This is a genomic window from Flavobacterium hydrocarbonoxydans (genome assembly GCF_009789235.1).
GTDB classification, from domain to species: domain Bacteria; phylum Bacteroidota; class Bacteroidia; order Flavobacteriales; family Flavobacteriaceae; genus Flavobacterium; species Flavobacterium hydrocarbonoxydans.
Genome location: NZ_WSTB01000006.1, coordinates 288357 through 331108 on the forward strand (window position 1 = coordinate 288357; position 42752 = coordinate 331108).

38 protein-coding genes (1 of these 38 only partly in view) are annotated in these 42752 nt (G+C 35.6%); 26 read left to right on the top strand and 12 right to left on the bottom strand.

The window, feature by feature from the left end; genetic code table 11:
• Nucleotides 1–1357: the 3' portion of a L,D-transpeptidase family protein gene (locus GON26_RS12990; RefSeq protein ID WP_160375191.1), read on the top strand. It extends 230 nt beyond the left edge of the window; only the last 1357 of its 1587 coding nucleotides appear in the window; the start codon falls outside the window, past its left edge; the stop codon is at nucleotides 1355–1357.
• Here the strand turns inward: GON26_RS12990 and GON26_RS12995 are convergent.
• Entirely contained in the window at nucleotides 1346–2065 is a 720-nt protein-coding gene (locus GON26_RS12995) for a murein L,D-transpeptidase catalytic domain family protein (RefSeq protein WP_160375192.1), read from the bottom strand. The two genes, GON26_RS12990 and GON26_RS12995, sit on opposite strands and share 12 nt — an antisense overlap.
• 310 nt (nucleotides 2066–2375) lie before the next feature.
• On the opposite strand from GON26_RS12995, the gene GON26_RS13000 reads away from it, so the two are divergent.
• Both GON26_RS13000 and gpmI read left to right on the top strand, forming a co-directional pair.
• Nucleotides 2376–4808 (top strand): DUF5916 domain-containing protein, encoded by a 2433-nt coding sequence (locus tag GON26_RS13000; protein ID WP_160375193.1) that lies wholly within the window; start codon nucleotides 2376–2378, stop codon nucleotides 4806–4808.
• Between the two features lie 140 nt (nucleotides 4809–4948).
• Complete coding sequence (gpmI, locus tag GON26_RS13005; protein ID WP_160375194.1) at nucleotides 4949–6466, top strand: 2,3-bisphosphoglycerate-independent phosphoglycerate mutase; 1518 nt, start codon at nucleotides 4949–4951, stop codon at nucleotides 6464–6466.
• A 454-nt stretch (nucleotides 6467–6920) separates the two neighbouring features.
• Here the strand turns inward: gpmI and GON26_RS13010 are convergent, their stop codons facing one another.
• Nucleotides 6921–8177 (bottom strand): DUF445 domain-containing protein, encoded by a 1257-nt coding sequence (locus GON26_RS13010; RefSeq protein WP_160375195.1) that lies wholly within the window; start codon nucleotides 8175–8177, stop codon nucleotides 6921–6923.
• Nucleotides 8178–8388: 211 nt separating this feature from the next.
• On the opposite strand from GON26_RS13010, the gene map reads away from it, so the two are divergent.
• The 7 genes from map (at nucleotide 8389) to pruA (ending at nucleotide 17105) form a co-directional block, all read left to right on the top strand.
• A complete protein-coding gene (gene map / locus GON26_RS13015) occupies nucleotides 8389–9207 on the top strand; it encodes a type I methionyl aminopeptidase (protein WP_160375196.1) in 819 nt (272 codons plus the stop codon).
• Between the two features lie 69 nt (nucleotides 9208–9276).
• A complete protein-coding gene (locus tag GON26_RS13020; RefSeq protein WP_160375197.1) occupies nucleotides 9277–9681 on the top strand; it encodes a GxxExxY protein in 405 nt (134 codons plus the stop codon).
• Nucleotides 9682–9722: 41 nt separating this feature from the next.
• Nucleotides 9723–10496, top strand: coding sequence for a class I SAM-dependent methyltransferase (locus GON26_RS13025; protein ID WP_160375198.1), 774 nt, complete (start codon nucleotides 9723–9725; stop codon nucleotides 10494–10496).
• A gap of 118 nt (nucleotides 10497–10614) precedes the next feature.
• Nucleotides 10615–13515, top strand: coding sequence for a DEAD/DEAH box helicase (locus GON26_RS13030; protein ID WP_160375199.1), 2901 nt, complete (start codon nucleotides 10615–10617; stop codon nucleotides 13513–13515).
• 81 nt (nucleotides 13516–13596) lie between these two features.
• Nucleotides 13597–14856, top strand: coding sequence for a type IX secretion system plug protein (locus GON26_RS13035; protein ID WP_160375200.1), 1260 nt, complete (start codon nucleotides 13597–13599; stop codon nucleotides 14854–14856).
• Nucleotides 14857–14937: 81 nt separating this feature from the next.
• On the top strand, nucleotides 14938–15324 hold the full coding sequence (gene apaG, locus GON26_RS13040; RefSeq protein WP_160375201.1) for a Co2+/Mg2+ efflux protein ApaG: 387 nt from the start codon (nucleotides 14938–14940) through the stop codon (nucleotides 15322–15324).
• Between the two features lie 155 nt (nucleotides 15325–15479).
• Nucleotides 15480–17105 carry an L-glutamate gamma-semialdehyde dehydrogenase gene (gene pruA, locus GON26_RS13045; protein WP_160375202.1) on the top strand — a complete coding sequence of 542 codons (1626 nt, stop codon included), beginning with the start codon at nucleotides 15480–15482 and terminating at the stop codon, nucleotides 17103–17105.
• Between the two features lie 95 nt (nucleotides 17106–17200).
• On the opposite strand, the gene GON26_RS13050 is transcribed toward pruA, so the two are convergent.
• From GON26_RS13050 to rsmG, 3 genes are all read right to left on the bottom strand, one after another.
• Nucleotides 17201–17491, bottom strand: coding sequence for a type II toxin-antitoxin system RelE/ParE family toxin (locus GON26_RS13050; RefSeq protein WP_160375203.1), 291 nt, complete (start codon nucleotides 17489–17491; stop codon nucleotides 17201–17203).
• Nucleotides 17481–17714 carry a hypothetical protein gene (locus GON26_RS13055; RefSeq protein WP_160375204.1) on the bottom strand — a complete coding sequence of 78 codons (234 nt, stop codon included), beginning with the start codon at nucleotides 17712–17714 and terminating at the stop codon, nucleotides 17481–17483. Before GON26_RS13055 ends, GON26_RS13050 begins: the two co-directional genes overlap by 11 nt.
• Before the next feature lie 135 nt (nucleotides 17715–17849).
• Entirely contained in the window at nucleotides 17850–18479 is a 630-nt protein-coding gene (gene rsmG / locus GON26_RS13060; RefSeq protein ID WP_160375205.1) for a 16S rRNA (guanine(527)-N(7))-methyltransferase RsmG, read from the bottom strand.
• Nucleotides 18480–18586: 107 nt separating this feature from the next.
• Here rsmG and GON26_RS13065 point away from each other — a divergent pair, with 107 nt between their 5' ends.
• The 8 genes from GON26_RS13065 (at nucleotide 18587) to GON26_RS13100 (ending at nucleotide 27071) form a co-directional block, all read left to right on the top strand.
• On the top strand, nucleotides 18587–19684 hold the full coding sequence (locus tag GON26_RS13065; RefSeq protein WP_160375206.1) for a fatty acid desaturase family protein: 1098 nt from the start codon (nucleotides 18587–18589) through the stop codon (nucleotides 19682–19684).
• A gap of 112 nt (nucleotides 19685–19796) precedes the next feature.
• The gene (locus tag GON26_RS13070; protein WP_160375207.1) at nucleotides 19797–20987 is read left to right on the top strand and encodes a pyridoxal phosphate-dependent aminotransferase; all 1191 of its coding nucleotides are present in this window, start codon (nucleotides 19797–19799) and stop codon (nucleotides 20985–20987) included.
• Between the two features lie 503 nt (nucleotides 20988–21490).
• On the top strand, nucleotides 21491–21952 hold the full coding sequence (locus tag GON26_RS13075; RefSeq protein ID WP_160375208.1) for a ferritin-like domain-containing protein: 462 nt from the start codon (nucleotides 21491–21493) through the stop codon (nucleotides 21950–21952).
• Nucleotides 21953–22126: 174 nt separating this feature from the next.
• Nucleotides 22127–22384: a hypothetical protein gene (locus GON26_RS13080; RefSeq protein WP_160375209.1), complete on the top strand. Its 258-nt coding sequence runs from the start codon at nucleotides 22127–22129 to the stop codon at nucleotides 22382–22384.
• Between the two features lie 231 nt (nucleotides 22385–22615).
• On the top strand, nucleotides 22616–24490 hold the full coding sequence (locus GON26_RS13085) for a peptidase U32 family protein (RefSeq protein ID WP_160375210.1): 1875 nt from the start codon (nucleotides 22616–22618) through the stop codon (nucleotides 24488–24490).
• 509 nt (nucleotides 24491–24999) lie between these two features.
• Nucleotides 25000–26178: a formate-dependent phosphoribosylglycinamide formyltransferase gene (gene purT / locus GON26_RS13090; RefSeq protein ID WP_317164713.1), complete on the top strand. Its 1179-nt coding sequence runs from the start codon at nucleotides 25000–25002 to the stop codon at nucleotides 26176–26178.
• 2 nt (nucleotides 26179–26180) lie between these two features.
• Entirely contained in the window at nucleotides 26181–26495 is a 315-nt protein-coding gene (locus GON26_RS13095; RefSeq protein WP_202110874.1) for a DUF6370 family protein, read from the top strand.
• Nucleotides 26496–27071, top strand: a complete 576-nt coding sequence (locus tag GON26_RS13100) for a Crp/Fnr family transcriptional regulator (protein WP_160375212.1) — start codon at nucleotides 26496–26498, stop codon at nucleotides 27069–27071.
• A gap of 77 nt (nucleotides 27072–27148) precedes the next feature.
• Here GON26_RS13100 and aceA read toward each other — a convergent pair whose 3' ends face one another.
• Entirely contained in the window at nucleotides 27149–28429 is a 1281-nt protein-coding gene (aceA, locus tag GON26_RS13105) for an isocitrate lyase (protein ID WP_160375213.1), read from the bottom strand.
• Nucleotides 28430–28664: 235 nt separating this feature from the next.
• Nucleotides 28665–30266, bottom strand: a complete 1602-nt coding sequence (gene aceB, locus GON26_RS13110; protein WP_160375214.1) for a malate synthase A — start codon at nucleotides 30264–30266, stop codon at nucleotides 28665–28667.
• Nucleotides 30267–30452: 186 nt separating this feature from the next.
• Between aceB and GON26_RS13115 the strand changes: the two genes are divergently transcribed.
• The 4 genes from GON26_RS13115 to GON26_RS13130 all read left to right on the top strand — a co-directional run bounded on the left by GON26_RS13115 (nucleotide 30453) and on the right by GON26_RS13130 (nucleotide 34855).
• Nucleotides 30453–31934 carry a helix-turn-helix domain-containing protein gene (locus tag GON26_RS13115; RefSeq protein WP_160375215.1) on the top strand — a complete coding sequence of 494 codons (1482 nt, stop codon included), beginning with the start codon at nucleotides 30453–30455 and terminating at the stop codon, nucleotides 31932–31934.
• Nucleotides 31935–31944: 10 nt separating this feature from the next.
• Nucleotides 31945–32304, top strand: a complete 360-nt coding sequence (locus GON26_RS13120) for a hypothetical protein (RefSeq protein ID WP_160375216.1) — start codon at nucleotides 31945–31947, stop codon at nucleotides 32302–32304.
• A gap of 897 nt (nucleotides 32305–33201) precedes the next feature.
• Nucleotides 33202–33918 (top strand): pirin family protein, encoded by a 717-nt coding sequence (locus GON26_RS13125; RefSeq protein ID WP_160375217.1) that lies wholly within the window; start codon nucleotides 33202–33204, stop codon nucleotides 33916–33918.
• Nucleotides 33919–34321: 403 nt separating this feature from the next.
• Complete coding sequence (locus GON26_RS13130; protein WP_160375218.1) at nucleotides 34322–34855, top strand: YceI family protein; 534 nt, start codon at nucleotides 34322–34324, stop codon at nucleotides 34853–34855.
• 237 nt (nucleotides 34856–35092) lie between these two features.
• Here the strand turns inward: GON26_RS13130 and GON26_RS13135 are convergent, their stop codons facing one another.
• A complete protein-coding gene (locus tag GON26_RS13135) occupies nucleotides 35093–35956 on the bottom strand; it encodes an AraC family transcriptional regulator (RefSeq protein ID WP_160375219.1) in 864 nt (287 codons plus the stop codon).
• A gap of 183 nt (nucleotides 35957–36139) precedes the next feature.
• Here GON26_RS13135 and GON26_RS13140 point away from each other — a divergent pair, with 183 nt between their 5' ends.
• Nucleotides 36140–36502 (top strand): DUF983 domain-containing protein, encoded by a 363-nt coding sequence (locus GON26_RS13140; protein ID WP_160375220.1) that lies wholly within the window; start codon nucleotides 36140–36142, stop codon nucleotides 36500–36502.
• Nucleotides 36503–36575: 73 nt separating this feature from the next.
• Entirely contained in the window at nucleotides 36576–37451 is an 876-nt protein-coding gene (gene fabD, locus GON26_RS13145; RefSeq protein ID WP_160375221.1) for an ACP S-malonyltransferase, read from the top strand.
• A gap of 100 nt (nucleotides 37452–37551) precedes the next feature.
• Here fabD and GON26_RS13150 read toward each other — a convergent pair whose 3' ends face one another.
• The 3 genes from GON26_RS13150 to GON26_RS13160 form a co-directional block, all read right to left on the bottom strand.
• A complete protein-coding gene (locus GON26_RS13150; RefSeq protein WP_160375222.1) occupies nucleotides 37552–37809 on the bottom strand; it encodes a hypothetical protein in 258 nt (85 codons plus the stop codon).
• 158 nt (nucleotides 37810–37967) lie between these two features.
• Entirely contained in the window at nucleotides 37968–38981 is a 1014-nt protein-coding gene (gene galE / locus GON26_RS13155; protein ID WP_160375223.1) for a UDP-glucose 4-epimerase GalE, read from the bottom strand.
• Between the two features lie 40 nt (nucleotides 38982–39021).
• On the bottom strand, nucleotides 39022–40152 hold the full coding sequence (locus GON26_RS13160; RefSeq protein ID WP_160375224.1) for a DegT/DnrJ/EryC1/StrS family aminotransferase: 1131 nt from the start codon (nucleotides 40150–40152) through the stop codon (nucleotides 39022–39024).
• A gap of 137 nt (nucleotides 40153–40289) precedes the next feature.
• On the opposite strand from GON26_RS13160, the gene GON26_RS13165 reads away from it, so the two are divergent.
• Complete coding sequence (locus GON26_RS13165) at nucleotides 40290–41519, top strand: 3-deoxy-D-manno-octulosonic acid transferase (RefSeq protein ID WP_160375225.1); 1230 nt, start codon at nucleotides 40290–40292, stop codon at nucleotides 41517–41519.
• A gap of 348 nt (nucleotides 41520–41867) precedes the next feature.
• Nucleotides 41868–42083 carry a PG1828 family lipoprotein gene (locus GON26_RS13170; RefSeq protein WP_160375226.1) on the top strand — a complete coding sequence of 72 codons (216 nt, stop codon included), beginning with the start codon at nucleotides 41868–41870 and terminating at the stop codon, nucleotides 42081–42083.
• Nucleotides 42084–42199: 116 nt separating this feature from the next.
• On the opposite strand, the gene GON26_RS13175 is transcribed toward GON26_RS13170, so the two are convergent.
• Complete coding sequence (locus GON26_RS13175) at nucleotides 42200–42574, bottom strand: DUF1508 domain-containing protein (protein WP_160375227.1); 375 nt, start codon at nucleotides 42572–42574, stop codon at nucleotides 42200–42202.
• Between the last annotated feature and the right edge of the window lie 178 nt (nucleotides 42575–42752).

The window sequence follows — 42752 nt, forward strand, 5'->3', positions numbered from 1 at the left end:
TTTTATTCTAAACCAACTTAAAAAAGCCGAAGAATTAGGTTTAAATCCTGATGACTACAGCTCTTCCAAACTTAGTAAATACGAAACCAAAATCAGCCAATTAAACGATAGCGAGTTAGCCTGCTACGACGTGATGCTGACGTATAATTTTGAAAAGTTCCTAACCCATTTAAACAAAGGAAAATTAAATCCGAAATTATTATACAGAGACTGGGCTTTAGAAGAAAAAGAGTTTGACGTTAATACCGTTCTGATAAAAGGATTCAACAGAGATTGCCTGGACAGTATTGTAGAAAGTACGCAATCAACTGCAGCTACGTATAAGCAGCTGCTTAAATCGTTGCAATTGGTTAATGAATTTCCGGAAGATGCTATTAAAAAAATCGAATCTGCTGAAAAAATCACGTTAAACGATACTAATACTGCTTTGGTTACCATCAAAAAAAGACTTTTATACTGGAAAGACCTGTCAGGCAGAAAAGATAGTCTAAGCTCTATTTATGACCAAAAAACTTTTGAAGCTGTAAAAAGATTTCAAAAAAGACACGGCTTAGCTGCAGATGGCGTTATTGGAGCAGGAACTTTAAAAGCTTTAAACTTTACAAAAGAGCAGAGAAAACAACAAATAATTGCTAATCTGGAACGCTGGAGATGGTATCCTAATGAATTTTCGGAAAATTATTTTATTGTAAATATTCCAAATTACAGTCTGAATGTAGTTGAAAACAAAGACACAACCGTAGTTCGAAATGTCGTAGTAGGAACCAACAAAAGAAAAACGCCTATTTTAACCTCAACACTTAAAACGATTGTTTTTAACCCTACATGGACCGTTCCGCCTACTATTTTGAAAGAAGATGTTGTGCCTGCCATGAAACGCAACAGAAATTATTTGGCCAATAAAAGCATTACCATTTATGATAGTGCCGGAAATGTTGTAAATCCAAATAACTGGAATCCTAACAAACCGCATAGTTATCGTTATGTACAAAGCCCTGGCTATAACAATTCCTTAGGACTGATGAAGATTTTATTCCCAAACAATTACAGTGTGTATTTACATGATACCAATCACCGTGACTATTTTGGAAGAAATAATCGTTCGTTAAGTTCTGGCTGTGTACGTATAGAAAATCCTCTTGAACTGGCGCAGCATATTCTGAATGATTCTATTAGATGGTCAAAATCAAGAATTGATTCTTTAATTGTAACCAAAAAAACAACGAACATCAGAATTACCCAAAAATACAAATTGTATCAATGGTACTGGACTGCCTGGAGTGAAGACAATCAAATGATTTTTAGAGATGATATTTACGATTTAGACGCCGATTTGTATGCCAAACTAAGAAATTAGTTGCTCCATCGCAAATCCTCTTGATGGATGGTAAATATACAAACACGATTTGTCTTTTATTATCTGGATAATCGAAGCCGTAATCTCAACCGGAAGTGCTGGACAGCCTTGGCTTCTGCCTAATCTTTTGTTATTTCGAATAAACGATTCAGAAACATAATTGGCACCGTGAATCACAACAGCTCTTTCGCGGGCATGATCATTAACACCTTTTTCTAAACCATCTAAACGCAATGAAAGACCATGTTTTCCCTGATAAACTTCTCCAGTTGAATAAAAACCAAGACTACTCTTGAACGAAGAATTGGCATTTGAAAAAGCCGATGCAAATTCTTCACCTGTATTTCTACCGTGAGCAACTAACGAATGAAACAAGATGGTATTGGTCGCTAAATCAATCACCCAAAGACGCTTGGCGTTTGATGATAAGCTAAAATCGACTAAGGTTAAGATATCTTTTCGAACCAGCCCTTTTTCTTTTAATAAATAAAACCCTTTTAAGGCTTCAGAAAAAGATTTCATTTCAGGAAGTTTGAAATTATTAGCATTTAGGCTGCTATAAACACTTTCAACTTTCGCATCTATACTAAGTTTTTCAACTTTTGCGATGTTTTTTGTTGCTGTTTTATCAATTTCAAAAGTATTTTTAGAATCTGTCCCAAAAGACAAAAATAAAAATAAAAGCGCGGGATAAATCTTATAAATCATTGAATTTCTTTAGGTTAAACTTAGCTTGGGGTTCGACAAATGTATAAAAAATATGCAATGACCAAAATTTATTACAACAAAACTGCTCGTTTTTGCCTAAACTTTAACAATTCATCATCCAAAAAGGGGCAAAAACTATAATAATACTTAATTTTGAAATCTATTTTAACATAAATAAATCATAACAAACTGATTTACAACATAATTGAAATTCAAATTATAGATTTGCAAAATATAAATCCTCAAAAATGTAACAATCAGAAAAAATTGGGGTCTATTACCTTAATTAAATAATATTTCTACAACTAAAATGAAAAACGTTTTTTTTATCGGCATACTTCTCCTTTCCGCTTTTTGGAGCTACGGACAAAAAAAGGTTCTGCAAACACAATCTATCAATCAACCGATTTCTATCGACGGAAAATTAGATGAAGAAGTTTGGAGAAATGCTGCTATAGCTTCAGATTTTGTAACTCTGGAGCCCGACAACGGAAAACCTATTTCAGAAAATAAAAAAACAGAAGTCAAAGTTGTATATAATAACGACGCCATTTATATTGGCGCCATGATGTATGATGATGAGCCTACTAAAATTTTAAAAGAAATTTCACAACGTGATAATTTTGGAACTGCGGACCTTTTTGGCGTTTTTATTAATGGTTTTAATGATGGTCAGCAGGATTTTATGTTTTATGTTTCGGCAGCAGATGTTCAGGGCGACTGTATTATGACCGATGCTAATGGTGAAGACTATTCCTGGGACGCTGTATGGAATAGCAAAGCAACCCTAACCGAGAATGGCTGGATTGTCGAAATTAAAATTCCGTATGCAGCACTTCGTTTTTCAAGTGAAAACAAACAAACCTGGGGAATTAATTTCTTTAGGGAAGTGAAACGCGACCGTTTTAAATATACCTGGAATTTTGTTGACTCCAAAATTGGAACTTTTACCCAACAAAGCGGAATTCTGGAAGGAATAGAAAACATAAAACCTCCTACCCGATTGTTTTTGATGCCTTATGCCTCTTATTATCTAAATGCAGCTGATGGCCTAAAAACATACGGAACCATGAAGGGCGGAATGGACATTAAATACGGTATAAATGATGCTTTTACGCTGGATGCCATTTTGATTCCTGATTTCGGGCAGGCCAAATACGACGATCAAATCCTGAATTTAGGTCCTTTTGAACAGCAATTCAACGAAAACAGAGCTTTTTTTACCGAAGGAACTGACTTATTCAATAAAGGGAATATGTTTTATTCGAGAAGAATTGGCGGAAAACCTTCGACTGAACCTGATTTAGAAAAAAATGAAAAAGTTATTGAAGAGCCACAAAGTGTAAATTTAATCAATGCCTTAAAAATTTCCGGAAGAACAAAAGGCGGATTAGGCGTTGGGATTTTAAATGCCGTAACCGAAAAAACATACAGCACTATCCAAGACACCATTACACTGCAAAGACGCAGGGAAGTTGTGGAACCTTTAGCTAATTATAATGTATTGGTATTGGATCAACGCTTTCGCAAAAATTCATCGGTGACTTTTATCAATACGAATGTGACCCGAAATGGAGAATTTAGAGACGCTAATGTTTCTGCTCTAGCCTGGGATTTAAACACAAAAGCAAACTCATACAACTTATCCGGAAATTTCAAATACAGTTCCATCAACGATATCGAAGATAAAGATGGGGTTTATGCGACGCTTGGTTTTGCTAAAACAAGTGGGAAATACCGTTATAGCTTCGGTTCGGATTTTGTTACCGAAGACTTTGATCCTAATGATTTGGGAATAAATTTTTATACTAATTATTATAATTTTTATGGAAATGCGAATTATAGAACACTAAAAAAGACCGAAAAACTCAATAATTTCAGGGCTAACTATAATATGTACATCGAGTACAACAAGTTTTCCGGACGAATTCAGGACAATAACATAAACGTTAATGCACATGTAACGACTTTAAAAAATAATTATTTCGGAATGGGACTTACCGTTTTTCCTTTAGAATCATCCGACTACTACGAACCTCGTGCCGACAATCGCTACGTGATTATTCCTAGAAAAATAGAATCTTGGGGCAGTATTTCGACCAATTACAACAACAAATTTGCTGTAGATTTTAATCCTTCAATATCTATTGCAGATGAACCTGGCAGAATGGCTTATGGCTTTGATTTAGGACCCCGATACCGTTTTAATGATAAACTTTTGATGACCTATACTTTTAGTTTTTTTAGAAAAAACAATAACAAAGGTTTTATCGACGATTATGATGAAGATGACAACGAAGCAACTCCAGAAACGATTGTTTTTGCTAATCGAAATGTTATTACCTACTCGAATACCCTTGGCGGTAAATATGCCATAAACAGTACGATGACGCTAAATTTATCCGTTCGTCAATACTGGTCGTATGCTGAAAATAAAGAGATTTTAGAACTTCAGCCCAACGGAACACTAACTGCTTTTCCTGAATATATCGAAAACAAAAATTCAAGTTTCTATTCCTGGAACGCTGATTTATCGTATTCCTGGTGGTTTGCGCCCGGAAGTCAGATTTCTGTTTTATATCGCAATAATGCTTCTAATTTCGAAAATATAATCGACAAGGAATTTAAGCAAAATGTAACAGGTTTACTCAATAATGATGCGTTAAAACATATTTTTTCTATTAGTGTAAAATATTTTATTGATACAAATGCTGTTAAAAATAAGATACGAAACCGAGCGTAGTCTGAATTAATTTTAAAAAATAAAGGCTTCTATAATTAAATTATTATTTTTTAGCAGTCTTCCTTTTATTAAACATAATTGTCACCCTGCTTTCTTGCTCATTTTATAAATGGTTTATCTTTGTAAAAAACTAAAAACTAATGAACAAGAAAGTAATACTAATGATTTTAGACGGTTGGGGAAAATCTCCTGACCCTAAAGTATCTGCAATAGACAATGCAAAAGTTCCTTTTATAAACAGCTTGTACCAAAACTACCCAAGTGCTCAGCTTCGTACAGACGGATTAAACGTAGGTTTACCTGAAGGACAAATGGGTAATAGCGAAGTTGGTCACATGAACCTTGGTGCCGGAAGAATTGTTTATCAGGATTTAGCCAAAATAAATTTAGCGGTAGCGCACCAGACACTTGCCAAAGAACAAGTTTTGGTTGATGCTTTTACGTATGCTAAAGACAACAATAAAAAAGTTCACTTTTTAGGATTAGTTTCAGATGGTGGCGTTCACTCGCATACTTCTCATTTACGTGGATTGATTGATGCTTCGCAAGAATATGGATTAGATCAGGTTTATGTTCACGCTTTTACAGACGGGCGCGATGTTGACCCAAAATCGGGTGCCAAATACATTCATGATTTAGAAGAGCACATCAAAGACACTCCTGTAAAAATTGCCTCGGTTATTGGCCGTTATTACGCAATGGACCGTGACAAACGCTGGGAACGTGTAAAACTGGCTTATGACTTAGTGGTTAATGCCATCGGAATTCCATCAAAAAATGCAGTTGCAAGTATTCTCGAAAGTTACGCTCACGATGTTACTGACGAATTTATCGCTCCAATCGTAATGGTAGATAAAGAACAAAAACCATTAGCCACAATTGTTGAAGGTGATGTTGTTATTTTCTTCAACTTCAGAACCGATAGAGGCCGTGAATTGACAGAAGCGCTTTCGCAGCAAGATTTCCACGAGCAAAACATGCACAAACTAAACCTCTATTATGTAACGCTTACGAACTACGACGAAACGTATCAAAACGTAAAAGTGGTTTACAATAAAGATAATATTACGGAAACCCTTGGTGAAGTTTTAGAAAAAGCAGGCAAAAAACAAATTCGTATTGCAGAAACTGAAAAATACCCACACGTGACCTTTTTCTTTTCCGGAGGAAGAGAACTTCCTTTTGAAGGCGAAACAAGACTTTTAAGAAATTCTCCAAAAGTAGCCACTTACGACTTACAGCCAGAAATGAGCGCTTTTGAACTTACTGCTGCCCTTGTTCCGGAATTGAACAAAGGTGAAGTTGATTTTGTTTGTCTGAATTTTGCCAATGGCGATATGGTAGGACACACCGGAATCATGGAAGCGGCAATTTTGGCTTGCGAAGCTGTTGATGCTTGTGCAAAACAAGTAATTGAAGCTGCTCTTGCTAACGATTACACCACTATTGTAATTGCCGATCACGGAAACTGCGAAACCATGATTAATCCTGACGGAAGCCCAAATACAGCGCATACAACGAATCCAGTGCCGATTATTTTAGTTGACAAGGATTTGAAAAACATTCAGGATGGTGTTCTGGGTGACATCGCTCCTACTATTCTGGAATTAATGGGTGTTCCGCAGCCAAATGCGATGACTTGTCATTCGTTGTTGTAGAAGAAAATCAAACCATATAAGTGATATAAGTTCATTTAAATAAAAAAGAGAGACATGATTGGTCTCTCTTTTGTTTTTAGGTCTTTCTTTTCATTTCGATTTCTGATTTCTACGATAAAACCAAATCTTTTTCAGGAGCTAATCCCGCTATCCGTTGCAATCTTTTGTGGCGAACCCCGCCACAAAAGGATTTCCACTTCTATCGGGGCTAGGGCAATCTTTTCCAATAAGAGCGTTTTAGTTTATTTTGTCATTTCTGACGGAGGAGACTCGAACGATAGTGAACAGACGAAGTAAATCTCCGTAAGTAGCTCCGTCACTAATAGTCAATCTTTGTCGAGTTTCTTGCGGAGATTTCTCATTCTTCGAAATGACAAAATTGCAGATAGAATAACTTTATAAACTCAAACTAGCTTATATTTTCTTATATCACTTATATGGTTTAAAATCAAAATCACATCACAAAATAATGATACGCCCACTCAACAGCATAAATTACAAGTCCTATTAATCCTCCAACAAGCGTTCCGTTGATTCTGATGTATTGAAGGTCTTTGCCTATTTCTAATTCCAGTTTTTCAGAAACCTCTTTCCCGTCCCAGCTTTTTACGGTTGACGAAATCAAATCTCCTATTACTTTTTTATTATTCAGAAGAACCGAAAGTAAATCATTTTTAATAAAATTATTGATTTTATCAACCATAACCGGATCTTCTTTAATTCCGTTTCCAAAATTCTGGATCAGACCGGCGATGCTTTTTTTGATAGAAGAATCATCTCCTTTTTCTAAGTCGTTACTTATCGAAAGTTTTACTTCATCCCAAATTCCGTTGATGTAATCCTGAACTTCTTTTTTACCTGCAAAACTTAGAATGAGGTTATTAATCTTGGTTCGCATCTCTTCTGAATGTTTTACCTGGTCCAGAAAGTCATACACATATTGGTCAATCTTAGCGCGAATCAGGCTTTCCGGGTCTTTGGCTTCATTCAGGAAATCGTACAATCCATTAAAAACACCTTCAGAAATGCTTTTATCGGCTAAGCCAAATGTCAAAAGCGGTGTTGATTCTTTTACTTTTTTTCGAATTAAATCTTTATTTTCGATCAGTTCATTACACAAAACATCCAGAATATTGGTCAGCATTTGTTCTTTCAAATGTCCTTTTTGCAAAGGTTCCAGCGCCAGAGCTACCCAATCTCCAAAGTTGATGGCTTCTAATTTTTCTTTAAATTGAAATTGAATAAAACGCTTGATATCTTCATCATTAATCGTTCTTAAAATTCCCGGAATTACATTTACGGCAATCAAATTGGCAACTTTATTAGCGTTTTGTTCTTCAGACAGCCACTCCGAAGCTTTTGTGGCAATATTGAATTCTTCGAGTTTAACTTCGAGTTTTTCGCGATTCAAAAATTCTTCAGAAACAAAATTGCCAAGGTTTTCTCCAATTTCATTTTTCTTTAATGGAATAATCGCCGTGTGCCAAATCGGAATTCCCAAAGGATGACGAAACAATGCCACAACCGCAAACCAATCGGCAATTCCTCCTACCATTGCTGCTTCGCTAAAAGCCTGCAACATCGGAATCTTAAAATAAATCGCAATTATAAAAAGCAATACCGCAATTCCTAAAAGTCCGAGCGCATTATTTTTCATGCTTTTCAAAGCCTTTTCTTTTGCGATATTCTCCTGATTGATAACTGGTTTCATAATTGCTAAATGTTTGCTTAGCTAATTTATGCCTTTTTTATTAAATAAGACTATTTATAATTATTGGTAAAAGTTAGCCACGAATTCACGAATTTTAATGTTTTAAAATTTAAGTGTACCGATTTTAGCTAAAATTCGTAAACTCGTGGCGAAAAATTATAGATGAAAATAATATTAAAATTGTACTTTTGCCAACTGAAAATCCGAAATTATGATTATTGTAAAATCACGTGAAGAAATCGAATTAATGCGCGAAAGTGCTTTGATCGTTTCTAAAACATTAGGAATGATTGCTTCTGAAATCAAAGAAGGAGTTACCACATTACATCTTGACAAATTAGCCGAAGAATTTATTCGTGACCACGGTGCTGTGCCTAGTTTTCTGGGTTTATACGACTTTCCAAACTCGCTTTGCATGAGTCCAAATGCGCAGGTTGTACACGGGATTCCGAATAATGTACCTTTAAAAAACGGAGATGTCATCTCGGTAGATTGCGGTGCTTTTAAAAATGGCTATCACGGTGATCATGCCTATAGTTTCGAAATTGGAGAGGTTGCTCCTGAAACTAAAAAGCTTTTACAGGTAACCAAAGAATCTCTTTACGTAGGAATCAGGGAATTTAAAGCTGGAAACCGCGTAGAAGATGTTGGAAACGCCATTCAGAAATATACGGAAGCTCATGGTTACGGAGTTGTTCGTGAATTAGTTGGTCACGGTTTAGGACAAAAAATGCACGAAGAACCTGAAATGCCAAACTACGGTAAAAAAGGCCGCGGAAAACTTTTTGTTGAAGGAATGGTAGTGGCCATTGAACCGATGATCAACATGGGAACCAGAAACATCAAGCAGCTAAAAGATGGCTGGACAATCCTAACCGCTGACGGAAAACCAAGTGCGCATTTCGAACACGACGTTGCCTTAGTAGATGGAAAACCAGAAATTTTATCGACGTTCTATTATATCTATAAAGCATTAGGAATCGAAAGCACTGAAGAAGACGAATTTAGAAAAGTGCCATTGGTATTATAAATTTATTCCACAGAGATTCACAAAGATACACGCCAAGATTCACAAAATTATTTATTTACAAGCCTTAAAATGTTTGAAGAAAACAATGAATCTCGTAATAGATTAGATGCAATTACATATAAAATTATTGGCCTAGCAATTGAAGTTCACAAACAACTTGGACCTGGTTTGTTAGAATCAGCTTATCAAGAATGTTTGTATTATGAAATAGTAAATGCCGGCCTAACTGTTGAAAGACAAAAAGTTTTACCAATTGTTTATAAAGACATAAAACTTGATCACGGATATCGAATTGATTTATTAATCGAAAACATGATTGTCATTGAATTAAAAACTGTCGAAGCATTTACAGATGTACATTTTGCACAAGTATTGACTTATTTAAAGTTAGGAAATTATCCGTTAGGATTACTTATTAACTTTGATTCAAAAATTTTAAAAAATAATATCAAAAGATTTATAAACACTTTGTGAAACTCTGTGTCTCCTTTGTGAAACTCTGCGAAATAGCCCCCATGAAAAAACTATTTAAACTAGTACTTAATACAATACCTCGCCCATTATTAATTCGTTTGAGTTATGTGGCTCGTCCTGTTTTGGCTTTGTCCTTAAAAGGAAGCAAATATACTGACCCTATTGATGGGAAAAGTTTCCGTTCGTTTTTGCCTTATGGCTACGGAAAACAACGTAATAATGTGCTTTCGCCAAGTACACTTTCGTTAGAAAGACACCGTTTGCTTTGGTTGTATTTAAACGACCAAACCGACTTTTTTACAGCACCAAAAAAAGTGCTTCATTTTGCGCCAGAACAGGCTTTTTATAAGCTTTTCCGCAAGCAAAAAAACCTTAATTACACAACAACCGATTTGTTTTCGCCTTTGGCAGATGTAAAAGCAGATATCTGTAATTTACCTTTTAAAGACAACGAATACGATGTGATTTTGTGTAACCACGTTTTGGAACATATTCCAGATGATACAAAAGCGATGCAGGAATTATTCAGAGTTTTAAAACCTGGCGGAATGGCGATTTTACAAATTCCACAAGACTTATCAAGAGCAGTTACGTTTGCCGATGATACGATTACAGACCAAAAAGAACGCGCAAAAATATTCGGACAATACGATCATGTTCGTATTTACGGCCGCGATTATTTTGATAAATTAAGAAGTATTGGTTTTATCGTAATCGAAGAAGATTATACTAATAAAATCACTCCTGAATTGGTAGAAAAATACTGTCTGGCAAAAGGGGAAATTATTCCGCTTTGCTTTAAACCGGAAAACTAATTTTTTCAACCATATAAGTTACATAAGTTCCTTTTAAAAGTTTTCAATTTATTATTATTTTGAAAACTTTTTAAGTTTAGAAAACTCCCAAAATTATAACCAAACCAAAATCCTACTCTTGGAAGCTACAAAATTATTTCAGTTTTGTTTTGATATCAGTTTTGAAAAAAACCTGAATACCTATATTCCCACAGCTTACATCGTTGAAGCTGTAGATGAGATTAAATATTTAAACAAAAAAGCAAGCACGGATGTACTGGAAAGTTTTGGAATTGTTTTTGAAAATTTAGATTCCAATACCAAAAAAATACTGACAGCTTGTGAATCTTTGAAACCTGAATTTATTTTCAGGAAATTCAGTGCCAAAATCAAATCAGCTAAAACCATTGCCGACCTGCAAAAAGATTCTAAAATTGATTTTGCAATTCGTCAGCATTTAAAATTCAATTTAAGTTCCTTTTACGATTTAATTGTGAAAGAACAATTTCCTCTCTCTTTGGATTTGGGAACTGAAAAAGACTTTTACAGATCCAGAGTCAATATCGAGTCTCGTGATTTTGAACCTCAAATTCACTTTGCTAAACATTCAGAAGGTATTACTTACACCCTTTCATTAAAAGAAAATAAAACTACATTTTCGCCTATGAATAGTAGTATCGTAATTCTTTTGGATGAACCGGGCTGGCTCATTATCGATAAGAAATTAGGACGGTTAAAAGAACTTAATTCTAAAAAACTGACTCCTTTTCTAAAGAAAAAATCTATTGAAATACCATCAAAATTGGTTGACAATTATTTTAAAAATTTTATTCCCGAAATAGCCAAAAAAATCGATATAGAAGCCACGGGTTTTGAAATGGAACTGCGGGATCAAATCATTTCGAGTACGATTCAGCCTGTTTATGATTTCTTTAAAAACTGTTATTACCTCAACCTTTATTTCGATTATAACGGTTATTCATTCGATGGCAGCAAAACTAAAAAAACACATACTTTTGTTGATTTCAGTATTGTTAATGAACCCAAAATAATTCAGTTTAAAAGAAGTGCCGTCGAAATTTTATATACCAAAAAACTACTTGAAATCGGTCTGGTAAAAATCAAAAATGAACTGTTTGGCCTGGATACCGACTTAGAAGCCAATGATCCGTATAGCAACATTCAATTGATTATTGACAATAAGGAAAAGCTTGAAAATTTAGGTTTTACCATTCAAAATCTTAAACTGGAAAGCAAAGAAATCATTACAGAAAACCACACTGTTTCGGCCTCAAAAGAAACAACCGGCGATTGGTTTGACATCAAAATCATTATTACTATTGGAAATTATAACATTAATTTCAGCGAAATTATTCCCAATATAAAAAGCAAGGAAAGGCTCTTTATGCTGCCTGACGGAAACTATTTTTTGATTCCGTTAGAATGGCTCAGCAAATACAGTTCACTGGCCAAACTGGCCAACACAGAAAAGGGAAATCTTCTTTTGCGTAAAAGTAATTTTGCTGCTCTGGATGCGATTCCGGAAATGAAAAACGATGTCATTCAAAAAGCAGAATATACCGCTTCTGATTTACTAAAAGCAACTTTGAGACCGTATCAGGTCGATGGCGTAAAATGGCTTTTGGGTCATTTTAATTCTAATTTAGGAGCTTGCCTGGCTGATGATATGGGACTTGGAAAGACATTGCAAACGTTAGCCGTTCTGGTTGCTGTTCAGGAACAATTAGGATTTACAACTAAAACCACGAATTTTGATTTGTTTCAAAATGAAACGACTATAGAAAGAGAACCTTTAAAAGCGCTGATTGTTCTTCCTTCTTCGCTAGTTTTTAACTGGTACAACGAAGCTTCAAAATTTGCACCGCATTTTTCTAAAATGCAATATGTGGGTAATGACAGAAAATTATTAGCCGGCAGATTAGATTCGACCGACTTAATTTTTACCAGCTACAGTGTTGTTCATCGTGATATTTCAATTTTAGAAAAATACGATTTCCGTTATTTAATTTTGGACGAAAGTCAATACATTAAAAATAAAAATTCTAAAATTTTTAAAGCCATCAATAAAATAAGTACCGCTCATAAAATTGCGCTAAGCGGTACTCCTATCGAAAACTCCCTAGACGATTTATGGTCACAGATGCAATTTATAAATCCGGATATTTTGGGAACTTATACTTTTTTCGCAGAAAACTTTAAAATTCCGATTGAGAAAAAACAGGACGAAAATAGTTTAGCCGAATTAAAAAATCTTATTCAGCCTTATATTTTGCGACGAACCAAAGAACAGGTTTTGAAAGATTTACCCGAATTGACCGAACAGATTTACTATTGCGATATGGATCCTGAACAGGAAAAATTATATGAAAAAGAAAAATCTAAAGCGCGTAATTTTTTACTAAAAACAGATGGATCCAGCCCGGACAAAATTAGCATTATCAACACGCTGATGAAGTTAAGACAGTTGAGTAATCATCCAAAAATGATAGATCAGGAGTCAGAAATTGATTCCGGAAAATATATGGCTGTCACCAATTATCTGGAAAATCTAGTAAAAGGAAAACAAAAAACGATCATTTTTAGCTCGTTTGTTACTAATTTGAATTTTTACACGACCTGGTGTAGGGAAAATAAAATACAATTTTGTGAGATTACAGGTGAAACTCCTGCCAATAAAAGAGAACAGCAGGTAAATTTATTTCAGGAAAATGAAGAGCCTCTATTATTTTTTATTTCACTTAAAGCGGGTGGCGTTGGCCTGAATATCACCAGGGCTTCGTATGTTTTGTTTCTGGATCCGTGGTGGAATCCTTTTGCTGAAAAACAAGGTGTGGGAAGAGCGCACAGAATAGGACAATTAAACAAAGTAAATGTCATCCGGTTTATTTCGAAAAATACAGTCGAAGAAAAAATAATCAAACTGCAGGAGAACAAAAAGCTGCTATCGGATTCGCTTTTAGAAGAAAGTTTTGTCAACGACGAAATCGAAGTTAATTTAGAATACATTTTGGGTTCCTGATAAATTGTTTTCAAAACCAATAAAATGGCTTCTTAATACGTTTATAAAATTGTTATATTTACAATCTTACATCGTGAAAATATGCCAAAATTTTTATTTAAAAGTCTGTTGTTGCTTTTTATTTTTGCTTCGGCGAATGCCCAGGAAGTACAAACCGAAATTGCTCCTCCTTACAATATAAAAGCCGTTTCCTTTATTCAGAATGGAAGTAATGTTGTGCCTGTTTTTGAATTAGGCAGCGATTTTAAATTTCAGTTTGACGATTTATTTGCCAATGAAGCTAATTATTATTTCGAAGTTATTCATTGCGATTATAACTGGAAACCTTCAGATATAACCAAACAGGATTACATCAGAGGACTGGACAATCAACGAATTATAGATTATTCGAATTCGTTTAATACACTTCAGGGGTATTCCCATTACAGGCTTTCTTTCCCTAATCAATTTACTACACAATTGCGTATATCGGGGAATTATATGTTGCGAATTTTAAATGATGACAGAGAAGTTGTTTTTTCAAGAAAATTCATTTTATACGAAAATCACTGTACCGTTGCCGCTCAGGTGAAAAGAAGCCGAAACCTTAGTGATATTGATTATAAACACAATATAGATTTTGCGATAGCTTCAAATGACATCACTTTTCAGAATCCTTTGAAAAATGTAAAAGTATTTTTGTTTCAAAACGGAGACTTTAATACTTCCATAAAAAACATTGTTCCACAATATACTTTAGGCAATCAATTGGTTTATAAATATAATGACGAAACACAATTTTGGGCAGGAAACGAATATTTGTATTTTGAAAACAAAGACATTCGTGCCGCCAATAACTTTGTTGCTAAAGTGGGCTATAACAGTGCTATTTACAGCAGCTATTTATACACCAGTGCTGCCCGGGCTAACCTAATATACACACTCAATCAGGATGTTAATGGTAATTTTGTAGTCAAAAACATCAATGGCTCTGATAATGACATTGAAGCGGATTATGCCTGGGTCTATTTTAGTGTTTCTGCTCCTACTTTTAGATTAAATAAAGACATTTACGTTACCGGAATGTTCAACAATTACAATTTAATCCCTGAATACAAAATGGATTACAACGAAGAAAAGGGCATTTACGAAAAAGCTGTACTTATTAAACAAGGTTTTTCCAATTTTCAGTTTATGGTAGCAGATAAAAACGGAAAGGTCGATTACGAGAATGCCATCGACGGAAATTTTTATCAAACCGAAAATGAATATACCATTTTGGTTTATTACAAAGAAAGTAACGACCGATACGAGCGCTGTATCGGAAAAGGAAACGCTAACTCCATCAATATCATCAATTAAAACATTGTTAAAAGGTTTTCGAACCAATCGTTTTTTTTTGTAAGTTTGCATCTATAATCCACACATATATACTACGTTAGTATGGTTTCTCAGATAACAAGAGGCATAAAAATATCTGTTTTGACTAGTTTTGAAGGTACTTACTTCAAGAACTACAAGATTCATTTTGCCTTTAGTTATGTAATCACTATTGAAAATCACAGCAAAGATTCTGTACAATTGACTTGTCGTCACTGGGAAATTTTTGACTCTTTAAATGATTTGGAAATTGTTGATGGCGAAGGTGTAATTGGAAAAAAACCGGTTTTAAAACCAGGAGAAAATCACACCTATAGTTCTGGCTGCTTATTATCCTCTCCTTATGGTGCCATGAAAGGTCACTTTAATATGATTAATTTTACTACTACCAAAACATTCAAAGTGATCGTACCTACTTTCAGATTGTGCGCTCCTTTTGCTTTAAATTAAGACTTCATTAAAAAACTATATTTTTTATAGTTATCTAAATCATAAAATTGTCAAATTATTAATTTATCCTTTGTACTTTTGTGCCACGTTAGATTATTCGTAACAAAACAAATATTCTAGCTCATAAATTGTCTAATTATCTAATTTTAAATAACATGCTAAAAGGATTCTTTCATGTACCCAAAGCGGTAAACGAGCCAGTAAAAGGTTACGCACCAAACTCTCCTGAAAAAGCAGCTGTTCAGGCAGCTTATACAGCAATGTGGAACGCAACAATCGATGTTCCATTATACATTGGAAGCGAAGAAATCAGAACAGGAAATACCAGAACAATGTCTGCTCCTCACGATCACAAACATATCGTAGGAACGTATCATTTAGCTGAAAAACAACATATCGAAAAAGCAATTGCTAACGCACTTGAAGCAAGAACAGCTTGGGCAAATATGGCATGGGAACAACGTGCTGCTATTTTCCTAAAAGCGGCTGAACTTATTGCTGGTCCATACAGAGCGCGTATCAACGCTGCTACAATGATTGCACAATCAAAAAATATTCACCAGGCTGAAATTGACGCTTCTTGTGAACTGATCGACTTTTTACGTTACAACGTAGAATTTATGACTCAGATTTACAACGATCAGCCAAAATCTGATTCTACAACTTGGAATCGCTTAGAATACAGACCTCTTGAAGGTTTTGTATATGCGATTACTCCTTTTAACTTTACTGCTATTGCTGCAAATCTTCCTGCAAGTGCTGCTATGATGGGTAATGTGGTTATCTGGAAACCAAGTGATAGCCAGGTTTTCTCTGCAAAAATCATTATCGATGTTTTCAAAGAAGCTGGAGTTCCTGATGGCGTTATCAACGTTGTTTTTGGAGATGCTTTGATGATTACCGATACTGTTTTGGCAAGTCGTGATTTTGCTGGAGTTCACTTTACAGGTTCAACTCACGTGTTTAAAGATATTTGGGCTAAAATTGGAGCCAACATTCACCACTATAAAACATACCCAAGAATCGTTGGAGAAACTGGTGGAAAAGATTTTATCATTGCGCATCCAAGTGCTAATGTAAAACAAGTTGCTACCGGAATTGTTCGTGGTGCTTTCGAATTTCAGGGACAAAAATGTTCTGCAGCCTCAAGAGCTTATATTCCGCAAAGTTTATGGCCTGCTGTAAAAGAGCAAATTATTACGGATGTAAAATCTATGAAAATGGGTTCTCCGGAAGATTTCGGAAACTTCATTACTGCGGTTATTCACGAAGGTTCTTTTGACAAATTGGCTAGTTTTATTGACCAGGCGAAAAAAGATGCTGATGCTGAAATTATTGTTGGTGGAAATTATGACAAATCTGTTGGGTACTTTATTGAGCCAACGGTTATCGTAACGACAAACCCAAAATATAAAACTATGGAAACCGAATTATTCGGACCAGTAATTACCATCTACGTTTACGAAGATGCTAAATGGGAAGAGACTTTAGAATTGGTTGATACTACTTCTGAGTATGCTTTAACAGGAGCTGTTTTCAGCCAGGATCGTTATGCTATTGAAGTAGCGACGACGAAATTGCAAAATTCAGCTGGTAACTTCTACATCAATGACAAACCAACAGGAGCTGTTGTTGGAATGCAGCCTTTTGGTGGAGCAAGAGCTTCAGGAACTAACGATAAAGCAGGTTCTGCATTGAACTTATTGCGTTGGGCTTCTCCTAGAACGATCAAAGAAACGTTTGTAACTCCAGAAGATTACAGATATCCTTTCTTAGGGTAATTTCAGATTTTAGAAATCAGATTTTAGATTTATATAAAAACCCGAAAATTTCAATTGAAATTTTCGGGTTTTTGCTTTTGGTTTTATGACTTAAATTAAGGTCTTCTTGCTGGATTTCTTTTGTTGTGAAAACAAGAAAGAACACGAATGCTATTTTCGTTTTCATCAACTACATAAAAAAGAGAGTACGGAAATCTTCTAAGTGTTATAACTCTTACTTCTTTATAACAGATTCTAAAAAAAGGATTTATTGCTAAAACATCATATGCTTTTTGTAATTGTATTATGAAATTATTTGGCGCTTGCAAACTTTGTTTTGTGTAAAACTCCATTGCGTTAATAATTTCATTCTGAGCACGAGGCGAAACAATAATTTTATAGCCCATATTTTGATTTTAGTTGAGCAATTGATTCTTCCGAGGAAATATAGTCACTTCCATCTTCTTTTAACCTTTCGTCTAAAATCTTTTTCATTTCTTCAGTTAATTCAAAATCTTCGTCTTCTTCAATTGTAATTGTAATGGGTCTCGATTTAAAAGCAATTTTAATCGCTTCTAAAATATCCTCATTAATATCTTGAGCAGAATCTAAATGATATGTTGTGTACATAATTTTTGTTTTAAATATGACAAAATTGAACTTATCGAAGTATTTTCAAATTTACTAAAAAAAGCCGAAAATTTCAATTGAAATTTTCGGCTTTTGATTTTTATAAGTTCCAAAACCTGAAACCTGAAACTTTATCTAAGCCTGAAACTTCAGTGGCAAATGCACCACTTTCTTTGTTTCGAAGAACTCATCTTCAAAAATATCTGCTAAATCATATAGAGTTGCTTTTGGAAAAGCAGACAGTTCTTCGGTTAAATCTCCTCCTTTTAGATACAAAATTCCATTTTTCAGCGTGTGTTTGTGCTGTTTTTTGATTTTATCATGAATCCACGACACGAAATCGGGCATATTGGTTACAGCACGACTAACGATAAAATCGAAATCACCTTTTACCAATTCGGCGCGTTTTTGTTCTGCTTTTACATTTTTAAGTTCTAAGGCATCCACAACGCCCTGAACCACTTTTATTTTTTTGGCGATAACATCAATTAGGTAAAAACGGGTTTCCGGAAAAAGAATCGCCAACGGAATTCCGGGAAATCCTCCGCCAGTACCCACATCCAGAACTGTTGCTCCGGGTTCGAACTTCATGATTTTTGCAATTCCAAGCGAATGCAAAATGTGTTTGGTATATAAGGCATCAATATCTTTGCGCGAAATAACATTGATTTTTTCATTCCAATCGTGGTATAAAAAATCTAATTTTTGAAATTGTTCGATTTGAATAGGTGTCAAATCAGGAAAATATTTCAGAATCTCATCCATTGCTCTAATTTTTTAACAAAAGTACTACTTTCGGATTGAAATATTTAACTCAATTTTGTAAATTGAAAATTTATAATAATTACCTTTGACACCTATTTAAATTTATTATGAATAACACTGCGCCTACATTTGCTAAGCAAGACAATCTGAAGTTTTTCAGAACATTGAATTCTCGGGTAAACAATTACTTTAAAGAGAATAACATTCAGAAAACGGGAAACTGGAAGCTGCACCTAAAAGCTGTTATTCTTTTTGCTGTTTTCCTAACGCCGTATTTTTTAATTCTAACACTAGAAAACCTTCCTTTTTGGGGACAATTATTGCTGAATATCCTAATGGGAATCGGAATGGCCGGTATTGGAATGAACGTAATGCACGACGGTAACCACGGTTCGTATTCAAACAAAAGCTGGATCAACAAAATCATGGGCGGAAGTATTTATATCTTAGCCGGAAATGTACACAACTGGCAGGTACAGCACAATGTACTCCACCATACTTATACCAACATTCACGGTCATGATGAAGATTTAGATGCCGGAAGAATCATTCGTTTTACACAAAATGCTGAATGGCACCGTTTTCATAAATTTCAACATTACTATTCTTTCTTTTTATACGGATTATTGACTTTCAATTGGGCTTTAACAACCGATTTTAAGCAAATGAAGAATTATCTAAGAAGAAAATTATCATACGGAACACCACAAAGTCCTACGAAACTTTGGACAGTGTTGGTTATCACAAAAATCATTTACGTTTTAATCTGGATGGTTTTACCAATGGTTTTAGGAGTAGCATGGTGGAAAGTTGTCATCGGGTTTTTCGTAATGCATTACACAGCTGGACTTATCTTGAGTATCGTTTTTCAGTTGGCACACGTTGTCGAGGAAACTTCAAACCCGGTTCCGAATGAAGAAGGCGAAATCGAAAATACCTGGGCAATTCACCAATTGTACACTACAGCTAACTTTGCTCCAAAAAACAAAATCATCAACTGGTTTACGGGTGGTTTAAATCACCAAATCGAACACCATATTTTTCCAAACATCAGTCACGTGCACTACGGTAAAATTGCTGAAATAGTAAAAGAAACAGCTAAAGAATGCAATTTGCCTTATTACGAATTCAAAACCATGCGTGGCGCTGTTCTGGCACATTACAAACATTTACGCGATCTTGGAATGAAACCTGAAATTGCATAACACAATAGGACATAGTAGAGACGCACTGCAGTGCGTCTCTACAGTGCGTCTTTACAACAGATAAAAAAATAATCAAAAAAATAAAATAATAAACCGCAATTAACTACACACAATGAATCACATTCTTTCGGACAGAATCAACAACTTAGCGACTTCGCAAACATTAGCAATGGCTGCATTAGCTCGTGAATTAAAAGCACAAGGAAAAGACATCATCAGTTTAAGTTTAGGAGAACCTGACTTTAACACTCCGGATTTTATCAAAGAAGCTGTAAAAAAAGCAGTTGACGAAAACTATAGCACCTATTCTCCAGTAGAAGGATATTTAGAATTAAGAGAAGCTATCTCAAGAAAATTCTCAAGAGACAACGGTTTAGATTACAAACCATCTCAAATCGTAGTTTCTACAGGAGCCAAACAATCTTTATACAACATTGCACAAGTAATGCTTAATGATGGTGACGAGGTTATTTTGCCAGCACCATACTGGGTTTCTTACTTCGAAATCGTAAAACTTTCAGGAGGAGTTCCTGTTGAAGTTCCAACATCTGTAGATACCGATTTCAAAATTACGCCTGAGCAATTAGAAGCAGCTATCACACCAAAAACAAAAATGATGTGGTTCTCTTCGCCTTGTAATCCTTCTGGTTCTGTTTACAGCAGAGAAGAATTAACAGCATTAGCAAAAGTTTTAGAAAAACACCCAAATATATATGTAGTTGCCGACGAAATTTATGAGCACATCAATTTCTCAGGAACTTTCTGCAGTATCGGTTCAATCCCTGGAATGTTAGAAAAAACCATTACGGTAAACGGAGTAGCAAAAGCATTTGCTATGACAGGATACAGAATTGGTTATATCGGAGCACCAGAATTCATCGCAAAAGCGTGTACAAAAATCCAAGGGCAGGTAACTTCAGGAGCAAACTCTGTAGCGCAACGTGCTACCATTACGGCTGTAGATGCAGATCCAAGCGTGTTAAACCACATGGTTCAGGCTTTCCACACACGTAGAGATTTAGTCGTTGGATTATTAAAAGAAATTCCAGGAATCAAAATCAACGTTCCGGAAGGAGCATTTTACGTTTTCCCAGACGTTTCTTCTTTCTTCGGAAAAACATTAAAAGGAACCGAAATCAAAGATGCAAACGACGTATCAATGTACCTTTTGGCAGAGGCAAACGTAGCAACTGTAACAGGTGATGCTTTCGGAAATCCAAACTGTATCCGCTTCTCTTACGCAACAAGCGACGATATCCTTAAAGAAGCTTTACGCAGAATCAAAGAAGCTTTGGCTGTATAACACCAAACACTTTTCAATATAGAAAGCCTGATAGACCTCAAAATCTGTCAGGCTTTTTTTTATGGGGTTGCCTCCGGCCGGGCTATCCGTTTCAATCTTTTGTGCCGAACCCCGGCACAAAAGGATTTCCACTTCTATCCCTAACCCAGACCCTTAGACGAGAACATTTTATTTTCAAAAGAATATTTTCAGCCACACATATCAATTTCGAATTTTAGAAAAGTTCGATCTCCATCTTTTTTTAAAACAAGTCAATTACGTCAAATTTGACGTTCCTGATGTCAAGTTTGACATAACAGACGCCAAATTTGGGGTTCTGACCAATTTATAGGCTCCTAATAAGTATAGTTTTTCAATTTAAACACCTTTAAGAAGTTAGCCTTTAGAGCTGTTTTCATAATTCCCATTCTACAATTTTATAAATCATCAGGACAATTCTATAAAACACCAAGCGCCCTAAAGTCCCATCTTTGTATTATACATTAACTTAAAAATTAAACATCATGATACATACAGATGAACACACAAAAGAAGCAGTTGGAACTTTAGAAGGATTAATTTCAATTCTGGAAGATGGTAAATTAGGATATACTAATGCTGCAGAGCACGTAAGCAGTCCGGCAATCAAAACTGATTTCCTGGAGTTCGCAAGAGAAAGAGCCCTTTTTATTGTAGAACTGCAAGACGAAATCAATAAACTAGGAAAATCAACAGATACTTCCGGTGGCGGACCACTAGGAGCTTTACACCGCGCATGGATTGATATTAAATCATCGTTTACAAGTGGCGACACTGAAGCTATTATTAATGCTTGTGTAACCGGAGAAGAAGCCGCTATTGAAAAATACAAAATGGCTCTAGAAAAAAATGAACTTGAATTAAATCAAATTGCTCTTGTATCTAAACAATTAAACAGCATCCAAATTACATTGGAAAAAATCAAAGCGAAAAGATTGAATGCCTAAACCCAATTGGGTTCACTATTCAATGCTAAAAACTACCTGATGAGCTATTTTCAGGTAGTTTTTCTATATAGATAAGTTACAATTATAGAACATTGAGTCATAGTTGTATAAGGCCGTTCAAACAATTTAGATATAACTTTAAAACATAAAAACTAACATCTAATATACACGATCATGGATACGAAATACAACAAAGAGAACGACGACAAAAGTCAAAAAGAGCGCTTAAACAACGAAGTCTTTGAACAAACAGAAGTGCCCAGAACTTCTACAAGAGACAATTTTACAGTGCCCACAGATTTAATAGACGACCTTAAAAAAGGAAAAATAGATCCGTTAACCGAAGGAAATACCCATTTAGGTTACGAAGAAAAAACGCCCAGAAAAAAAGAACTGGAGCAAAAAGAACATTTGGACAGAGATGATAAATAGACTTTTTGAGTTCCGTAGGAACGTTTCATTTTATAGCAACGGATTTTAATCCGTTGAATAATCATAGAACATCTAAAAAGTTCTGTAGGAACGATTCATATAAAAAACTGTAACCATTCCATATTAGTTAACTATTTCAAAAAAATCCCTTTATCATTAGCAAACTCAAAATAATTATAAGAACTTTGCAGACTTTTTTTCGTGAACACACGAAAAGCCTAAAGTTCTAAAATGAAGAAGAAAATAGAAATATTAGCTCCTGCTAAAGATTTAATTCAGGGAATTGCAGCCATTAATAGTGGTGCAGATGCTGTTTATATTGGTGCGCCACAATTTGGAGCACGTTCAAACGCAACCAATTCAATCGAAGATATAGCCGAATTGGTAAAATACGCACACCTTTTTAATGCACAGGTTTTTGTGGTTATGAATACCATCTTATACGATAACGAATTAGAAACGTGTCGTTTAATGATTTGGGATTTATACGAAATTGGTGTTGATGCCTTGATTATTCAGGACATGGCGATTATGGAAATGGAGTTGCCTCCTATCGTGCTTCACGCCAGTACACAAGCCAATAATCGTGATGCTGATAAAATCAAATTCTTAAAAGATGCCGGAATCAAACGTGTGGTTTTAGCGCGTGAATTGAATCTTCACCAAATCAAACAAATCTATGACGAGGCCGATGTTGAGTTAGAATTTTTCGTAACAGGTGCTTTATGTGTATCTTTTAGTGGAAACTGTTATATGAGTGTTGCCAACGGAGAACGCAGCGCCAATCGTGGTTCCTGTGCTCAAAACTGTCGTTTACCATACAACTTAATCGACGGAAACGGTGAAACTTTAATCAAAAACAGTCACTTACTTTCTATAAAAGATTTAGATGTTTCAGACCAAATTCCTAATTTGATTGAGGCCGGAATTGTTTCTTTTAAAATCGAAGGACGTCTAAAAGATATCGTTTACGTAAAAAATAACGTCTCTTATCTTCGCCAGAAATTAGACCACTTTTTAGACGGAGCCGGAAGCGATAAATACACCAAAGCTTCTTCTGGAAAATGTACTTTTACTTTCGACTCAACTCTTAGCCGAACTTTTAATCGTGGTTACACGGATTATTTTGTAAACGAAAGACACGCTTCGATTGGTTCCTGGGAAAGCCCAAAATCAAAAGGGCAATATATTGGTAAATTAATCCGAACTGTTGGTAACGCTTACGAAATCGAAAACGGCGAATTGCTAAACAATGGTGACGGACTTTGCTTCATCAACGAAAATAACGAAGCAGACGGAATCTACGTAAACAAAGCCGAAAACGGTAAAATTTACCCGAACGTTTTAAAAGATGTAAAAGAAGGAACGTTTATTTACCGAAATAACGATGCCGCTTTTATCAAAATTGTAGAAAGAGAAGACAGCGCCATTAGAAAAATTGGTACTACTTTATTGCTAACCGAAAACGAAAATGGTTTCGAATTAATCGCAACCGACGAAGACGGAAACGTAAGTGTTGTAAAATTAGAGCATTCGAAAGAGCAGACTAAAACGGGCGAATCAATCGAAGAAAACATCAAAACACAGTTGGCAAAAACAGGTTTTACACCTTACAGCGCTGACGAAATCAATGTGATGTTCTCTCAAAACTGGTTCCTTCCTATTTCGAAAATCAACGAAATGAGAAGAAATGTTTTCGACCAATTGTCTGAGATTCGTTTGAAAAACTACAAACGCGAAGAACACCAAATGGTTAAAACGTCACATCCGTACCCTGAAACCAAACTGGATTTTATGTACAACGTTTCGAACAAAACGGCTCGTAAATTCTACGAACGTCACGGTGTTACCGAAATAGAAAAAGCATTCGAATTACAATGGGATCCAGGAAAATCTCGTGTAATGACCACTAAATATTGCATTAAATACGAGCTGAAAAAATGTCCGATTCACCAAAAAGACATTGTAGGTGTGAAAGTAAAAGAACCATTAGTATTGAAACAAGGCGAGTTGGAATACAAACTAAAATTCAATTGTAAACCCTGCGAAATGGAAATCTGGGAAAAAGATGCCGAATTTGAAATTGAAGAAGATCATTTTCATTAAAACACAAAACCGATGCTAATTAAGTATCGGTTTTTTTATGGGGTTCCCGCCGCGGCGGGCGGGCTATCCACTATATCTTTTGTTTTTTAAAGAAAAAAACAAAAGGATATCGTTCCTATCCCTAACCCAAAACCATATAACAAGAATGTCTTATTTTCAAAAAATAATTCCTTACCAATTTTGAATTGCCTCCAGCTTTAGCTGGTGGTTAAAAAAATGTCACAATTCGGCTTTAGCCAAAAACCGCGAAATTTGGCTAAAGCCCTGCCACTCAATTTTATTCCTCCAGCTAAAGCTGGAGGCAATTCAAAATTACCAGTTTTATAATTAAATCTGCCGAATCTGCAAAATCTGCGAGAGAATCAATTAATTGGTGTTCTTTACATAAATCTTTGAGGACTTTGCGGTTAAATATAGATTGTGCAGACGCACTGCAGTGCGTCGCTACAGCAACACAAATAAACAGAACTTTGCGGTTAAAAACATTTTTCGCTACTTTTACTACTCCAATTTTACAAAACTCCAAAATGAAAATACTACTCCTGGGTTCAGGCGAATTAGGCAAAGAATTTGTCATTGCAGCCCAACGAATCGGACAAACCATAATAGCTGTTGACAGTTACGAAAATGCTCCAGCCATGCAGGTCGCTCACGGTTTTGAAGTTATCAATATGCTCGACGGCGAAGCACTTGACCGAATCGTAGCCAAACACCAACCCGATTTTATCGTTCCCGAAATAGAAGCCATCCGCACCGAACGTTTTTACGATTACGAAAAACAGGGTATTACCGTAGTTCCATCGGCGAAAGCAGCCAACTTTACCATGAACCGTAAAGCTATTCGTGATTTGGCAGCCAAAGAATTGGGTTTAAAAACTGCCAAATACCAATACGCAACTTCGGCAGAAGAATTGCAGAAAGCGGTTCAGGAAGTTGGAATTCCCTGTGTGGTAAAACCATTAATGTCGTCTTCCGGAAAAGGACAATCGACGATAAAAACGCAAGAAGATATTTTGAAAGCCTGGGATTATGCCGTAGCTGGTTCTCGTGGCGACGTAATCGAGGTAATTGTAGAAGCCTTTGTTAACTTCCATTCGGAGATTACGCTTTTGACGATTACTCAAAATAACAATCCAACGCTTTTTTGCGCTCCAATCGGTCACCGACAAGAACGCGGCGATTACCAAGAAAGCTGGCAGCCGGCGCAAGTTTCAGAAAAAGATCTTTACGAAGCGCAGGATATGGCCGAAAAGATCACAGAAGCATTGGGTGGCGCAGGACTTTTTGGAGTTGAATTTTTCCTAACCAATGATGGCGTTTATTTCTCTGAACTTTCTCCTCGCCCACACGATACCGGAATGGTAACTTTGGCAGGAACACAAAATTTCAATGAATTCGAATTGCATTTGCGCGCTATTTTGAGTTTACCAATTTTCGAAATTACGTTAGAAAAAGCCGGAGCCAGTGCCGTAATTTTAGCTTCGGAAGATTCAACAAATCCAACTTTTACCGGAATAGAAAAAGTAGCCGCTTTACCCAGAACAGATTTCAGAATTTTTGGAAAACCAACTTCAAGACCTTATCGCCGAATGGGAGTTGTCCTGAGTCATGATACTTTATCAACACCAATCGAAGAAATCGTTGATCGTGCAAAAGCAACAGCCAAATTAATAACCGTAAACTCATAAAGATGAAAAAAGCACTTTTTATAGTATTCCTATTTGTTGGAATTGCAACTCAGGCGCAAGACAAAAAATCAAAAGAAAAACCTCAAATCGTTGAAACCGCTTGTGGCGAATGCCAATTTGGGATGGAAGGAAAAGGCTGTGATTTAGCTGTTCGTATCGACGGAAAATCGTATTACGTAGATGGCACAACGATTCATGATCATGGTGATGCCCATGCCGAAGATGGTTTTTGCAACGCTATCCGCAAAGCTTCAGTAACAGGAACAGTTGAAAATAATCGTTTTAAAGCCACTTCTTTCACTTTAGTAAAAAAATAAATGGCAGTAATTCTAGAAAATATTGCCAAACACGTTTCACTTACTCCGGAAGAGCAAGCGCTTTTTTTGTCTAAAACAGAAACACATACCTACAAAGCCAAAACCATCTTATTAAGCGCGGGCGAGGTCTGCAAACATTCGTATTTTGTCAATTCGGGTATTTTAAGAAGCTTCAATATCAATGATAATATTGTCGAGCATGTTTTAGCATTTGCCTGTGAGGGCTGGTGGATGAGCGATATGTACAGTTATTTTTCGCAAAAACCGGGACAGCTTTTTATAGAAGTTTTAGAAGATGCCGAAGTGGTTTCTTTATCCAAAGAAAATCAGGAACAATTGTTTTTGGAAATTCCAAAACTGGAGCGCTTCTTCAGAATCTTAATCGAAAATTCTTTAGTCGCCAATCAACAGCGATTGATGGATAATTTGAGTTTACCCGCCGAAGAACGTTTTGAGAAATTTTGTTCCAAATATGGTTCACTGGTTTATAAAGTCCCGCAAAAACAAATCGCTTCTTTTATTGGCGTTACGCCTGAGTTTTTCAGTAAAATGAAAGCAAGACTTTTAAAAAAATAAATTTTCCGCCACGAATTCACGAATTATTTTTCACAATCTTTGAGAATAAAATTCGTGAATTCGTGGCGGAAAAAAAATTAAAATTGCTCCACCTCTGTAGAATGTTTCATTGCTGTAGTAGTTGATTTTCCTATTGTTACCGTATTCTGAACGGCATCAAAATAAGAAGTTCCTACGAAAGCCTGATGTTTCACTGCTCTGAATCCGTTTTTCTGTAACGCGAATTCTCTTTCCTGCAATTCTGAGTAGCCCGCCATTCCGCGTTCTTTATACGCTTTAGACAATTCGAACATACTCGTATTCAAAGCATGGAATCCCGCCAAAGTAATGAACTGAAACTTGTATCCCATGGCAGCCAAATCCTCTCTGAAGGTTTCCATCTCAGCAACTGATAATTTTGCAGCCCAATTGAAAGATGGCGAACAATTGTAAGCTAACATTTTATCCGGAAACTCTTTTTTCATGGCATCTGCGAATTTTTTAGCATACACCAAATCCGGATTACTGGTTTCCATCCAAATCAAATCGGCGTATGGCGCGTAGCTCAAACCTCTTGCAATTCCCTGCTCAATTCCACTTTTTACATAAAAGAAACCTTCGTTGGTTTTTTCTCCAGTGATGAATTTAGCATCTCTAGGATCGGCATCACTGGTCAATAAATTGGCAGCATCAGCATCTGTTCTTGCCACAATAAGCGTGGGAGTTCCCATAACATCGGCCGCCAATCGAGCAGCAACCAGTTTGTTAATCGCTTCTTGTGTTGGTACCAAAACTTTCCCTCCTAAGTGCCCGCACTTTTTAGCAGAACTCAATTGATCTTCAAAATGAACTCCTGAAGCACCAGCCTCAATCATGGCTTTCATCAGTTCAAAGGCGTTTAAGTTTCCTCCAAAACCCGCTTCGGCATCCGCTACAATCGGAACTAAGTAATCTTTTTTATCTTCCACTTCATTTACCACCTGAATCTGATCAGCACGCAATAAAGCACTATTAATTTTTTTTACCACCATTGGTACGCTATTTACAGGATAAAGCGATTGGTCCGGGTACATTTCACCAGCCAAATTAGCATCGGCTGCCACTTGCCAGCCACTTAAATAAATTGCTTCCAAACCTGCATCGACTTCCTGAATTGCCTGATTTCCTGTCAGCGCTCCCAAACCAGCAACATAATCCTGACTTTTTAACTTTCTCCATAATTTTTGTGCTCCCATTTTGGCAATAGAGTGTTCAATTTGATACGAACCCTGAAGCGTCACCACTTCTGTCGCGGTATAAGGACGTTCAACACCTTTCCATCTTGGGTTTGTAATCCAATCGTTAATCAATTCCTGAATTCTGTCTTCTGTTGTTCTCATAAATAATATAGTTAAAGTGGTTAGTAAGTAAAGTTTGCAGTCGCAGTTTTCAGTTTTCAACTGAGACTTAAAAAAATATTCTTTGTGTTTTATTTTAACACATAGAAACATAGTTTTCCTTTGTGGTTAAAGGCGTTTTACTAGTTTAAAAACACATAGCTATGTGTGAAAATCTAGATTTTTTAAAATTATCTTGTTTTGAAAACTAAGCCTATGTTTCTATGTGTTTAAAAAATTATAAATATTTGTAACACGGAATCGTCAAAAAGTCAACAAAATCAGTATTAACAACTAATCTTTCCAGTACTTTTTCGGCTAGAGGAAATTGACGCTTTTCATAATTTTCTTCCCCTAATTCCTCTTTTATTTTTCTGAATTCATCCAAAGCCAATTCGTGATAATACGCCAGATTCAATTCTTTGTCATTATCCAAAATCACTTTATTCTGAAGCCATTGCCACAATTGCGATCTCGAAATTTCGGCTGTTGCGGCATCTTCCATCAGATTATGTAAGGCTGCGGCACCTTGTCCGTTTAGCCAGGAAGCCAGATACAAAACACCAACGTTGATGTTTTTGCGAACGCCGTTTTCTGTTATGATTCCGATTGGTGGTTCAATCAAATCTGCTTCTGTGATTTTGCGATGTTCTCTTTTTACATGAATCTGATTCGGGCCTGGCATTCCTTTATCAAAGATTTCTTTTGCTATCGAAACCAAATCCGGATGTGCGACCCAGGTTCCGTCGTGACCGTTTCGAACTTCACGTTCTTTGTCGGTTTTCACTTTCGCGAAAGCGACTGCATTAGCCTCTTCATTATTCTTTATCGGAATTTGAGCTGCCATTCCGCCAATCGCATGAATTCCGCGTTTGTGGCATCTCTGAATTACCAAATTCGAATACGCATTCATAAAAGGCGAAGTCATGTTTACCTGATCGCGATCGGGAACGATAAACTTCGGATTCTTGCGGAATTTCTTGATATATGAAAAGATGTAATCCCAACGACCACAGTTCAGGCCAACGATGTGTTCTTTTAATTCGTATATAATTTCGTCCAGCTGAAAACTTGCTGTAATGGTCTCGATTAGCACCGTCACTTTTATAGTTCCTCTCTTCAGTTTTAGGTAATCTTCTGTAAAATCGATTACGTTATTCCACCAGCGTGCTTCCAGATAATGTTCTAATTTTGGAATATAGAAATACGGTCCAGAATTGTTTTTCAACAACTTTTTATGGTTGTGAAACACATACAAACCAAAGTCTATCAACGAACCTGAAACCATTGATCCATCAATTAAAATATGCTTTTCTAAAAGATGTAAGCCTCTCGGACGTACAATTAAAGTCGCTATTTTTTCATTTAACTGATAGGTTTTTCCTTTTGCTAAATCGGTAAGCGTAATGGTTTTGTTTACTGCATCAATTAAGTTTACCTGTCCATCCATCAGGTTTTGCCAGGTTGGTGAAGTGCTGTCTTCAAAATCAGCCATAAATGTTTTGGCTCCAGAATTTAAGGCATTGATTATCATTTTACGATCAACTGGACCAGTTATCTCTACCCTTCTGTCTAGTAAATCTTTCGGAATTTCTCCGGCTACCCAATTGCTTTCTCTTACGGTTTTGGTTTCTGAAGGAAAAGTTGGCAGGATGCCTTTATCAAATTCGACTTGTTTTTGATCGCGCTGCAACAACAACAGTTTTCGCTGCGATTCGAATTTTCGATGCAAATCGGTTATAAAAGCAATCGCTTCGTCTGTCCAGATAGTTGGATAAGAAAGCTTCTTTTCGGCTAAAAATTCCATTGCCGTTTCGGTAATCTCTAATTGGTTTTTCATAGCTGCGGATTTTATTTTTCATTAATTACATCACTATCGTTTCTCTATTTTAATTGCAACGATTTGATATATAATAATTTCTACACCACAATATTAGAAAAAAGTTTTTTACAAAACAAGCGAACGTTCGCTAAATATGTAAAATAATTTTTTGGCGATTATTTTTTAATTAGCTATATTTGAATCATGGATATCGAAAAAGACTATATAAAGCTGATCTTTGGGCTGAAACTCAAGCAAGTCAGAACACAAAAAAATCTTTCACTTTTTGGCTTAGCCAAATTGACAAACCTTTCAAAATCGTACTTAAACGAAATTGAAAAGGGGAAAAAATATCCTAAAACAGATAAAATCTTGCTTCTGTGCGAACATCTGGAGACCAGTTACGATCAAATGGTTTCTCTAAAGCTGGATAACAACCTCGCTCCGATTGGCGAAATTTTGAAATCAGGGATTCTAAAAGAGATTCCGTTGGAGCTTTTCGGGATTCAGGAAGCAGATTTGATTGACATTATTGCCAATGCTCCGGCCAAAGTCAATGCTTTTATTAGTACGATTATCGAAATTGCGCAGCATTATAATTTAAGCCGAGAAAGCTTTTTTCTGGCTGCATTGCGTTCGTACCAGGAAGCGCACAGCAATTACTTTGAAGATTTAGAAAACAAAGTCATTGAGTTCTCGAAGTCGTTTCAGATCAATTTGGATTCGAAAATTACGATTGAAGAATTAGAAGCTATACTTAAAGAAGAATACGATTATTCGGTCAAAGAAATTGCTTTTACCGATCAGGAAGCCTTGGGTGATCTGCGTTCGATTTATGTACCAAAAAGCAAGACGTTATTGCTTTCGACAGAAATTGATGCGCCGCAAAAAGCTTTTATTTTGGCTAAAGAAATCGCTTATAATTACCTTAAAATATCAGATCGTTTACTGACTTTCAGCTGGATTAAATTTGAAAATTTTGATCAGGTTCTGAATAATTTTTATGCTTCTTATTTTGCGGGAGCGCTATTATTACCAAGAAAATTAGTTGTGGATAAAATCAATGATTTTCTACATAATGAAAAGCCAAATCCAGAGGAATTTGTTTCGTTAATTGAAAGTTTTGACGTTTCTCCGGAATCGTTCTATCAGCGATTGACCAATTTATTACCGAAGGATTTTCACCTAAAAAACTTGTTCTTTTTGAGAATGTCGCACCCGATTGGGTCTGATGTTTATCAAATCAAGAAGGAATTGCATATTACCAATCAGCAGGAACCGCACGCCAATGAAACCAACGAGCATTATTGCAGACGATGGGTTTCGGTAAAAACTATTGATGAAGCGATCAGGCAAAACAAACCGCATTTTTTTGACGCGCAGATTTCGAGTTATGTGCATAGCGGGAACGAATATCTGGTTTTTTCATCGGCTACTAAAGATCCGTTTGTGAAAGATAACATTCGCAGTATTTCGGTTGGAATTCTGATTACACCAGCGATGAAAAAGAAGTTTAAATTTATCGAAGGGAAACCATTGGTAAAAAGAATCGTGGGTGTAACCTGCGAAACCTGCGATGTAAAGGATTGCCTCGAAAGAGCTGCTCCGCCCATTGCACTGGAAAACAAAAAACGCCATGAGAATACCGATATGGTGGTGCAACAATTTATAAGTCAATATAGCTAACAAAACCCTTATGAAATATTTTATTTTAATAACCACTTTCTTTTTTATCAATTTCAACCCTCAGGAAAATGATAAACTTAATGGCCGCTACAATTACCTATTAGAAGATTACGACTTATACGTCCAGAAGGATAAAATTACTTTTAAGGATAGTGTTTTTGTTTTTGACAACAAGTATCAGCCAAAAGGAAAAATCTCTTATGGCAATGTAATATTGCTGGAAAATTTCATAAATACTGATTTAATCATTAGTATTTCGAAAGATCAAATCAAAAAAGATACTATTCTATTTTATATGCACGATAAGAGAGATGGAGGGAATTATCTTGATAGTTCAACAGGAAAAGGGAAATTGATTAAAATAAAATAATTCGGTTTTTTTTTAGCTCGCAAAGGCGCGAAGGCGCAAAGTTTTATTTTCCTTTGAACTTAACCACAATCTTGTCATCTCGACGGAGGAGAGATCTCCGCAAGTAGCTCGACAAAGATTGGCGATTTAGCAGGTGGAGCTACTTGCGGGGATTGCTCGTTCCTTGGAATGACAAGATTATGGAAAAACCTTTGCGCATTTGATTGTGGAGCTACTTGCGGGGATTTGTGGACTAAGATTGACGATTTAGCAGGCGGAGCTACTTGCGGGGATTTCTCCTTCGTCGAAATGACAAGTTTGTGGAAAACCTTTGCGAATTTGATTGTGGAGCTACTTGCGGAGATTTCTCCTTCGTCGAAATGACAAGATTATGGAAAACCTTTGCGAATTTGATTGCGGAGCTACTTGCGGGGATTTCTCCTTCGTCGAAATGACAAGTTTGTGGAAAACCTTTGCGAATTTGACCCTTTGCGAATTTGATTGTGGAGCTACTTGCGGGGATTTCTCCTTCGTCGAAATGACAAGTTTGTGGTTACTTTTTCTAAAATGTAAAAACTAATTAGTCTTCGAGTATCCAAACCTTTACCTTCTGAACCTTTGTACCTCTGGACCTTTAAACCTTCCCAACACAAAGATTCTTATAAAAAACAAAACATCAAATTTAGCCCTGATAGAAGTGGAAATCCTTTTGTGCCGGGGTTCGGCACAAAAGATTGAAGCGGATAGCAGGACCGGACGTTCTTTTGAAAACTATGGCTTCTGCTCCTGAAAAACCTTAGAATTTTAGCGACTTAGAAGCTCTGAAACTTCAGGAAAAACTTTTCTTAACCTAGATTAAGTGCTTTTGAAGGATGTTGGTTGTAAATTTGTACTATAAATAATAAAACACATAACATCATGGAAAATATAGTAGTACACAAAGCAGAGACAAGAGGAAATGCAAATCACGGCTGGCTTAATGCTTACCACAGTTTTAGTTTTGCAAGTTGGTACAATCCTGAAAGAATTCAGTTTGGAGCGCTTCGCGTTTTGAACGATGATACGATTGCGGGCGGAATGGGTTTTGGAACGCATCCTCACGATAATATGGAAATTATTACGATTCCGCTTGAAGGTGATTTAGCGCACAAAGACAGCATGGGAAATACCGAAATCATCAAAAATGGTGATGTTCAGGTGATGAGTGCCGGAACTGGAATTCAGCATAGTGAGTTTAACCCAAATGCGGATCAGCAGACTAAATTGCTGCAAATCTGGTTGTTTCCGAACAAGAGAAATGTGGAGCCTCGCTACCAGCAAATTACATTGAATGTTGCGGACAGACACAATAAATTGTCTCAGATATTATCTCCAAATGCAGATGATGAGGGCGTTTGGATTCATCAGGATGCCTGGTTTAATATGGCGAATTTTGATGCCGGAATTGCAACAGAATACAAAATCAAGAAAGAAGGAAACGGCGTTTATGCTTTTATTTTGAAAGGAAATGTAACGATCAACGGTCAGGAATTGAACACTCGTGATGCTGTTGGGATTTCAGGAACTGATACCCTGAATATTAAAGCAACTACGGATGCAGAATTTTTATTGATGGATATTCCGATGAATTATTAATTCGAAAAACAACTCATACTTTTTTTTTCAGGAAACGATAAGCAAGCTGATTTTTCAGTTTGTTTATCGTTTTTTTTGCTAGAACCCCAAATTTGACGTCTGCCTACGTCAAATTTGACATCGGAGACGTCAAATTTGACATCAGGGACGTCAAACTTGACATCGGGGACGTCAAACTTGACATCGGGAACGTCAAACTTGACATCGGGAACGTCAAATTTGACATCAGGGACGTCAAATTTGGCCTAATTCGCTCTTTTCCTATTCTCGGATGACTCCCCTTTAATTATCACTTTAGGTTTACCTTTTTTTTATTTCTTAATCTAGGTTAAGTGCCTTTCGCGTAGTGTGGCTGTAACTTTGTCCTATCAAAATGAAATTAATCTTTTTAAAAAATAAATTTATGGCAACTACAAAATGGGCAATTGACCCAACACACTCAGAAATTGGTTTTAAAGTTAAACACATGATGTTTACTAATGTTTCAGGAAAATTTGGAACTTATGATGCAACAATCACTACTGAAGGTGATGATTTCGAAAATGCAGCTATTGAATTCTCTGGTGACATCGCTTCTATAGACACTGCAAATGCAGACAGAGACGGTCACTTGAGAAGCGGCGATTTTTTTGATGTTGACAATCATCCGAAATTAACTTTTAAAGGTTCTTCTTTCAAAAAAATCAACGATGGAGCTTATGAATTGACTGGAGATTTAACTATCAAAGGCGTTTCGAAAGAAGTAAAATTTCCGGTAGAATTTAGCGGAATCCTGACTGATCCATGGGGAAATACCAAAGTTGGTTTGAGTATCGAAGGAAAAATCAATCGTAAAGATTGGGGATTAAACTGGAACTCTGCTCTTGAAACAGGTGGTGTTTTGGTAGGCGAAGAAGTTCGTTTGAATATTGAATTGCAATTTGCTAAACAAGCATAATTCTATAATAAATTAGGTTTAATTTGGTTGGTTAAAAAACCCTGTACTTTTTAGGAAGTACAGGGTTTTGTGTGCAAAAAAAATCGCCACGAATTCACGAATTTCGACGAATTTTTTCTCAAAGCATAAGTTTTTTTGCCACAGATTAAAAGATTTTCACAGATTTAAAATCCATAGAATCCTTTAATCTGTGGCAGAAAAATAATAATTCGTGGAAATTTGTGGCAAACTTAAAAATCATCGTACAGCATTTCGAAATTCTGTTGGAGAAAAACCGGTTTGCTTTTTGAAGACCCTTGAGAAATAGGAATAGTCGTCGTAGCCTACTTTATAAGCGACTTCATTTACCGCTAATTGCTTGTCGATCAGCATTCGTTTTATTTCGAGAATCACTCTGTCCATAATTACTTCTGTGGCGGTTTTTTGGAGGATTTCGTTGCAGATTCTGTTGAGATGTTTTAAAGTGATATTTAATTTTTCTGCATAAAATGACGGTGCTTTTTCAGCTTTAAAATTATGTTCCAAAAGCTGCTCGAAAGCATCAATTTTAATATTATAAGAATGGGCCTGATGCGAGTAGGTTTCGCTGTATTTTCTGGAAATTTCGATATGAATGCAATCCAGAATATTGAGCAATTTGTCTAATTGTAATTTATTGTTTTGTTTATTTTCTTCGATTAATAAATTAAAAAAAGGCAAGACTTTAAGCATTTCGTTTTCTTCAAAAACCATTTCCGGGCGATTGTGAATGGAATGGTAAAAATTATAATCGTTGATTTTCTTTTGCCCGAAATACAAATTATACAATTCCTGCGAAAAGATAATTACGTAACCCTCTATGTCTTCAGACAAACTCCAATGGTGCATTTGTCCGGGCTGTAAAACAAATAGACTTCCGTTTTTTATGTCGAATCGGTCAAAATCTATTTCGTGAATTCCGGAACCATTCGTAAAGAAAACCATCAAATACGAGTCATGACGATGTGGTTCTTCTATAAAACTGTGGCTTTTTAGATGTTCTTTGAATGTATTGACATAAAATTCCCGATGGATATCGTTGCAACTAAAATTCTGAACACTATAAATGGGGTATTTTTTCATACGGATTAGAGTTTAGAGTTAAGATTGTAGAGTTTAGATTTTAGATTGTAGATTTTTGGAATTTGGAATTTTTTTATTGGAATTTCAAACAAAATGTCTTTATTGTGCTATAAGTGGCGAAGATATAAAAAAGAATTCATACGATTCTAAGATACCTTTGTGTAAATAAAAACAAACAAAGTCATGTCAAACACCTTAACACATATCCTGAAAAATGAATGTCCGAATTGTCACAAAGGAAAAGTTTTTAAAGACAAAAACATTTTTCTGAATTTTGGTTTTCCAAAAATGAATGAAAGCTGCAGTCATTGTCATTATACATTTCAGAAAGAGCCTGGGTATTTCTTTGGTGCAATGTACGTAAATTATGGATTAACAGTTGCTCAGGCGATTGCGACATATTGTATTGCGCAGTTTTTCTTCGAGAAGACTTTCGATTTGAGAATTATCCCGATTATAGCCGGTGTAATTATCTCTTTTTCATTTTTCAACCTTCGATTTTCACGATTATTGTGGATTTATATGTTTAAGAATTATTCAAGCTAAAAAAAGTGTTATTTTTGCATTCAAAAAAAATAACCTCAGTATGAAAATGATACTGAATTAAATTTAGCACAAAATGAAAGCATACGTATTTCCAGGTCAGGGCGCACAGTTTACAGGAATGGGCAAAGACTTATATGAAACATCGGCTTTAGCCAAAGAATTATTCGAAAAAGCCAATGAAATATTAGGTTTTAGAATTACAGATATCATGTTTGAAGGTACAGCCGAAGAACTAAAAGAAACTAAAGTTACACAACCAGCCGTATTTTTGCACTCGGTTATTCTGGCTAAAACTTTAGGCGAAGATTTTAAACCTGAAATGGTTGCAGGACATTCTTTAGGAGAATTTTCGGCATTGGTTGCCAACGGAGCTTTATCTTTTGAAGATGGTTTAAAATTAGTTTCGCAACGTGCTCTGGCAATGCAAAAAGCCTGCGAAATCACGCCATCAACCATGGCTGCGGTTTTAGGTTTAGCAGATAATATTGTGGAAGAAGTTTGTGCATCTATTGACGGAGTTGTAGTTGCTGCCAACTATAACTGCCCTGGACAATTGGTAATTTCTGGAGAAACTACAGCCGTAGAAAAAGCTTGTGAAGCCATGAAAGCTGCAGGAGCAAAACGTGCGTTAATTCTACCTGTTGGTGGAGCATTTCACTCGCCAATGATGGAGCCTGCAAGAGAAGAATTGGCTGCCGCAATCGAAGCAACTACTTTCTCAACTCCTATTTGCCCAGTGTATCAAAACGTAACGGCAAATGCTGTTTCTGATGCCAACGAAATTAAAAAGAACTTAATCATTCAGTTGACTGCTCCTGTAAAATGGACACAATCTGTACAACAAATGATCGCTGATGGCGCTACTTTGTTTACCGAAGTTGGACCAGGAAAAGTATTGGCTGGCCTGATTAATAAAATTGATAAAGAAGCTGTTACAGCGAATGCGTAATTGGTAGAGTTGCACTGCAGTGCAACTTTACAAGATCTATATAATGAAATCCTCATGAACAATTGTTTGTGAGGATTTTGTCTTTTATTTAGGAAAAACATTATTTCCAAGGATAAGCTTTTATTCTTTTAGCCATTTCAGATTTAAATTCTTCTGGAGTTAATCCTCTTTCAAACTCAGTATCAAAATCAAAAGTTTCCAAATCTGTTTTTGGTTTCTGAATTTTAGACTTTTCATCTCCCCACCATTCTCTAATTCTTCTGATTGATTCTACTTTTGCTTCTTCCAGGGTCAATCCCTTGGCAAATTCAGCATCAAAATCAAAAGCACTTTCTTCATTTTCTTTTCGCAAACCCATAATTCCTATGCTTTAATTCTTACAAATTTACAAAATAAATTGTCTTAAAATAAAAATCCCAAACAATCTAAACCGATTATTTGGGATTTTTTATTCTTGTAATGTTAGGCGTACTGCTGTACGTCTCTACAGTATTTATTTTTATAAAATATTCTTCTTTATGAACGAACTTTCTGCTCCCATTTCCAGGCACTTGCCATTGCTTCATCAAGGCTTAATTCTGCCTTCCAGCCCAAAACATTATTTGCTTTATCAGTATTAGCGTATGCTTCGGTGATATCGCCTTCACGGCGCGGCATAATTTTATAAGGCAGTTTTTTATCGCTTACTTTTTCGAAACTATTAATTACTTCCAAAACAGAACTTCCTGTTCCGGTTCCTAAATTAAAAGTTTCTACTTTTTGCAAATTCTTTTTATTGAACAAACGCTGTAATGCGATAACATGCGCTTTCGCTAAATCTACCACATGAATATAATCACGAACCGCAGTTCCGTCAGGAGTTGGATAATCATTACCAAAAACAGATAATTCCTGGCGTAATCCCATTCCTGTTTGTGTAATAAACGGCACTAAATTCTGAGGAACACCCAAAGGTAATTCTCCAATTTCAGTAGAAGAATGCGCTCCAATTGGATTGAAATAACGCAATAAAATAGCGCTGATATTCGTAACTTTTGCCGTATCTATAATGATTTCTTCTCCAATTTGCTTTGTATTTCCGTACGGAGACATTGCTGCCTGCACAGGAGCATCTTCGGTAATTGGCATTTTTTCGGCCTGACCGTAAACCGTACAAGACGAACTGAAAATGAAACTTGCCTCCGGTTTTTGCTGTAATTCCTGTAACAAATACACTAATGAAGCAATATTGTTTTCATAATATAACAAAGGCTGCTCTACACTTTCACCCACTGCTTTCGAAGCCGCAAAATGAATTACTCCCGTAACATCATTGTGTTTTTTAAAGAAATTTTGAACTGCTGATTTTTCTCTTAAATCTAATTTTTCAAAAATTGGCGTTTTACCTGTAATGGCTGTAATTCCTTTTAAAACATCTTCTGAGGAATTAGATAAATTATCGATTATCACTACTTCAAAACCTTCATTTTGCAATTCGACTACGGTGTGAGAACCAATAAATCCTAATCCTCCTGTTACTAATACTTTCATTCTTTGGTTGTTTTGTACTGTTTATTTGGTTTATTATTTCTTATTTCAAAAATTCTAATACAGAATCCGTAATAAATTTAATTTGCTCGTCATCCAGCTCAGTGTGCATTGGCAAAGCAATTACTTCTTTCACCAATTGATTGGTTACAGGAAACTGCTCTTCTTTGTAACGTGTATCAACATACGCTTTTTGAGAGTGCAACGGGATTGGATAATAAATCGCACACGGAATTGCTTTGTCCAGCAAATGCTGCATCAACGCATTTCTATCGGCATCTATAATTCTCAACACATATTGATGAAAAACATGATCATTTTCGCTTGCATCAAATTCCGGCGTAATGATGTTTTTATGTCCTGCAAAAGCAGCATTGTATTTTGAGGCAGCACGACGACGCGCTTTATTGTATTCGTCTAATAATGGCAATTTAGCATTTAGAACCCCTGCCTGAATACTATCCAAACGTGAATTCACCCCGACAACATCATGGTGATAACGCTCATACATTCCATGATTAACGATTCCGCGAATGATGTGTGCTAATTTATCATCATTGGTAAAAATAGCACCACCATCTCCGTAGCAGCCTAAATTTTTAGAAGGAAAAAATGACGTTGCAGCTACGTGACCAATCACGCCTACTTTGCTTTTCACTCCCGTTTTCGAAACATAATCAGCTCCGATTGCCTGTGCATTATCTTCGATTACATACAAATTATGTTCTGCAGCAATTTCCATAATGGCATCCATATTGGCAGCTCGGCCAAACAAATGGACCGGAACAATTGCTTTTGTTTTAGGCGTAATTGCTTTTTTAATCGCTTCGATATCAATGTTCATATTTACCACATCAACATCAACCAAAACCGGAGTTAATTGCAATAGCGCAATCACCTCAACTGTTGCAGCAAAAGTAAAATCGGCAGTAATTACCTCATCACCTGGTTTTAAATCCAAACCCATCATCGCGATTTGCAAAGCATCGGTACCATTTGCACACGGGATCACGTGTTTTACCTCTAAATATTCTTCCAGATTTTTTTGAAACTGATGCACCAAAGGTCCATTTATGTAGGTATTCGTATCTAAAACTTCCTGAATAGAAGCATCAACAGTTTCTTTTATTTTTTCGTATTGACTCTTTAAGTCAACCATTTGAATTTTTTTCATTTATCTTTCTTTATATAAAACGCAAGAATTGATTTTGAAGTCAATTCTTCAATTTGAAAGAACAAAAATAGTTATTTAATGCCGTCAAACAATGAAAATAATCGAAAGAAACGTATTTTAGCCACAAAAATAAACACATGCTTTTTCTGTACAATTTAGTCATTTCTGTTGCTGCGTTTTTTCTGAAAATTGTTGCGCTTTTTAGTCCGAAAATTAAACTTTTTGTTGATGGGCGAAAAAATGTTTTCTCTATTTTAGAAGAAAAAATAAAACCGTCAGACAAGACAATCTGGTTTCATTCGGCATCCTTGGGCGAATACGAACAAGGCTTGCCTGTGATTGAAAAAATTAAAGAAAAATACCCTTCTCATAAAATTATTGTCACTTTCTTTTCACCATCCGGATATGAAGTCCGAAAAAACAATACCGTTGCTGACGTTACCGTTTATTTACCTTTGGACTCCAAAAGCAATGCAAAAAAGTTTCTGAAATTAGTTCACCCGGAAATGGTTTTCTTTATTAAATATGAATTTTGGTTAAATTATTTAAGTGAATTAAAAAATCTAAAAACACCTACTTACCTGATTTCAGGAATTTTCAGAGACAAGCAAATGTTCTTTAAATGGTATGGTGGTTTTTATCGAAAAGCACTCGAAACCTTTACTTATTTTTTTGTTCAAAATGAAAGTTCGAAACAAAAAATTGAAGCCATTGGTTTTCATAACGTGATTGTTTCCGGAGATACCCGTTTTGATCGTGTTGCCGCTATTTTAAAAAGAGACAATACAGTTGATTTTATCGAAAGTTTCAAAAATAACCAGACCACTATCATTATTGGAAGCTCCTGGCCCAAAGACGAAGTTTTATTAATTGAATACATCAATCAGGCGCCAGAAAACGTAAAATTTATTATTGCCCCGCATAATATTAAACCTGAGCAAATATTAAATCTAAAATCACAAATCACTAAACCGACCGTTTTATTCTCTGAAAAAGAAAATAAAAATCTCACCGATTACAACGTATTCATCATTGACACTGTTGGTTTACTAACCAAAATTTATAGTTACGGAACGTTTGCCTATGTAGGCGGTGGTTTTGGAAATCCGGGAATTCACAACATTTTAGAACCCGCAACCTTTGGCATCCCCATTGTTATAGGACCTAATTATTCTAATTTTGCAGAAGCTGTTGAATTAGTTTCACTAGGTGGTTGTTTCGTTATTTCAGATACTAAAGAATTGAAACACATTTTTGACCAAATGATTTCAGAGGAAAATTTTCTGCAGCAAAAAGGAAAAATTTGTAAGAAATACATTCAGGACAATAAAGGAGCTACAAATCGCATTATGGAAACGATTTCATAAACATTTAAAACCTCTATTTTTGCTTTTAAAGACTTTTTTACCGGAAAAACTTCTTAAATACCTCTTTTAAGCTATTTCTTGTTTACCAATAAATCAAGAAAAAGCAAAACAAAGTGCAACTAAGCCAAGCAAATTAGCTAATTTGGTTATAGAATCTTTAAAGAAAAATAAATTACTCGAAAAATACAATAATATAATAAATTTTTACTATTTTGGCATATTATTTGATAACTAAGATAATCGTGAGCAACGAAAATATTTTAAAAAAAATATGAAAAAATATTTTACATATTAAAAAATTTATATCTTTGCCACGAATTAATAATTAACCTTTTATAATAAAGTAAGATGAAAAAAGTATTTTTAAGTTTAGCTGTTGTTGCTGTTTTAACTGTTGTATCTTGTAAAAAAGCTGACGCTGCAGCTACTGAAGGAGCTGTAGATTCTACTGCTGCTGTTGTTGATTCTGCTGCTGCTGTAGTTGATTCTGCTGCTGCAACTGTTGACTCTGCTGCTGCTGTAGTTGATTCTGCTGCTGCAAAAGTTGAAGAAGCTGCTAAATAATTAGACACAGCTCTAAAGATTTAAAACCATCCCGCCAGGCGAGATGGTTTTTTTTTATTTATTAATTTCGATAAATAAAAAAAAGGCGTTTTGAAAATATTCAAAACGCCTTTTTTTTATTCTACAACTTCCTCATCAACAACCTCATCTTCAAAAATCGATTCACTAGAAGAAAAATCTAATATTTCCGCTTTTGATCCGTAAGTCACAATTTCCTTTATTCCTTTCTGCAAAAGCAATTCCGTAGTGTATTTTCGGCTTGTTGCAAAATGAACCTCCCCCAACATCAATTTAAAGAAATACTTGCCTCCTGAACCTTTAAATTTCAAAAATCTAGCCTGCTCTATATTCGCTTTAAACTTCTCAATATCTTCCTCACATTCAAATTTCAACTCATAACTTAAACTTGTAAAAATTACTTTTCCTTTTCGAGAAGTAAACACAAACTTATACTCATCATTAAATCTTTTACTAATTACAAAAGCACCCATTTAGAATTTTAGATTTTAGATTGTTGATTTTAGATTCCTTAGTCCTTAGTTCTTAGTTCTTAGTTCTTAGTTCTTAGTTCTTAGTTCTTAGTTCTTAGTTCTTAGTTCTTAGTTCTTAGTTCTTAGTTCTTAGTTCTTAGTTCTTAGTTCTTAGTTCTTAGTTCTTAGTTCTTAGTTC

What these genes read in the sequence shown, in the direction of transcription:
- GON26_RS13025 (WP_160375198.1), top strand. Translation starts at nt 9,723, where the DNA reads ATGAAAAAACTATTTAAACTAGTACTTAATACAATACCTCGCCCATTA.
- GON26_RS13115 (WP_160375215.1), top strand. Translation starts at nt 30,453, where the DNA reads ATGGATATCGAAAAAGACTATATAAAGCTGATCTTTGGGCTGAAACTC.
- GON26_RS13035 (WP_160375200.1), top strand. Translation starts at nt 13,597, where the DNA reads ATGCCAAAATTTTTATTTAAAAGTCTGTTGTTGCTTTTTATTTTTGCT.
- GON26_RS13050 (WP_160375203.1), bottom strand. Translation starts at nt 17,491, where the DNA reads ATGGGCTATAAAATTATTGTTTCGCCTCGTGCTCAGAATGAAATTATT.
- aceB (WP_160375214.1), bottom strand. Translation starts at nt 30,266, where the DNA reads ATGAAAAACCAATTAGAGATTACCGAAACGGCAATGGAATTTTTAGCC.
- GON26_RS13075 (WP_160375208.1), top strand. Translation starts at nt 21,491, where the DNA reads ATGATACATACAGATGAACACACAAAAGAAGCAGTTGGAACTTTAGAA.
- GON26_RS13125 (WP_160375217.1), top strand. Translation starts at nt 33,202, where the DNA reads ATGGAAAATATAGTAGTACACAAAGCAGAGACAAGAGGAAATGCAAAT.
- pruA (WP_160375202.1), top strand. Translation starts at nt 15,480, where the DNA reads ATGCTAAAAGGATTCTTTCATGTACCCAAAGCGGTAAACGAGCCAGTA.
- GON26_RS13080 (WP_160375209.1), top strand. Translation starts at nt 22,127, where the DNA reads ATGGATACGAAATACAACAAAGAGAACGACGACAAAAGTCAAAAAGAG.
- aceA (WP_160375213.1), bottom strand. Translation starts at nt 28,429, where the DNA reads ATGAGAACAACAGAAGACAGAATTCAGGAATTGATTAACGATTGGATT.
- GON26_RS13095 (WP_202110874.1), top strand. Translation starts at nt 26,181, where the DNA reads ATGAAAAAAGCACTTTTTATAGTATTCCTATTTGTTGGAATTGCAACT.
- gpmI (WP_160375194.1), top strand. Translation starts at nt 4,949, where the DNA reads ATGAACAAGAAAGTAATACTAATGATTTTAGACGGTTGGGGAAAATCT.
- GON26_RS12995 (WP_160375192.1), bottom strand. Translation starts at nt 2,065, where the DNA reads ATGATTTATAAGATTTATCCCGCGCTTTTATTTTTATTTTTGTCTTTT.
- GON26_RS13140 (WP_160375220.1), top strand. Translation starts at nt 36,140, where the DNA reads ATGTCAAACACCTTAACACATATCCTGAAAAATGAATGTCCGAATTGT.
- GON26_RS13175 (WP_160375227.1), bottom strand. Translation starts at nt 42,574, where the DNA reads ATGGGTGCTTTTGTAATTAGTAAAAGATTTAATGATGAGTATAAGTTT.
- GON26_RS13160 (WP_160375224.1), bottom strand. Translation starts at nt 40,152, where the DNA reads ATGAAAAAAATTCAAATGGTTGACTTAAAGAGTCAATACGAAAAAATA.
- GON26_RS13165 (WP_160375225.1), top strand. Translation starts at nt 40,290, where the DNA reads ATGCTTTTTCTGTACAATTTAGTCATTTCTGTTGCTGCGTTTTTTCTG.
- GON26_RS13070 (WP_160375207.1), top strand. Translation starts at nt 19,797, where the DNA reads ATGAATCACATTCTTTCGGACAGAATCAACAACTTAGCGACTTCGCAA.
- GON26_RS13010 (WP_160375195.1), bottom strand. Translation starts at nt 8,177, where the DNA reads ATGAAACCAGTTATCAATCAGGAGAATATCGCAAAAGAAAAGGCTTTG.
- GON26_RS13020 (WP_160375197.1), top strand. Translation starts at nt 9,277, where the DNA reads ATGTTTGAAGAAAACAATGAATCTCGTAATAGATTAGATGCAATTACA.
- GON26_RS13100 (WP_160375212.1), top strand. Translation starts at nt 26,496, where the DNA reads ATGGCAGTAATTCTAGAAAATATTGCCAAACACGTTTCACTTACTCCG.
- rsmG (WP_160375205.1), bottom strand. Translation starts at nt 18,479, where the DNA reads ATGGATGAGATTCTGAAATATTTTCCTGATTTGACACCTATTCAAATC.
- fabD (WP_160375221.1), top strand. Translation starts at nt 36,576, where the DNA reads ATGAAAGCATACGTATTTCCAGGTCAGGGCGCACAGTTTACAGGAATG.
- GON26_RS13120 (WP_160375216.1), top strand. Translation starts at nt 31,945, where the DNA reads ATGAAATATTTTATTTTAATAACCACTTTCTTTTTTATCAATTTCAAC.
- GON26_RS13065 (WP_160375206.1), top strand. Translation starts at nt 18,587, where the DNA reads ATGAATAACACTGCGCCTACATTTGCTAAGCAAGACAATCTGAAGTTT.
- map (WP_160375196.1), top strand. Translation starts at nt 8,389, where the DNA reads ATGATTATTGTAAAATCACGTGAAGAAATCGAATTAATGCGCGAAAGT.
- GON26_RS13085 (WP_160375210.1), top strand. Translation starts at nt 22,616, where the DNA reads ATGAAGAAGAAAATAGAAATATTAGCTCCTGCTAAAGATTTAATTCAG.
- galE (WP_160375223.1), bottom strand. Translation starts at nt 38,981, where the DNA reads ATGAAAGTATTAGTAACAGGAGGATTAGGATTTATTGGTTCTCACACC.
- GON26_RS13055 (WP_160375204.1), bottom strand. Translation starts at nt 17,714, where the DNA reads ATGTACACAACATATCATTTAGATTCTGCTCAAGATATTAATGAGGAT.
- GON26_RS13000 (WP_160375193.1), top strand. Translation starts at nt 2,376, where the DNA reads ATGAAAAACGTTTTTTTTATCGGCATACTTCTCCTTTCCGCTTTTTGG.
- GON26_RS13170 (WP_160375226.1), top strand. Translation starts at nt 41,868, where the DNA reads ATGAAAAAAGTATTTTTAAGTTTAGCTGTTGTTGCTGTTTTAACTGTT.
- apaG (WP_160375201.1), top strand. Translation starts at nt 14,938, where the DNA reads ATGGTTTCTCAGATAACAAGAGGCATAAAAATATCTGTTTTGACTAGT.
- GON26_RS13135 (WP_160375219.1), bottom strand. Translation starts at nt 35,956, where the DNA reads ATGAAAAAATACCCCATTTATAGTGTTCAGAATTTTAGTTGCAACGAT.
- GON26_RS13130 (WP_160375218.1), top strand. Translation starts at nt 34,322, where the DNA reads ATGGCAACTACAAAATGGGCAATTGACCCAACACACTCAGAAATTGGT.
- GON26_RS13150 (WP_160375222.1), bottom strand. Translation starts at nt 37,809, where the DNA reads ATGGGTTTGCGAAAAGAAAATGAAGAAAGTGCTTTTGATTTTGATGCT.